This is a genomic window from Bacillus sp. AR4-2, assembly GCF_008274865.1.
In the GTDB taxonomy this organism is placed as follows: domain Bacteria; phylum Bacillota; class Bacilli; order Bacillales; family Bacillaceae_G; genus Bacillus_A; species Bacillus_A cereus.
Window position 1 is genome coordinate 90,001 of the sequence record NZ_CP031062.1, and the last position, 56,288, is coordinate 146,288.

Genomic DNA, 56,288 nt, shown 5'->3' on the forward strand with positions numbered 1-56,288 from the left:
TGAAGAGGCGGAGCCGCAGCGAAAGCGAGTCTGAATAGGGCGTTTAGTACGTGGTCGTAGACCCGAAACCAGGTGATCTACCCATGTCCAGGGTGAAGTTCAGGTAACACTGAATGGAGGCCCGAACCCACGCACGTTGAAAAGTGCGGGGATGAGGTGTGGGTAGCGGAGAAATTCCAATCGAACCTGGAGATAGCTGGTTCTCCCCGAAATAGCTTTAGGGCTAGCCTTAAGTGTAAGAGTCTTGGAGGTAGAGCACTGATTGGACTAGGGGTCCTCATCGGATTACCGAATTCAGTCAAACTCCGAATGCCAATGACTTATCCTTAGGAGTCAGACTGCGAGTGATAAGATCCGTAGTCAAAAGGGAAACAGCCCAGACCGCCAGCTAAGGTCCCAAAGTGTGTATTAAGTGGAAAAGGATGTGGAGTTGCTTAGACAACTAGGATGTTGGCTTAGAAGCAGCCACCATTTAAAGAGTGCGTAATAGCTCACTAGTCGAGTGACTCTGCGCCGAAAATGTACCGGGGCTAAATACACCACCGAAGCTGCGGATTGATACCAATGGTATCAGTGGTAGGGGAGCGTTCTAAGGACAGTGAAGTCAGACCGTAAGGACTGGTGGAGTGCTTAGAAGTGAGAATGCCGGTATGAGTAGCGAAAGACGGGTGAGAATCCCGTCCACCGAATGCCTAAGGTTTCCTGAGGAAGGCTCGTCCGCTCAGGGTTAGTCAGGACCTAAGCCGAGGCCGACAGGCGTAGGCGATGGACAACAGGTTGATATTCCTGTACCACCTCTTTATCGTTTGAGCAATGGAGGGACGCAGAAGGATAGAAGAAGCGTGCGATTGGTTGTGCACGTCCAAGCAGTTAGGCTGATAAGTAGGCAAATCCGCTTATCGTGAAGGCTGAGCTGTGATGGGGAAGCTCCTTATGGAGCGAAGTCTTTGATTCCCCGCTGCCAAGAAAAGCTTCTAGCGAGATAAAAGGTGCCTGTACCGCAAACCGACACAGGTAGGCGAGGAGAGAATCCTAAGGTGTGCGAGAGAACTCTGGTTAAGGAACTCGGCAAAATGACCCCGTAACTTCGGGAGAAGGGGTGCTTTCTTAACGGAAAGCCGCAGTGAATAGGCCCAAGCGACTGTTTAGCAAAAACACAGCTCTCTGCGAAGCCGTAAGGCGAAGTATAGGGGGTGACACCTGCCCGGTGCTGGAAGGTTAAGGAGAGGGGTTAGCGTAAGCGAAGCTCTGAACTGAAGCCCCAGTAAACGGCGGCCGTAACTATAACGGTCCTAAGGTAGCGAAATTCCTTGTCGGGTAAGTTCCGACCCGCACGAAAGGTGTAACGATTTGGGCACTGTCTCAACCAGAGACTCGGTGAAATTATAGTACCTGTGAAGATGCAGGTTACCCGCGACAGGACGGAAAGACCCCGTGGAGCTTTACTGTAGCCTGATATTGAATTTTGGTACAGTTTGTACAGGATAGGCGGGAGCCATTGAAACCGGAGCGCTAGCTTCGGTGGAGGCGCTGGTGGGATACCGCCCTGACTGTATTGAAATTCTAACCTACGGGTCTTATCGACCCGGGAGACAGTGTCAGGTGGGCAGTTTGACTGGGGCGGTCGCCTCCTAAAGTGTAACGGAGGCGCCCAAAGGTTCCCTCAGAATGGTTGGAAATCATTCGTAGAGTGCAAAGGCATAAGGGAGCTTGACTGCGAGACCTACAAGTCGAGCAGGGACGAAAGTCGGGCTTAGTGATCCGGTGGTTCCGCATGGAAGGGCCATCGCTCAACGGATAAAAGCTACCCCGGGGATAACAGGCTTATCTCCCCCAAGAGTCCACATCGACGGGGAGGTTTGGCACCTCGATGTCGGCTCATCGCATCCTGGGGCTGTAGTCGGTCCCAAGGGTTGGGCTGTTCGCCCATTAAAGCGGTACGCGAGCTGGGTTCAGAACGTCGTGAGACAGTTCGGTCCCTATCCGTCGTGGGCGTAGGAAATTTGAGAGGAGCTGTCCTTAGTACGAGAGGACCGGGATGGACGCACCGCTGGTGTACCAGTTGTTCTGCCAAGGGCATAGCTGGGTAGCTATGTGCGGAAGGGATAAGTGCTGAAAGCATCTAAGCATGAAGCCCCCCTCAAGATGAGATTTCCCATAGCGTAAGCTAGTAAGATCCCTGAAAGATGATCAGGTTGATAGGTTCGAGGTGGAAGCATGGTGACATGTGGAGCTGACGAATACTAATAGATCGAGGACTTAACCATATAATATGTAGCAAATGTTATCTAGTTTTGAAGGAATATGCCTTCATAGTTTGGTGATGATGGCAGAGAGGTCACACCCGTTCCCATACCGAACACGGAAGTTAAGCTCTCTAGCGCCGATGGTAGTTGGGACCTTGTCCCTGTGAGAGTAGGACGTCGCCAAGCAACTAAACACGAGTCAAATGACTCGTGTTTTTTCGTGTTTTCTTTTATAATCCATAGTAATTAAAAAAATGTGCTTAAATAATTACTATTTTGATTAAATGCAGGGGAATGTGGCTAGGATAGTGAATAAGCAAAAGAGTTGCAAATTTTATTAATACGTATATAATTAAAGTCAAAGATAGTCAAAGTCAATAAAGGTGGCGGATAAATGAGAAATATATCTGATATCATTGAGCAATATCTAAAGCAAGTTATTGACTTAAGTAATAATAATGTGATTGAAATTAAAAGAAATGAGATTGCGGATCGATTCGAGTGCGTACCATCTCAAATCAATTATGTAATCAATACCCGTTTTACATTAGAAAGAGGATTTATAGTAGAAAGTAAACGTGGTGGTGGAGGTTACATTCGCATTATAAAAGTCAAACTGCATGATGATATAGACATTATTGATCAAATGCTTCATATGATTGATCATAGCGTTGCACAAGGGAATGCAGAGAGTATGATTATACGTTTATTAGAAGAGGGAATTATAACAGGCCGTGAAGCAAAACTAATGTTAAGTGTACTAGATCGTTCTGTATTATCAATGGATATTCCTTCTCGAGATGAACTTAGGGCTCGAATATTATGCGCAATGTTAAGAACACTGAAATATAAATAAATAAAGCTTTTGTAAAAGAATGATAATTAAGATAGGGCAGTTAAATATTGTAGAAGTTTTGAAAAAGAGCATGTACTTTTATCTAAATGGATTAAGGAAAGAGGACAATCTAGTAATGTATGAAAAGTATCATGAGGTAGATCGTTCCTATTGTAAAGGTGGGGATATTGATGACTTGTCAAAACTGTAATATAAGACCAGCAACTTTACATTATACAAAAGTAATCAACGAGAAGAAGGCGGAAGTTCATCTTTGTGAGCAATGTGCGGAGCAAAGTGGCTATACGTCTTTCTTTCAATCATCACAGTCTAACTTTTCATTTCATGATGTATTTGCTGGTTTATTACACGGTGAATCAACAATGTTTGGAGAAGGAAAAAACGGGTTTTCAAATACAAATACAGTAAGATGTCCAGATTGTAAGATGACATATGAACATTTTACAAAAGTGGGACGCTTTGGTTGTGCTTCTTGTTACGATACATTTAAAGGACACTTAAACCCATTGTTAAAGCGACTTCATGGTGGACATACAGAACATTGTGGAAAAATTCCGGAACGAATGGAAGGAAATATCCACTTAAAGAAAGAATTAGATGAACTAAAACTTATTCTGAAACAATATGTACAGAATGAGGAGTTTGAGAAAGCTGCTGAGGTAAGAGATGAAATTCGAGGGCTTGAAACTCAGCTTAGTGAGCATAGAGAGGGGGAGTAGTTCTATGTCACTGGACAAAATTATGAATGAAGCGATTAGTCCATGGATGAAGGGGGATGGCCCTGATTCTGATATTGTTTTAAGTAGTCGAATTCGTTTGGCTCGTAATTTTAAGCAATATCAATTTTCTACTATGCAAAACGAAGAGGAAGCTCAACAGGTTCAAGAATTATTTAAAAAGAAATTTATAAATAAATCGGTAGAGCCCTTTGGGAAGTTTGGATTATTAAAAATGAATGAATTAACGCCTCTTCAAAGGAGAGTTTTAGTCGAAAAGCATTTAATTAGTCCAAATCTCGCAGGGACCGAATATGGAGCATGTCTGTTATCAGAAAGCGAACACATTAGTGTGATGCTTAATGAGGAAGACCACATTAGGATTCAGTGCCTATTTCCAGGGCTACAGTTATCAAAGGCGCTTCAAAGCGCTAATCAAATAGATAATTGGATTGAGAAAGAGGTTGAATATGCTTTTGATGAATCACTTGGATATATTACGAGTTGTCCTACTAACGTTGGTACAGGATTAAGAGCTTCTGTAATGATTCATTTACCAGGGCTGGTTTTAACAAAAAGAATTAGCCGTATTATACAAGTAATTCAAAAATTAGGGTTAGTAGTAAGAGGAATATACGGTGAAGGTAGCGAAGCGTTAGGTAATATATTTCAAGTATCAAATCAAATGACGCTAGGGAAATCCGAAGTAGATATTATTGCAGATTTAAAGAGTGTCATGCAGCAAATTATACAACAAGAAAAATTGGCCAGAGAATTAATTGTACAAAATTCGAGTATTGAGCTTGAAGATAAGGTTTATCGTTCTTACGGTATACTAGCAAACAGTCGTTTAATTCAATCTGCAGAAGCGGCAACTTGCTTATCGGATGTACGACTTGGTATTGATCTAGGATATATAAAAGGTATATCGAGAAATATTTTGACTGAGCTAATGGTTCTTACGCAACCAGGTATTTTACAACAATATGCAGGAGGACCTTTAGGACCAGAAGAAAGAGATTATCGAAGAGCAACCTTAATCCGTGAGCGATTACGTATTGAAAAAAACTAAGCGCAAGTAGGAGGCGATTTCTATGATGTTTGGAAGATTTACAGAAAGAGCACAGAAAGTATTAGCTTTATCTCAAGAGGAAGCAATTCGCATTGGGCATAATAATATTGGAACAGAACATATTTTACTTGGGCTTGTACGCGAAGGTGAAGGAATTGCAGCAAAAGCGTTAATTGCTCTTGGATTGAGCCCGGAAAAAGTGCAAAAAGAGGTAGAAGCGTTAATTGGACGTGGAACAGAAGCTTCTCAAACTGTACATTATACACCTCGTGCTAAAAAAGTTATTGAATTGTCTATGGATGAAGCGCGTAAGCTAGGACATTCTTACGTTGGAACAGAACATATTTTACTTGGCTTAATCCGTGAAGGTGAAGGTGTAGCGGCACGTGTTTTAAATAATTTAGGCGTAAGCCTCAACAAAGCAAGACAACAAGTATTACAACTTCTTGGAAGTAACGAAGCAAGTTCAGGTCACCAAGGTGGTTCATCGACAAATGCCAATACACCGACACTAGACAGTTTAGCACGCGACTTAACAGTTGTTGCACGTGAGAATCGTTTGGATCCTGTTATTGGACGTAGTAAAGAAATTCAACGTGTAATTGAAGTGTTAAGCCGTAGAACAAAAAACAATCCAGTGTTAATTGGAGAGCCTGGTGTAGGTAAAACAGCAATTGCTGAAGGGTTAGCACAGCAAATCGTAAATAATGAAGTTCCTGAAACGTTAAGAGATAAGCGTGTTATGACACTAGATATGGGAACAGTGGTAGCTGGGACGAAATATCGTGGTGAGTTTGAAGATCGTTTAAAGAAAGTAATGGATGAAATACGTCAAGCAGGGAATATTATTCTATTTATTGATGAACTTCATACATTAATCGGTGCAGGTGGAGCAGAAGGTGCAATCGATGCATCAAATATTTTAAAACCATCTTTAGCACGCGGAGAATTACAATGTATTGGTGCGACAACTTTAGATGAGTATCGTAAATATATTGAAAAGGATGCAGCTTTAGAGAGACGTTTCCAGCCAATTCATGTTGATGAGCCGAGTCTAGAAGAATCAACTCAAATCTTGAAAGGTTTACGCGATCGTTATGAGGCGCATCACCGTGTGTCTATTACAGATGATGCAATTGATGCAGCTGTAAAACTTTCTGATCGTTATATTACGGATCGTTTCTTACCGGATAAAGCAATTGATTTAATTGATGAAGCTGCTTCAAAGGTTCGCTTACGCTCTTATACAACACCACCAAACTTAAAAGAGCTTGAAGTGAAGCTTGAGGAAATTCGAAAAGAAAAAGATGCGGCTGTACAAAGTCAAGAGTTTGAAAAGGCTGCTTCCTTACGTGATATGGAACAACGCTTACGTGAGAAATTGGAAGATACAAAGCGTCAGTGGAAAGAGCAACAAGGAAAAGAAAATTCAGAGGTTACGGTAGAAGATATTGCAAATGTCGTTTCTACATGGACACGTATCCCTGTTTCTAAACTTGCACAAACAGAGACTGATAAATTATTAAACTTAGAATCCATTCTTCATGATCGTGTCATTGGCCAGGATGAAGCGGTAGTGGCTGTAGCGAAAGCTGTTCGTCGTGCAAGAGCAGGACTAAAAGATCCGAAACGTCCAATTGGTTCATTTATTTTCTTAGGGCCAACAGGTGTAGGTAAAACAGAATTAGCAAGAGCATTGGCAGAATCTATGTTCGGTGATGAGGATGCAATGATTCGCATTGATATGTCTGAGTATATGGAGAAACATTCAACTTCTCGCTTAGTTGGTTCTCCTCCAGGATATGTTGGGTATGAAGAAGGCGGACAATTAACAGAGAAGGTTCGTCGTAAGCCGTATTCAGTTGTCCTATTAGATGAAGTAGAGAAGGCGCATCCCGATGTATTTAATATTTTACTACAGGTATTGGAAGATGGTCGTTTAACTGATTCTAAAGGACGTACAGTTGACTTCCGTAATACGATTGTTATTATGACGTCTAACGTTGGTGCTGAGGCGTTAAAACGTAACAAACATCTTGGATTTAACGTACAAGATGAAAGCCGTGATTATTCGGATATGAAAGGTAAAGTAATGGATGAGCTGAAAAAGGCATTTCGTCCAGAATTCTTAAACCGTATTGATGAAATTATCGTATTCCATATGCTTGAGAAAAAACATATTCAAGAAATTGTGACTCTTATGGTAAATCAGTTAGTGAATCGCTTAAAAGAACAAGAAATTGAATTGCAATTAACAGAAGGGGCGATTGCAGCTATTGCTGATAAAGGGTTTGATCGTGAATATGGTGCTCGTCCACTACGTAGAGCAATTCAGAAGCATGTAGAAGATAGACTATCGGAAGAACTTTTAAAAGGTGCTATTGAGAAAGGGCAAAAAGTTATCTTTGATGTAGAAGGGGAAACATTTGTCATTCATAGTGCTGAAAAGGTAAAATAAGTATAGACAAACTAAGAGGGCTACGAGATAGCCCTCTTTCTTGTACGAGAAGGTCAAATGTTTATAGATGAAAGCGAAGTGAAATATAAAAAGATATGGCTAAAAAGAAAACAAAATTCACATGTCAAGAGTGTGGTTATCAATCACCAAAATATATGGGTAAATGTCCAGGGTGTGGTCAATGGAATTCGCTTGTTGAAGAGATGGAACCCGTTGTATCATCCAGACGCCTAAATTATGCAAATGCAATTCAAACAGAAGTAACAAAACCAAGACGTCTTACAGAAGTAGAAACAAAGTCTGAGGCACGTATTGAAACAAAATTTCAGGAGTTTAACCGTGTACTAGGTGGCGGAATTGTAGATGGATCTTTAGTACTTATTGGTGGGGACCCTGGGATTGGAAAATCAACGTTATTATTACAGATTTCCTCGCAATTAGCAGATGCTTCATATGATGTATTGTATATATCAGGTGAGGAGTCAGCAAAGCAGATTAAACTTCGTGCAGATCGTTTACATGTAAATGGTAGTAATCTATTTGTTGTATCAGAGACAGATTTACAGCGTATTGCAGCACATATTGAAGAGATGAATCCTGCTTTTGTTGTTATTGATTCTATTCAAACGATACATTTACCTGAAGTGACATCAGCTCCTGGTAGTGTGGCGCAAGTACGTGAATGTACAGCAGAATTAATGAAACTTGCAAAAACAAAGGGAATCCCAATTTTTATCGTAGGGCATGTGACAAAAGAAGGTGCAATTGCGGGACCGCGTATGCTAGAACATATGGTCGATGCAGTTCTTTACTTTGAAGGAGATCGACACCATACATATCGTATTTTACGAGCTGTAAAGAATCGTTTTGGTTCTACGAATGAAATGGGTATCTTTGAAATGAAAGAACTTGGCCTTGCAGAAGTCTTAAATCCTTCTGAAATTTTCCTTGAGGAAAGACCAGTTGGAGTTGCAGGTTCAACAGTAGTTGCCTCAATGGAAGGAACAAGACCAGTTTTAGTAGAAATACAGGCATTAATTTCCCCTACTAGTTTTGGAAATCCTCGAAGAATGGCGACAGGAATTGATCATAATCGTGTCTCGCTTATTATGGCGGTACTAGAGAAAAGAACAGGTTTACTATTACAAAATCAAGATGCGTATTTAAAAGTAGCTGGTGGTTTGAAATTAGATGAACCGGCAATTGATTTAGCTGTTGCCTTAAGTATAGCTTCAAGTTTTAGAGATAAATCTACGGCACCAACTGATGCGGTAATAGGAGAAGTTGGATTAACTGGAGAAATAAGAAGAGTATCAAGAATCGAACAACGTGTACAAGAAGCAGCTAAATTAGGATTTCAACGTGCTATCATTCCTAGAAAAAATTTAGGGGGGTGGACAATTCCAGAGGGGATTGAGGTTGTAGGTGTTTCTAATTTAGGAGAAGCGCTTCGTTTGACATTAGGAGGCTAGGCTATGGAAGAAAATAAGCAACGTGTCAAAAGTATAATTAATATTTTACAGCTCGTGGCCCCGGGAACACCACTGCGCGAAGGGATAGATAATGTACTTCGCGCACAAACAGGGGGACTAATTGTTCTTGGGTATAATGAGCAGATTAAAAGCATTGTTGATGGTGGTTTTCATATTAATTGCGCATTCTCTCCTGCTAGTTTATATGAATTAGCAAAAATGGATGGAGCACTTATTTTAAATGAAACTGGAAGTAAAATTTTAATTGCAAACGCACAGTTAGTTCCGGATTCATCTATTGATTCTATTGAAACAGGTATGCGTCACCGAACAGCAGAGCGTGTAGCAAAGCAGACGGGCAGCCTTGTTGTGGCCATTTCACAAAGACGTAATGTAATTACGCTATATCAAGGGAACTTACGTTATACATTAAAAGATATAGGTGTCATTTTAACGAAGGCAAATCAAGCAATTCAAACGCTAGAAAAATATAAGGCTGTATGGAATGACGGCATTACGAATTTGGGTATTCTAGAATTTGAAGAGGTCGTTACAATGTCCGAGGTGGTTCACGTTTTACATAGTGTTGAAATGGTGCTGCGTATTAAAAATGAAATATTGAGCTATATTCATGAGTTAGGAACAGAAGGTAGGTTAATTCGTTTACAGCTTACAGAATTACTAGCTGATTTAGAGGCAGAGGCAGCATTGTTAATTAAAGATTATCACCAGGAGAAAACACAAGACCATCATCAAATATTGAAAAAGTTACAAGATCTTGCAAATACACAACTTTTAGAGGATAGTGATTTAGTTAAATTGCTTGGCTATCCAGGACAAACAAGTTTAGAAGAAAGTGTGACACCTAGAGGGTACCGAATCACAAGCAAGATTTCTCGTGTTCCGCCACTTATTATCGAGAATTTAATTAATCGATTTAAAACATTGCAAGGTGTTTGCCGAGCAACTATTAATGAATTGGATGATGTGGAAGGAATTGGAGAAGTGAGAGCGAAGAAAATACGAGAAGGTCTAAAAAGAATTCAAGAGCATCTCTATATGAGTAGACACAATTAAGAATATTACATTGATTCTATAATATAACGACACTAGAACATTTTTGGTATATGATATGATATATTGGTAAATAAAACTATTTACAAAAAAACACGTCCGCTTTTGCATTCGGCGTTTTGATTAGCGAAACAATGGTTAATAATGAGTAGGAGGTGGTTGGATGTTAAAACGGATTGTACAGCTCTTCTTTTTAGTGATCGGGGGGGCGTTAGGGATTTACTTAATCCCAAAAATTATTAATGTATTAGATATCGGTGCGGTTCCTTTGTTGGAAGGATCGTATGTTCGTGCAATTATTGGTGCAATTATTTTATTTTTAACAACATTTTGGCTTGTAGATTATATTGTTCAACTTATTAAGCATATTGAAGAGGCTCTTGTAAAGGCGCCTGTAGCAGATGTTTTATTTGGTACATTAGGATTAATCTCTGGTCTTATTGTTGCATATTTAATTTTGATACCAATTCGTGAATTTACAATTCCAGTTATTAGTACGGTGTTGCAAGTGTTCTTCACCCTTTTACTTGGATATTTAGGATTCCAAGTAGGATTTAAAAAGAGGAATGAATTGCTAGGATTATTTACATTACCCCAACGCGGAGGTAAGAAGAAAAACAATAGTGAGAATGAAGAGGTAGAGGTCGAAGCAGAAAAATCTACGACTCATTGGAAAATTCTCGATACGAGTGTAATTATTGACGGACGTATTGCAGATATTTGCCAAACAAAGTTTTTAGAAGGAACAATTGTCATTCCGCAATTCGTATTAGAAGAGCTTCAGCATATTGCCGATTCTTCAGATGCTTTAAAGCGTAATCGTGGCCGCAGAGGGCTAGACATTTTAAATCGTATTCAAAAGGAGATGCCAATTCCGGTAGAAATTTATGAAGGCGATTTCGATGATATCCAAGAAGTAGATAGCAAGCTTGTAAAGTTGGCAAAAATCACTGGTGGAACTGTAGTAACAAACGATTTCAATTTAAACAAAGTTTCTGAATTACAAGGGGTTACGGTGTTAAACATTAATGATTTAGCTAATGCGATTAAACCAGTCGTACTCCCTGGTGAAGAATTAAGTGTTTATGTTGTGAAAGATGGTAAAGAACAAAATCAAGGTGTTGCATACTTAGATGATGGTACGATGATTGTAGTAGAAGATGGTAGAGAGTATGTGGGTTCACAACTTGACGTACTTGTTACTAGCGTATTACAAACATCGGCTGGTCGTATGATTTTCGCAAAACGTAAATTGCTAGAAAAAGCATTATAAGTAGAGGATTATTAATATGTATACATTAATTATTCCGGCAGCGGGCCAAGGAAAACGAATGGGTGCTGGTAAAAATAAGTTATTTTTACTTATAGATGAAGTACCAATTATTGTGCACACATTGCGTGCTTTTGAAAAAGATAAAGCGTGCAAAAGTATTATTATGGCAATTAACGAAGAAGAACGCCCGTATTTTGAAGAGTTAATGCAGAAGTACCAGATTGAAAAGCACGTACAATTCATTCAGGGTGGAGCCGAAAGACAAGATAGCGTCTATAACGCACTTCAGTATGCGAGTGGTGTCGAATATGTTCTTGTGCATGACGGGGCGCGCCCGTTCGTAACGAATAAAGTGATTCGCGATGTATTAACTGCAGCAGAAAAATATGGAGCTTCCATTTGTGCAGTGCCAGTAAAAGATACTGTTAAGAAAGTAGAGAAGGGTGTTGTTGTAGAAACGGTAGAGCGATCTCAACTTAACGCTGTACAAACACCACAAGGATTCTCTGTTTCTCTTTTGCTAGAAGCTCATAGAAGCGCAAAGCAAAGTTGTTTTCTTGGCACAGATGATGCAAGTCTCGTAGAACGTGTGGGGAAGCAAGTAGGTGTAGTAGAGGGGAGTTACTATAATATTAAAGTGACGACTCCGGAAGACCTATTAATTGCTGAAAGTTTCCTACGTGTTCAGAAGAAATAACATTGATGACGTGTTAATAAAGAAAAGCTCGGCAACAGCCGGGCTTTTCTTTATAAGGATAGCGATATAATATAGAGTCATAAAGCTCAGTAGTTTAGCTTAAGGAGGAAGTAAGGATGTTTCGAATTGGACAAGGTTTTGATGTACATGAATTTGCGGAAGGGCGCCCGTTGATTATCGGTGGAATTACAATTCCACACGAGAAAGGATTAATCGGTCATTCAGATGCAGATGTATTGTTACATACGATTGCTGATGCATGTTTAGGTGCGATTGCAGCAGGAGATATCGGAAAGCATTTTCCTGATACAGACCCAGCTTTTAAAGATGCAGATTCAGCTGTATTGTTACAAAAAGTTTGGGAATTTGTGCGTGAACAAGGTTACGAGTTAGGAAATTTAGATTGTACAATTATTGCTCAAAAACCAAAAATGGCACCACATATTGAGAGTATGCGTAAGCGCATTAGTGAACTGTTAGAAACGTCTATCGATAACATTAATGTAAAGGCAACAACAACAGAAAAATTAGGATTTACAGGTAGAGAAGAAGGGATTGCTTCTCAAGCGGTTGTTTTATTACAGAAAAAATAATGGTTTTTAATTCGTAAGATGGATAATCACATTTTTTTGGTGTACAATTATAGAATGTGTTGACATTAAGAATGGAAGGTGTACCAATTATGGAAAAGCAAGTGAGAGTGCGCTACGCGCCAAGTCCAACAGGACACTTACATATCGGAAATGCGCGTACGGCATTATTTAATTATTTATTTGCTCGTCATTTAGATGGCAAATTTATTATTCGTATTGAAGATACTGATGTAAAACGTAACGTGGCTGGTGGAGAAGAAAGCCAATTAAAATACTTGAAATGGCTCGGTATGGACTGGGATGAAGGTGTTGATGTTGGTGGTGAATTTGGACCATATCGCCAAACAGAGCGTTTAGATATTTATAAAAAATTATATGAAGATTTATTAGAGCGTGGTCTAGCTTATAAATGTTATATGACAGAAGAAGAGCTAGAAGCAGAGCGTGAAGGACAAATCGCTCGCGGTGAAACACCTCGTTACGCAGGTAACCACCGTGAATTAACTGAAGAACAAGTGAAAGAATTTGAAGCTGAGGGACGTATTCCAAGTATTCGTTTCCGTGTACCAGCTGATCGTGACTACACATTCAAAGATATTGTAAAAGATGAAGTTGCGTTCCATTCAAATGATTTCGGTGATTTTGTTATTGTGAAAAAGGATGGAATTCCAACTTATAACTTTGCAGTAGCAGTAGATGATCATCTAATGGAAATTACACATGTACTTCGTGGTGATGATCATATTTCAAATACACCGAAACAAATGATGATTTATGAAGCTTTCGGCTGGGATATTCCACAATTCGGTCATATGACTCTAATTGTTAATGAAAGTCGTAAAAAGTTAAGTAAGCGTGATGAATCTATTATTCAATTTATTGAGCAATATAAAGAGCTTGGGTATCTTCCAGAAGCAATCTTTAACTTTATTGCACTACTAGGTTGGTCTCCGGTAGGAGAAGAAGAAATCTTCTCTAAAGATGAGTTTATCAAAATGTTCGATGCAGCTCGTTTATCAAAATCACCTGCATTATTTGATTCTCAAAAACTAAAATGGATGAACAACCAGTATATGAAAAAGCAAGATTTAGATACGGTTGTAGAGTTAAGCTTACCGCATTTAGTGAAAGCTGGACGTGTGGGAGAAACTTTAAGCGAACAAGACCAAGCTTGGATTCGTGATGTAATTGCTTTATACCATGAACAAATGAGTTTTGGAGCTGAAATTGTAGAGCTTTCTGAAATGTTCTTTAAAGATCATGTTGATTATGAAGAAGAAGGACAAGAAGTACTAAATGGTGAACAAGTACCTGAAGTACTTCGTGCATTTGCTGGTCAAATAGAAGCTCTAGAAGCAATGGAGCCAGCAGCAATTAAGGCAGCGATTAAAGCAGTTCAAAAGGAAACAGGACATAAAGGTAAAAATTTATTTATGCCAATCCGTGTTGCAACTACAGGACAAACGCATGGTCCAGAGCTTCCGAATGCTATTGCACTTCTTGGAAAAGAAAAAGTTTTAAATCGTCTTCAAAAAGTAATTGGTTAACATTTTCTAGGTTTAGAAATATAATAAGTATACCTAAAACCTAATAAGGAAAAGCGACGAGAAGGAGAAGTAGAAAATCAGGCTTTTTACAGAGAGAACCACCTTTAGGCTGGGAGTGGTTTATAAGCGGATTTTTGAAATGCCCCTTCGAGTCTTCTGCTGAACAGCGAATTGCTTCGTGGGATGTCTTAGGCCGCAAAGTAAGCAGAAGCGGTGTACACCGTTATCATGGATGAGTTTGAGGCTTTTTTAAGCCTAAACAGAGTGGAACCGCGCTTAAAAGGCGTCTCTGTCAATATGACAGAGACGCCTTTTTTTTATACCGTGTAAATAGGTATGAATATAGAATTTATCTCCTTATATAAAGAATTAGGGGAGAAGTGATGAGTTAGGGGAGTTAGTTCGCTCGACAAAAAAGCAGCCCATAAAGGGGAGGGAACACCGATGTTTAAGAGGCTTCGGGAAGATATTGAAGTCGTTTTTGAACAGGATCCAGCGGCAAGAGGTTATTTCGAAGTCATTTTAACTTACTCTGGATTACATGCAGTTTGGGCCCATCGAATTGCACATGCTTTTTATAAAAGAAATTTTTTCTTTCTTGCACGTTTTGTTTCACAAGTGAGCCGCTTTTTTACTGGCATTGAGATCCATCCAGGAGCAACTATTGGTCGACGTTTTTTTATAGATCATGGAATGGGAGTTGTAATCGGAGAAACTTGTGAAATTGGTGATAATGTAACGATTTATCAAGGGGTTACATTAGGTGGTACAGGAAAAGAAAAAGGAAAGAGGCATCCAACAATTCAGGATAATGTATTAATTGCGACGGGTGCTAAAGTTCTTGGTTCTATTACTGTGGGAGAGAATTCTAAAATCGGAGCGGGGTCTGTCGTATTAAAAGAAGTTCCTGCACATTCTACAGTTGTAGGTATACCTGGCCGTGTCGTTATTCAAAATGGAGTAAAGATTGGTCAAGAATTAAATCACTCTGACCTTCCGGATCCGATTTTTGATAAATTAAAGGCTATGGAAGTAGAACTTGATAAATTGAAGAAACAATTGGAATTAAAGGTAGAAAGGAAGGATAAAAATGACTATTCACATTTATAATACGTTAACACGTCAAAAAGAAGAGTTTGTTCCATTAGAAGAAAATAAGGTAAAGATGTATGTATGCGGACCTACAGTTTATAACTACATTCATATTGGGAATGCAAGGCCTCCTATGGTATTCGATACAGTGCGTCGTTATTTAGAATACAAAGGATACGATGTGCAATATGTATCTAACTTTACGGATGTAGATGATAAATTAATTAAAGCGGCAAATGAATTAGGTGAAGATGTACCGACAATTGCTGATCGCTTTGTTGAAGCGTACTTTGAAGATGTAACAGCACTAGGTTGCAAACACGCAACAGTTCATCCTCGTGTAACAGAAAATATGGATATCATTATTGAATTTATTCAAGAACTTGTGAATAAAGGGTATGCATATGAATCAGAGGGTGATGTGTACTTTAAGACGAAGGAATTCGAAGGTTACGGTAAATTATCACATCAACCAATCGCAGATTTACGTCACGGTGCTCGTATTGAGGTAGGGGAAAAGAAACAAGACCCTCTTGATTTTGCTTTATGGAAAGCTGCGAAAGAAGGAGAAATCTTCTGGGAAAGCCCTTGGGGGCAAGGACGTCCAGGATGGCATATTGAATGCTCAGCAATGGCGCGTAAGTACTTAGGGGATACAATTGACATTCATGCTGGTGGTCAAGACTTGGCATTCCCGCATCATGAAAATGAAATTGCGCAGTCAGAAGCATTGACTGGAAAAACGTTTGCACGTTACTGGATGCATAATGGATATATTAATATTAACAATGAGAAGATGTCTAAATCGCTGGGTAACTTTATTTTAGTTCACGATATTATTAAGCAATACGACCCGCAGTTAATTAGATTCTTTATGTTATCAGTACACTATCGTCACCCGATTAACTTTAGTGAAGAGTTATTACAAAGTACGAATAATGGACTGGAAAGAATTAAAACAGCTTATGGAAACTTAAAGCATCGTATGGAGAGTAGTACGGATTTAACGGACCATAATGAGAAATGGTTAGCTGAAATAGAGAAATTCCAGACTGCATTTGAAGAGGCAATGAATGATGACTTTAACACTGCAAATGCAATTACCGAATTATACAACGTAGCAAATCATGCAAATCAATATTTACTTGAAGAGCATACATCTAAAGTTGTGATTGAAGCATACGTAAAACAACTGGAAACGTTATTTGATATTTTAGGATTAGAATTATCAAAAGAAGAATTACTGGATGAAGAAATTGAAGAGCTTATCCAAAAGCGCATTGAAGCTCGTAAAAATCGTGATTTTGCATTGTCTGATCAAATTCGTGACGATTTAAAAGAACGTAATATTATTTTAGAAGATACCGCTCAAGGTACAAGATGGAAAAGAGGATAAGGATGATCGATGCAAAGCAATTAAACAGCTTGGCGTTAGCGTATATGGGTGATGCGGTATATGAACAATATATCCGCTATCACCTCCTTCAAAAAGGAAAAGTTCGACCTAATCAATTACACCGCTTAGGGACGAGCTTTGTTTCAGCAAAAGCACAGGCGAAAGTTGTTTATCATTTATTAGAGACGGCATTTTTGACAGAGGAAGAAGAGGCGGTATTAAGAAGAGGGCGTAATGCAAATTCAGGTACAGTTCCGAAAAATACGGATGTACAAACATATCGACATAGTACAGCCTTTGAAGCGCTAATTGGTTACCATCATTTATTAAATAATCGTGAAAGATTAGACGAAATTGTATATAAGGCAATAGCAGTTTTAGAAGAAAAGGAAGGGGGCACATCATCATGACTAGTGAATATATTATCGGACGTAACCCTGTAATTGAAGCGTTAAGATCAGGGAGAGATATTAATAAAATTTGGATCGCAGAAGGTGCTGCCAAAGGACAAGTACAAATTGTACTAGCATTAGCGAAAGAAAATAAGATTATTTTACAACATGCACCAAAGAAAAAGTTAGATCAATTAGTTGAGGGTAATCATCAAGGTGTAATTGCTCAAGTAGCTGCATATCAGTATGCAGAGTTAGAAGATTTATTCAAAGTGGCAGAAAAACGTAATGAAGATCCATTCTTCTTGATTTTAGATGAGATTGAAGATCCGCATAACCTAGGTTCTATTATGCGTACTGCTGATGCAACAGGAGCTCATGGAATTATTATTCCGAAGAGAAGAGCTGTGGGACTTACCGCATCAGTTGCGAAAGCATCAACAGGAGCGATTGAATACATTCCTGTTGCGCGCGTAACAAACTTATCTCGTACAATTGATGAATTAAAAGAGCGTGGACTTTGGATTGCTGGTACAGATGCCAAAGGGAAAACGGATTACCGTAATTTAGATGGTACAATGCCGATTGGATTAGTAATTGGTAGTGAAGGAAAAGGTATGAGTCGTATTATTGGTGAAAAGTGTGATTTCTTAATCACTCTACCGATGGTTGGTAAAGTTACATCCTTAAATGCTTCAGTAGCCGCAAGTTTGTTAATGTATGAGGTATATCGTAAACGTCACGAAATTGGTAAATAAAAAATGAACGATATTTTAATCGTTGACGGCTACAACATTATCGGAGCTTGGGGAGATTTGAAGAAACTGCGGGATGTAGATTTACAATCATCAAGAGATGCGCTTATTGATAAGATGGCGGATTATCAAGGTTATACAGGCACAAAAGTGATGATAGTCTTTGATGCCTATACAGTCCATGGTATTGAAAAAAAGATGAAACAATCTCGTGTAGAAGTAATATTCACACGAAAGAATCAAACTGCAGACGAAAAGATAGAGCAACTTGCGATAGAGCTTAGAAATATAAATACACAAATATATGTTGCGACTTCTGATTATACAGAACAATGGGTTATATTTGCGCAAGGTGCCCTTCGAAAATCTGCGCGTGAATTAGAGTTGGAAGTACAAGCAATGGAACAACAAGTAAGAAGGCGTACAAAAGACGCGAAAGAACAGCAGCCCGCCATGCGAAAGATATTTAGTAAAGATATTACAGAAAAATTAGAAAAATTAAGAAGAGGAGAGCGTTGAAGCATTGACGCTCTTTATCTTTTTACTGTATAATATTGCTAAATAAATAGCGGTCGGAGGGATCAAGGTGGAAGCAGGCTTCGTAAGTATAGGCGACGTTACATTTCGTGATTTAGAGGATGAGGCAATCGTTGAGTTAGTTCGAAAAGGTAATACTGACGCTCTAGAATATTTAATTCACAAGTATAAGAACTTTGTTCGTGCGAAATCAAGATCTTACTTTTTAGTGGGTGCCGATCGAGAAGACATTGTTCAAGAAGGTATGATAGGGTTGTTTAAAGCAATTCGTGATTATAAAGAGGACAAGCTGTCTTCATTCAAAGCATTTGCTGAACTATGTATCACTCGACAAATTATTACCGCTATTAAAACGGCAACAAGACAAAAACATATTCCTTTAAATTCGTATGTGTCTTTAGATAAGCCGATTTACGATGAGGAATCTGATCGAACGTTATTGGATGTTATTTCTGAAGCGAAGGTGACTGATCCTGAAGAGATGATCATTAGCCAGGAAGAATATACAGACATAGAATCAAAAATATCTGAATTATTAAGCGATTTAGAAAGAAAAGTGCTTTCTTTATATTTAGATGGTCGTTCTTATCAAGAGATTTCAGAACAGTTAAACAGGCATGTGAAATCTATTGATAACGCTTTACAAAGAGTAAAGAGGAAATTGGAACGATATATGGAAATGAGAGAAAGTACAACTTTAAATTCATAAGAAGTAACAAGTGCTGCAGGTGTAAAATAAATCACCTGTTTTCTTTTGTAGAGAGTACAAAATGCATGTCATTGACATTGTCTTTTATTGTATGATACATTTTTAGGGACATAATGTTACAAGGTTGGTGTAACTAATGAGGAAAAAAGTTGTACTCTCATGTGAAGAGTGTAAAAATCGAAACTACTCTACTATGAAAGATACGAGCTCAATAGAGCGACTTGAAATAAAAAAGTTTTGTAAAACATGCAATCAGCATACAGTTCACAAGGAAACAAAATAAATAATTGAAATAATACACTGGAGGTCCCGCAGATGCGTTTAACGAACTTTTTCGGCGATGTAGGTCGCGAAATGAAAAAAGTAAGTTGGCCTAAAAAAGATGAATTACTCCGCTCAACAGCGACTGTTGTTGCTACAGTTGTGTTCTTTGCGATTTTCTTCGCAGTAGTTGATATGGGCATTTCTTCTTTAATTCGGTTAATTCTTGGTTAATTCTTGAATAAGAAGCACTTATCCATGATATAATGTTATTTATAAGAACTGTGTAAAAGCCCGGTGAACGGGTTTTTTCATTTGCGCAAAAAAATGTACGTCAGGGAGGGAAGGACGCTCGTCCTAAATGAATGGAAAAAAGTTGGTATGTTGTCCATACTTATTCTGGATATGAAAATAAAGTAAAAGCAAACCTAGAGAAACGTGTAGAATCAATGGGTATGCAAGATAAAATTTTCCGTGTTGTTGTCCCGGAAGAAGTAGAAGTAGAAATGAAAAACGGAAAAGAAAAATTAATGAAAAGAAAAGTGTTCCCAGGTTATGTATTAGTAGAATTAATCATGACTGATGACTCTTGGTATGTTGTACGTAACACGCCGGGTGTAACTGGGTTCGTTGGTTCTTCTGGTTCTGGATCTAAACCATCACCTCTATTAGAAGAGGAAGTTGTTACCATTATGAAACATATGGGAATGGACAACGAAGTGGTTGATTTCGACTTTGAACTTCATGAGACAGTACGTGTAAATGAGGGGCCATTCGCAGATTATACAGGTGCTATTGAAGAAATTGATGTGGAGAAGAAAAAGGTTAGCGTGCTTGTGGACATGTTTGGTCGCGAGACTCCAGTTGAACTTGACTTCCATCAAATTGAAAAATTATAAAATGAAACTTGAAATGAATTGTAAAAAGTGATAATATCTTTTAAGTCAGTACGTCTTCGTTATCGGAGACGTTTTTTGAAAGATTTTATCCTTACAGATAAAATATGACGTGGGAGGGCAAATCACTGTCCAATTGACCACATCACGGACTTAAGGAGGTGTGTCTCGTGGCTAAAAAGGTAATTAAAATGGTAAAGCTTCAAATTCCTGCAGGTAAAGCTAACCCAGCTCCACCAGTTGGTCCAGCATTAGGACAAGCAGGTGTTAACATCATGGGCTTCTGTAAAGAGTTTAACGCTCGTACAGCAGATCAAGCTGGTCTTATCATCCCTGTTGAAATTACGGTATTTGAGGACCGTTCATTCACTTTCATTACTAAAACTCCTCCTGCTGCTGTTCTTCTTAAGAAAGTAGCTGGTATTGAGTCTGGTTCTGGTGAACCAAACCGTAATAAAGTGGCAACTGTTAAGCGTGATAAAGTACGCGAAATCGCTGAAACTAAAATGCCTGACCTAAACGCTGCTAGCGTAGAAGCTGCAATGCGTATGGTTGAAGGTACTGCACGCAGTATGGGCATCGTTATCGAAGACTAATTCGATTTGTTTTTAAAAAAGGTTGCGGGTCTGGAATTCCAATTCGCAACCTTTATTATCGTAAATGATTATCGTTTTTAAATAAATGGATGGCGCTCATCCTCAGGTTATACCTGAAAACAGGCGTAAACGTGGGAGGTTATTCCGCTAAAACCACATTCGAGGAGGAAATAAAAATGGCTAAAAGAGGTAAAAAGTACGTAGAAGCTGCAAAGCTTGTTGATCGTGCAGCTGCTTACTCTGCAACAGAAGCAGTAGAATTAGTAAAGAAAACAAACACAGCTAAATTTGATGCAACTGTAGAAGCTGCATTCCGTTTAGGTGTTGACCCTAAGAAAGCTGACCAACAAATCCGTGGTGCAGTTGTTCTTCCACACGGTACTGGTAAAGTACAACGTGTATTAGTATTTGCTAAAGGTGAAAAAGCTAAAGAAGCTGAAGCTGCTGGAGCTGACTTCGTAGGCGATACTGATTACATCGGTAAAATCCAACAAGGTTGGTTCGATTTCGATGTAGTAGTAGCAACTCCTGACATGATGGGTGAAGTTGGTAAACTTGGTCGCGTATTAGGACCTAAAGGTTTAATGCCAAACCCTAAAACTGGAACAGTTACTTTCGATGTAACTAAAGCTGTTAACGAAATCAAAGCTGGTAAAGTTGAATACCGCGTTGATAAAGCTGGTAACATCCACGTTCCAATCGGTAAAGTATCTTTCGAAGATGCTAAATTAGTAGAAAACTTCAAAACAATTGCTGACACTTTACAAAAAGTTAAGCCAGCTGCTGCAAAAGGTACTTACATGAAGAACGTAACAGTTGCTTCTACAATGGGACCTGGCGTACGTGTAGACGTTTCTACATTAGCGTAAATTTTGGAAGTTGACTTCATAAAGAAGTTTTAATATAATCATTTATGTTGTGAATTTAATTAGTGTACCGTAGACAGTAGGTGTCAATAGACTTAATTTCCTACCTAGGTGTTAATATACGAAGCGGAATCTTTTTTCTGTGACTATATGCCTCCATGTCTACAAGTTGGGCATGGAGGTTTTTAGTGCACTTTCGGTACATCTTCTATATAATCTACAGGAGGTGTAATAACATGAGCAAAGTAATCGAAACTAAACAACAAGTTGTAACTGAAATCGCGGACAAACTTCGCGCTAGTAAATCTACAATCGTTGTTGACTACCGTGGTTTAACAGTTTCTGAAGCAACAGAATTACGTAAGCAATTACGTGAAGCTGGCGTTGAGTTCAAAGTTTACAAAAACTCTCTAACTCGTCGTGCTGCAGAATCTGCTGAAATGGCTGAGTTAAATGAATTCTTAACAGGACCAAACGCAATCGCGTTCAGTAACGAGGATGTAGTTGCTCCTGCGAAAGTATTAAACGACTTCGCTAAAGATCATGAAGCTTTAGAAATTAAAGCGGGCGTAATCGAAGGTAAACTTGTAACACTTGATGAGGTTAAAGCAATTGCTACTCTTCCATCACGTGAAGGCTTACTTTCTATGCTTCTTAGCGTTCTTCAAGCTCCAATCCGTAACCTTGCACTTGCTACTAAAGCAGTTGCAGACCAAAAGGAAGAGCAAGGCGCTTAATTTTTTAAAAGATAATTACGTATTATCGATAAAACAATACAAACCTATTTAAGGGAGGATATTTACAATGACTAAAGAACAAATCATTGAAGCAGTTAAATCTATGACTGTATTAGAACTTAACGACTTAGTAAAAGCTATCGAGGAAGAATTCGGCGTAACTGCTGCTGCTCCTGTAGCTGTTGCTGGTGGCGCTGGAGAAGCTGCTGCTGAGAAAACTGAATTTGATGTGGAACTAACTAGCGCTGGTGCACAAAAAATCAAAGTTATCAAAGTTGTTCGTGAAATCACTGGTCTTGGCTTAAAAGAAGCTAAAGAATTAGTTGACAACACTCCAAAAGTAATCAAAGAAGCTGCTGCTAAAGAAGAAGCTGAAGAAATCAAAGCTAAACTTGAAGAAGTTGGCGCTGCTGTAGAAGTTAAGTAATTAACTTTTGATGCTTTAAAAAAAGCTCGCTCTCATGCGAGCTTTTTTTTTAACTGTAAAGAAAAGAGGTGGCCATATGGCAGACCATTATTTTTCTAACGACCCTTCTAGTAAAAGTGATCGTAAGCGATGGGAGTTTGCCCTTCGTGGATCTCGATTTACTTTCTTATCTGATCATGGGGTGTTCTCGAAAAACGAAGTGGACTTTGGTTCCCGTCTTTTAATTGAAGCGTTTCAAATGCCAGATATTAAAGGTAATATATTAGACGTAGGTTGCGGATACGGTCCTATTGGTTTGTCGTTAGCGAAAGAGTTTCAAGGTCGTGAAGTTCACATGGTGGATGTGAACGAGAGGGCACTTGGGCTTGCGAGAGAAAACGCCGCTAATAACAAAATCGAGAATATACGTATTTTTCAAAGTAGCGTCTATGAAAATGTAGATGGTAAGTATGCTGCTATTCTATCTAACCCTCCGATTCGTGCGGGTAAAGATATCGTACATGAGATTTTAGAAAAAGCTGTGGAGTATTTAGTTCCAGATGGAGAGCTTTGGATTGTTATTCAAAAGAAACAAGGTGCACCGTCTGCGCTAAAAAAACTAGAAGAAGTATTTTCTGAAGTTGAGGTTGTAGAAAAGAAAAAAGGATATTATATCATAAAATCAAAAAAACGTTGACGGTTATTTTTGGCTATGTTAACATTATACAATGCCAATATATGATTTTCTGCGTTGAGAAAGATGTATATTTTTGTTTCTCTTGGAAAAGATAGTAAAATCAGCAGATTATGAAACAGAATGATGGTTTTCTTATAGAAGCCATTTTTCTTTTTTGAGCAGGTAGAAAGACTCAACGTATTTATCTTTAAGAGAAAGAGACTACGCTAATAGCAGTAGTTGTATTTATTTGTGATTTTGCACAAATTTTTTTGTGCATTTATAATACTCATGATTTGAGGGGTGAAGCAGTTGACAGGTCAACTAGTTCAATACGGACGCCACCGCCAACGAAGAAGTTATGCCCGTATTAGTGAAGTATTAGAGTTACCAAATCTTATCGAAATTCAAACCTCTTCTTATCAGTGGTTTCTTGATGAGGGTTTGCGAGAAATGTTCCAAGACATTTCTCCGATTGAAGACTTTACGGGAAATCTATCGCTTGAATTTATCGACTACAGCTTAGGTGAACCTAAATACTCTGTAGACGAATGCAAAGAGCGTGATGTGACGTATGCAGCACCACTTCGTGTAAAAGTGCGTCTAATCAACAAGGAAACTGGTGAAGTAAAAGAACAAGATGTGTTCATGGGAGATTTCCCACTCATGACAGAGACTGGAACATTCGTAATTAACGGTGCAGAACGTGTTATCGTTTCCCAGTTAGTTCGCTCTCCAAGCGTATACTATAGTGGCAAAGTGGATAAAAACGGAAAACGTGGTTTTACTGCTACTGTAATTCCAAACCGCGGAGCTTGGTTAGAGTATGAGACAGATGCTAAGGATGTTGTATATGTGCGTATTGACCGTACGCGTAAACTTCCTGTAACTGTTTTGTTACGCGCATTAGGGTTTGGCTCTGATCAAGAAATCACCGAGCTTTTAGGTGATAACGAATACTTAAGCAACACATTAGAAAAAGACAACACAGATAGCACAGAAAAAGCATTGCTTGAAATTTATGAGCGTCTACGTCCTGGTGAACCACCAACAGTAGAAAATGCTAAGAGCTTACTTGTGTCTCGTTTCTTTGATCCAAAGCGCTACGATTTAGCAAATGTAGGTCGCTATAAGATCAACAAGAAGTTACACATTAAAAACAGATTGTTTAATCAACGTTTAGCTGAAACATTAGTGGATCCAGAAACTGGTGAAATTTTAGCGGCAGAAGGAACAATCTTAGATCGTCGTACACTTGATCGCATTTTACCTTACTTAGAGAAAAACATTGGATTCAAAACAGCGAAACCAATGGGTGGAGTGGTAGAAGGCGATGTTGAGCTGCAATCTATTAAGATTTATGCTCCTGAGTCGGAAGGCGAACGCGTAATTAATGTAATTGGTAATGCAAACATTACTCGTGATGTGAAACACATCACACCAGGTGATATCCTTGCTTCTATCAGTTACTTCTTCAACCTACTATACAAGGTAGGGGATACAGATGATATTGACCATTTAGGAAACCGTCGTCTGCGTTCTGTTGGAGAACTGTTACAAAATCAATTCCGTATCGGTCTTTCTCGTATGGAACGTGTTGTTCGTGAGAGAATGTCGATCCAAGATACAAATGCAATTACACCACAGGCACTAATTAATATTCGTCCTGTTATTGCATCTATTAAAGAGTTCTTCGGAAGTTCTCAGTTATCTCAGTTTATGGACCAAACAAACCCATTAGCAGAGTTAACTCACAAACGAAGACTATCTGCATTAGGACCTGGTGGTTTAACGCGTGAGCGCGCAGGCTTTGAAGTGCGTGACGTTCATTACTCTCACTACGGTCGTATGTGTCCGATTGAAACACCAGAGGGACCAAACATCGGTTTGATTAACTCATTATCTTCGTTCGCGAAAGTAAATGAGTTTGGTTTCATTGAAACACCATACCGTCGTGTTGACCCAGAAACTGGTCTTGTAACAGGGCATGTTGATTACTTAACAGCAGATGAAGAAGATAACTATGTTGTAGCCCAAGCGAATATGAAATTATCTGACGAAGGTGAATTCCTAAGTGAAGATATCGTAGCTCGTTTCCGTGGTGAAAACATTGTCACAAATAGAGAACGCATCGACTACATGGATGTATCTCCAAAACAAGTAGTGTCGGCAGCGACAGCTTGTATTCCGTTCTTAGAAAACGATGACTCTAACCGCGCACTTATGGGAGCGAACATGCAACGTCAGGCGGTTCCGTTAATGAATCCGGAATCTCCGATTGTAGGTACAGGTATGGAGTACGTATCAGCAAAAGACTCAGGTGCTGCAGTAATCTGTAAACATCCTGGTGTTGTTGAGCGCGTAGAAGCACGTGAAGTTTGGGTACGTCGCTATGTAGAAGTTGACGGTCAAACAGTAAAAGGCGACTTAGATCGCTACAAAATGCAAAAATTCATTCGTTCTAACCAAGGAACTTGTTACAACCAACGTCCAATCGTAAGTGTTGGAAATGAAGTTGTAAAAGGTGAAATCCTTGCGGATGGTCCTTCTATGGAATTAGGTGAACTAGCACTTGGACGTAACGTGCTTGTTGGCTTCATGACTTGGGACGGTTATAACTACGAGGATGCGATCATCATGAGTGAGCGCCTTGTAAAAGATGATGTGTACACTTCTATTCATATTGAAGAATATGAATCAGAAGCTCGTGATACGAAGCTTGGACCAGAAGAAATTACACGTGACATTCCAAACGTTGGGGAAGACGCATTACGTAACCTTGACGAGCGCGGTATCATTCGCGTTGGTGCTGAAGTAAAAGATGGAGATTTACTTGTTGGTAAAGTAACACCTAAAGGTGTAACAGAATTAACAGCTGAAGAACGTCTATTACATGCTATCTTTGGAGAAAAAGCGCGTGAAGTACGTGATACATCACTACGTGTACCACACGGTGGTGGCGGTATTATCTTAGACGTAAAAGTATTCAACCGTGAAGATGGCGATGAATTGCCACCAGGCGTGAATCAACTTGTACGTGCATATATCGTTCAAAAACGTAAAATTTCTGAAGGTGACAAGATGGCCGGACGTCACGGTAACAAAGGTGTTATTTCTCGTATTTTACCAGAAGAAGATATGCCTTACCTACCAGACGGTACGCCAATCGATATCATGTTAAACCCATTAGGGGTACCATCTCGTATGAATATCGGTCAGGTATTAGAGCTTCATCTTGGTATGGCAGCAAGATACCTTGGCATTCACATTGCAACACCAGTATTCGATGGTGCTCGTGAGGAAGATGTTTGGGGCACAATTGAAGAAGCTGGTATGGCAAATGACGCGAAAACAATCCTGTATGACGGACGTACTGGTGAACCATTCGATAACCGCGTATCTGTTGGTGTCATGTATATGATCAAACTTGCGCACATGGTTGACGATAAACTTCATGCTCGTTCTACTGGACCATACTCACTTGTAACGCAGCAACCTCTTGGAGGTAAAGCTCAGTTCGGTGGACAGCGTTTCGGTGAGATGGAGGTTTGGGCACTTGAAGCTTACGGTGCTGCTTATACTCTTCAAGAAATCTTAACAGTGAAGTCTGATGATGTTGTTGGACGTGTTAAGACTTATGAAGCAATTGTTAAAGGCGAAAATGTTCCAGAACCAGGCGTTCCTGAATCATTCAAAGTATTGATTAAAGAGCTGCAAAGTTTAGGTATGGACGTTAAAATGATGTCTAGCGACGATACAGAAATTGAAATGCGTGATACAGAAGATGACGATGATCATCAATCAGCAGATAAATTGAATGTCGAAGTTGAGACAACTAAGGAATAATTGGGATAACCTGTAGACTAAAAGGGAGGTAGGCCCCTTGATAGATGTAAATAACTTTGAATATATGAAGATTGGACTTGCTTCACCTGACAAGATTCGTTCTTGGTCATACGGTGAAGTTAAGAAACCAGAAACTATTAACTATCGTACGTTAAAGCCTGAAAAAGATGGCTTGTTCTGTGAGCGTATTTTCGGACCACAAAAGGACTGGGAATGTCATTGCGGAAAATACAAACGTGTACGTTATAAAGGTGTAGTTTGTGATCGATGTGGCGTTGAAGTAACGCGTGCAAAAGTACGTCGTGAACGTATGGGTCATATCGAATTAGCTGCTCCTGTATCTCATATTTGGTATTTCAAAGGTATCCCGAGCCGCATGGGACTTGTCTTAGACATGTCCCCTCGCGCGCTTGAAGAAGTAATTTATTTCGCTTCTTATGTTGTAACAGAAAGTGGAGATACACCACTTGATAAGAAGCAATTACTTTCTGAAAAAGAATACCGTGCATATCGTGATCGATATGGTAGCACATTCCAAGCTGCTATGGGTGCAGAAGCAATTAAAAAGCTACTACAAGACATCGATTTAGATAAAGAAGTAGACTTCTTAAAAGAAGAATTAAAAACAGCACAAGGACAACGCCGTACTCGTGCTATTAAACGTCTAGAAGTATTAGAAGCATTCCGTAACTCTGGAAATGAACCGTCTTGGATGATCTTAGATGTTCTACCAGTAATCCCACCAGAACTACGCCCAATGGTACAGTTAGACGGTGGACGTTTTGCTACTTCTGACTTAAACGACTTATACCGTCGTGTAATTAACCGTAACAACCGTTTAAAACGTCTATTGGACTTAGGTGCACCAAGCATCATCGTTCAAAACGAAAAACGTATGTTACAAGAAGCTGTAGACGCATTAATCGATAATGGTCGTCGTGGCCGTCCAGTTACTGGGCCAGGTAACCGTCCATTAAAATCACTATCTCACATGCTTAAAGGTAAACAAGGACGTTTCCGTCAAAACTTATTAGGTAAACGTGTTGACTACTCTGGTCGTTCTGTAATCGTTGTAGGACCGAACTTAAAGATGTATCAATGTGGATTACCAAAAGAAATGGCGCTTGAACTGTTCAAACCTTTCGTAATGAAAGAGTTAGTTGAAAAAGGATTAGCACATAACATTAAGAGTGCGAAACGTAAAATCGAGCGTGTACAACCTGAAGTTTGGGACGTTTTAGAGTCTGTGATTAAAGAACATCCAGTACTTCTAAACCGCGCACCAACACTTCACCGTCTTGGTATCCAGGCGTTTGAACCTACATTAGTAGAAGGTCGCGCAATCCGTCTTCACCCACTTGTATGTACTGCATACAACGCGGACTTTGACGGTGACCAAATGGCCGTTCACGTACCTTTATCATCAGAAGCTCAAGCTGAAGCTCGTCTTCTTATGTTAGCGGCACAAAACATCTTGAACCCGAAAGACGGTAAACCAGTTGTTACTCCATCTCAGGATATGGTATTAGGTAACTATTACTTAACACTTGAGCGTGAAGGTGCAATCGGTGAAGGTATGGTCTTCAAAGATGCAAATGAAGCATTGCTTGCATATCAAAATGGATATGTTCATCTTCATACACGTGTTGCAGTAGCTGCAAGTGCAGTAAACAACGCAACATTTACTGAAGAGCAAAAGAGTATGCTTCTATTAACAACAGTTGGTAAATTAATATTTAACGAAATCTTACCAGAGTCGTTCCCTTATATTAATGAACCAACAAATTCAAACCTTGAAAAAGAAACACCAGCGAAATATTTCGTTGAAAAAGGTGCGAACATTAAAGAAATTATTGCTAGTCGCGAAGAAGTGGCGCCATTTAGCAAGAAGATCCTTGGTAACATCATTGCGGAAGTGTTCAAACGTTTCCAAATTACAGAAACGTCTCGCATGCTTGACCGTATGAAAAACTTAGGATTCAAGTACTCTACAAAAGCTGGTATTACAGTTGGGGTATCTGACATTCTTGTATTAGGCGAAAAAGATGAAATTCTCCACGAAGCACAAGCAAAAGTAGATAATGTAATTAAACAATTCCGTCGCGGTTTAATCACGGAAGAAGAACGTTACGATCGCGTTATCTCTATTTGGAGTAATGCAAAAGATGTTATCCAAGGAAAACTGATGAAATCCTTGAATAAACGCAACCCAATCTTCATGATGAGTGACTCAGGTGCCCGTGGTAACGCATCTAACTTTACTCAGCTTGCTGGTATGCGTGGTCTTATGGCCAATCCATCTGGTCGTATCATCGAACTTCCAATCAAATCGAGTTTCCGTGAAGGTTTAACAGTACTTGAGTACTTCATCTCTACGCATGGTGCGCGTAAAGGTCTTGCCGATACAGCACTTAAAACTGCCGATTCTGGTTACTTAACACGTCGTCTTGTTGACGTTGCACAAGATGTAATCGTTCGTGAAGATGATTGTGGAACAGATCGCGGTTTATTAATTGGTGCGATTAAAGAGGGTAATGAAGTTATCGAGTCATTATATGATCGTCTTGTTGGACGTTTTGCAAGAAAAACTGTAAAACATCCTGAAACAGGTGAAGTATTAGTTGCTGAAAATCAATTAATTACTGAAGATATCGCTCATATCGTTGAAAATTCGGGTGTTGAAACTGTAAACATTCGTTCAGCGTTTACGTGTAATACTCGCCACGGTGTATGTAAGAAGTGTTACGGTCGTAACTTAGCAACTGGAACAGACGTAGAAGTAGGAGAAGCGGTAGGTATTATCGCAGCTCAATCTATCGGTGAGCCAGGTACACAGTTAACGATGCGTACATTCCATACAGGTGGGGTTGCCGGAGATGATATTACTCAAGGTTTACCTCGTATCCAAGAGATCTTCGAAGCTCGTAATCCGAAAGGTCAGGCAGTTATCAGTGAAATCGACGGTGTTATCGCAGCGATCAACGACGTTAAAGATCGCCAAGAAGTAGTTGTACAGGGTGAAGTTGAAGCTCGTACGTATGCTATTCCTTACGGTGCTCGTCTGAAAGTAACTCCAGGACAGCCAATTAGCCACGGTAAAGAGTTAACAGAAGGTTCTATTGATCCGAAAGAATTACTAAAAGTAACGGACATTACGGCGGTTCAAGAATACTTATTACGTGAAGTTCAAAAAGTATACCGTATGCAAGGGGTAGAAATTGGTGACAAACACGTAGAAGTAATGGTACGTCAAATGTTACGTAAAGTTCGTGTAAGTGATGCAGGTGAAACAGATGTATTACCAGGAACATTACTAGATATCCATCAGTTCACTGATGCGAATGCTAAGGTCTTACTGCAAGGTAAGCAACCAGCAACAGCTAGACCTGTTCTACTTGGTATTACAAAAGCTTCACTTGAAACAGATTCATTCTTATCTGCAGCATCCTTCCAAGAAACAACTCGTGTCTTAACTGATGCAGCAATTAAGGGTAAACGCGATGAACTTCTAGGATTAAAAGAAAATGTTATTATCGGTAAACTTGTTCCTGCTGGAACAGGTATGAATCGTTATCGCAAAGTGGATCTTGTAAAAACAACACAAGATGACATGAATGTAGAAAACGATGAGGTTTATGTGGAACAGTAAAATTTTCCGGCATAAATTTTGTATAAAAACAATTAATCTTAGTTGACATTGTATGAGTCAAAATGTTACTATAATCAAGGTTGCTCCTGAACGATGCTTTGGAGGATATTTATATGTCTTATCAAAAAGTATCAACTGCTGAAAATGTAGTCGTTGGTCATAAACGTACATTGGAGGCAATCAAAAATGGTACAGTTAAAGAAGTTGTCATCGCAGAGGATGCTGACATGCGGTTAACCCATGCTATCATTCGTGTTGCAATGCAATATAACGTGCCCATAACAAAAGTTGAATCAGTTCGTAAGCTTGGTAAAGCTTCGGGGATTCAAGTGGGAGCTTCAGCAATAGGAATAATAAGTTAAAACTGTTTTTGTGAGGAGAGAGCATTTGCTCTTCCTTGCAAAAACTTTGTTTTCAACTAATAATGAACCACCTGGATATGTGGTCATACAAACATGCGAAGGGAGGATAATCAAATGCCTACTATTAACCAATTAGTGAGAAATGGTCGTACTGATAAAGTATGGAAATCTAAATCACCTGCGTTAAACAAAGGTTTTAACTCTTTAAAGAAAAAATCAACTGATATCTCTGCACCTCAAAAACGTGGTGTATGTACTCGTGTTGGTACAATGACTCCAAAGAAACCTAACTCAGCGTTACGTAAATACGCTCGTGTACGTTTAACAAACGGTATCGAGGTTACAGCTTACATCCCAGGTATCGGTCATAACCTACAAGAGCATAGCGTAGTATTAATTCGCGGTGGTCGTGTAAAGGATTTACCGGGGGTACGTTACCACATCGTTCGTGGTGCGCTTGACACAGCTGGTGTTGACAAACGTATGCAAGGACGTTCTAAATATGGTACTAAGAGACCAAAACCTGCTAAAAAATAATAACTTTAAAATGAAAGGAGGAACTCAATATGCCTCGTAAAGGACCTGTTGCGAAACGTGACGTGTTACCAGATCCAATGTACAATTCGAAGCTAGTAACACGCCTTATCAACAAAATGATGGTTGACGGTAAAAAAGGTAAATCTCAAACAATTCTTTATAATGCGTTCGATATCGTAAACGAACGTACTGGTAAAGAGCCAATGGAAGTATTCGAGCAAGCTCTTAAGAACATCATGCCTGTTCTTGAAGTACGCGCTCGTCGTGTTGGTGGTGCTAACTACCAAGTTCCAGTTGAGGTTCGTCCAGAACGCCGTACAACTTTAGGTCTTCGTTGGTTAGTAAACTACGCTCGTCTTCGTGGTGAAAAAACTATGGAAGAGCGTCTTGCTAACGAAATCTTAGATGCAGCTAACAACGCTGGTGCATCTGTTAAGAAACGTGAAGACACTCATAAAATGGCAGAAGCTAACAAAGCATTTGCTCATTACCGTTGGTAGGATTCAACGTAAAATAAATGTAAGCATAAACCGCTTTATTTGTCGCTTATGGAAGTGTGGAGAGGGAGAATGCCTCTCCCTTTCATCGGGCGCTCGTTTTACATAATGAGAGTACTGGACATACTGACATGTGTAACAATATAAAGTGGCTTTTTTGCTACTTAAAATAAAAAAATCCAATCCATATATGGAAGGAGCAAGACACCAAATGGCAAGAGAGTTCTCTTTAGAAAACACTCGTAATATTGGTATCATGGCTCACATCGATGCTGGTAAAACAACAGCAACTGAGCGTATTCTGTACTACACAGGACGTATTCATAAAATCGGTGAAACTCACGAAGGTGCATCTCAGATGGACTGGATGGAGCAAGAGCAAGAGCGTGGTATCACAATTACTTCTGCTGCAACTACAGCACAATGGAAAGGTCATCGTGTAAACATCATTGATACTCCAGGACACGTAGATTTCACAGTAGAAGTAGAACGTTCTTTACGCGTACTTGATGGCGCTGTAGCGGTACTTGATGCGCAATCTGGTGTAGAACCACAAACAGAAACTGTTTGGCGTCAGGCTACTACTTACGGCGTACCTCGTATCGTATTCGTTAACAAAATGGATAAGATCGGTGCAGATTTCTTATACTCTGTAGGAACAATCCACGATCGTTTACAAGCAAACGCACATCCAATTCAGTTACCAATCGGTGCTGAAGATGAGTTCAATGGTATCATTGACCTTGTTGAAGAGTGTGCTTACATGTACGGTAACGATTTAGGAACAGACATTCAACGTGTTGAAATTCCTGAAGAGCACAAAGAATTAGCTGAAGAATACCGTGGAAAACTTATTGAAGCGGTAGCTGAGCTTGATGAAGAAATGATGATGAAGTACCTAGAAGGTGAAGAAATCACTGTAGAAGAGCTTAAAGCTGGTATCCGTAAGGCTACAACTTCTGTAGAATTCTTCCCAGTAATCTGTGGTTCTGCATTCAAAAACAAAGGTGTTCAAATTCTGTTAGACGCAGTTATCGACTACCTTCCATCACCACTAGATGTACCTGCTATTAAAGGTACTCTACCGGATACAGATGAAGAAGTAGAACGTAAGTCTAGCGATGAAGAACCATTCGCAGCTTTAGCATTCAAAATCATGACTGACCCTTATGTTGGTAAGTTAACGTTCTTCCGTGTGTACTCTGGTGTGTTAAACTCTGGATCATACGTGAAAAACTCAACTAAAGGTAAGCGTGAGCGTGTAGGTCGTATCCTACAAATGCACGCTAACAGCCGTGAAGAGATTTCAACAGTTTACGCTGGTGATATCGCTGCTGCTGTAGGTTTAAAAGATACTACTACTGGTGATACTCTTTGTGACGAGAAGAGCCTTGTTATCCTTGAGTCTATGGAATTCCCAGAGCCAGTTATCTCTGTAGCTATCGAACCAAAATCTAAAGCTGACCAAGATAAAATGGGTACAGCATTATCTAAGCTTTCTGAAGAAGATCCAACATTCCGTGCTCACACTGACCAAGAAACTGGCCAAACTATCATCGCTGGTATGGGTGAACTTCACCTTGATATCATCGTTGACCGTATGCGTCGTGAATTCAAAGTGGAAGCAAACGTTGGTGCTCCTCAGGTAGCATACCGTGAGACTTTCCGCGCTGCTGCGAAAGTTGAAGGTAAGTTCGCTCGTCAATCTGGTGGTCGTGGACAATTCGGTCACGTTTGGATTGAGTTTGAACCTAACGAAGAAGGTAAAGGATTCGAATTCGAAAACAAGATCGTCGGTGGTGTAGTTCCTCGTGAATACATCCCAGCTGTTGGAGCAGGTCTTGAAGATGCACTTAAAAATGGTGTACTAGCTGGTTATCCACTAGTTGACATTAAAGCTGCATTAGTTGACGGATCTTACCATGATGTCGATTCATCTGAGATGGCGTTCAAAATCGCTGCATCTATGGCACTTAAAGCTGCGGTTTCTAAATGTAGCCCAGTAATTCTTGAGCCAATGATGAAAGTTGAAGTTGTAATTCCTGAAGAGTACATGGGTGACATTATGGGTGACGTAACATCTCGTCGTGGACGTGTAGAAGGTATGGAAGCTCGCGGTAACGCACAAGTTGTTCGCGCTATGGTTCCACTTTCTGAAATGTTCGGTTATGCAACGTCATTACGTTCTAACACTCAAGGACGCGGAACATTCTCTATGGTGTTTGACCACTATGAAGAAGTACCAAAGTCTGTTTCTGAAGAAATTATCAAAAAAAATAAAGGTGAATAATTGATTTTTATCGATTGTTCAAGTATAACTACTTATGTAAGCTTAGAAAGTGGGACGTAAGTTTCACTTTCTAGTCTAAATATAAAATAACCTATATAAACTAAGGAGGAATTTAGAATGGCTAAAGCTAAATTCGAACGTTCTAAACCCCATGTTAACATCGGTACAATCGGCCACGTTGACCATGGTAAAACTACATTAACTGCTGCGATCACTACAGTTCTTGCAAAAGCTGGTGGTGCTGAAGCACGCGGATACGATCAAATCGATGCTGCTCCAGAAGAAAGAGAGCGCGGTATCACAATCTCAACTGCACACGTTGAGTACGAAACTGAAACTCGTCACTATGCACACGTTGACTGCCCAGGTCACGCTGACTATGTTAAAAACATGATCACTGGTGCTGCTCAAATGGACGGCGGTATCTTAGTAGTATCTGCTGCTGATGGCCCAATGCCTCAAACACGTGAGCACATCCTTCTTTCTCGTCAAGTAGGTGTTCCTTACATCGTTGTATTCTTAAACAAATGCGACATGGTAGATGACGAAGAATTATTAGAATTAGTAGAAATGGAAGTTCGCGACCTATTATCTGAATACGGATTCCCAGGCGACGACATTCCTGTAATCAAAGGTTCTGCTCTTAAAGCTCTTCAAGGAGAAGCTGATTGGGAAGCAAAAATCATTGAATTAATGGCTGAAGTTGATGCTTACATCCCAACTCCAGAACGTGAAACTGACAAACCATTCTTAATGCCTGTAGAGGACGTATTCTCTATCACAGGTCGTGGTACAGTTGCTACTGGTCGTGTTGAGCGCGGTATCGTTAAAGTTGGTGACGTAGTAGAAATCATCGGTCTTGCTGAAGAAAATGCTTCTACAACTGTAACTGGTGTAGAGATGTTCCGTAAACTTCTTGACCAAGCTCAAGCTGGAGACAACATCGGTGCTTTACTTCGTGGGGTTGCTCGTGAAGACATCCAACGTGGACAAGTACTTGCAAAAAGCGGTTCTGTAAAAGCTCACGCTAAATTCAAAGCTGAAGTTTTCGTATTATCTAAAGAAGAAGGTGGACGTCACACTCCATTCTTCGCTAACTACCGTCCTCAGTTCTACTTCCGTACAACTGACGTAACTGGTATCATCCAATTACCAGAAGGTACTGAAATGGTAATGCCTGGTGACAACATCGAAATGACTATCGAACTTATCGCTCCAATCGCTATCGAAGAGGGAACTAAATTCTCTATTCGTGAAGGTGGACGTACAGTAGGTTACGGTGTAGTTGCTACTATCGTTGAGTAATCTTAACTGATATAAAAAAACCTAAGGGATTTTCCCTTAGGTTTTTTGTTTGCGTTTATATAAGGAAGAAGAGGGTGTTTTTTGTTTTGACGAGTTTCTTCTATAGTAATATAAAAACGACAAAAGATAATCCAGAAACTGTAAAATGAATTCTGTTAGATGAAAACTTGAAATTCTTTAAAGTGCCATGTATAATAGCAAAAGTAGAGAAAAGCAGATGCAAACAAAAAGATGCTTGCATCTAGACGAATAACATTGTATAATAGACAATGTTGGTCTTTGACTGCGATGAAGTGGAAGGTTGCTGACACACCCGGCCGCTTTGCCATGGCATGGTGTGGGGAAATTTCCATGGAGAAGGTCTATTTTAGAAATAGGCGAACGAAGGAGGGAAAATAATGGCAAAAGAAAAAATTCGTATCCGTTTAAAAGCTTACGATCACCGTATTCTTGATCAGTCAGCTGAGAAAATTGTAGAAACAGCTAAGCGTTCTGGGGCAACAGTTTCTGGTCCGATCCCATTACCAACTGAAAAAACTGTTTACACAATTCTTCGTGCTGTTCATAAGTACAAAGATTCTCGTGAGCAATTCGAAATGCGCACGCACAAACGTCTAATCGACATCGTGAGTCCTACTCCACAAACAGTAGATTCATTAATGCGTTTAGACTTACCATCTGGTGTAGATATCGAAATCAAACTATAATTTATATAACTTAAAAATGTAGGAGGTGTAACTCATGACCAAAGGAATCTTAGGAAGAAAGATCGGTATGACTCAAGTATTTGCTGAGAACGGTGAGTTAATCCCAGTAACAGTTATCGCTGCTAATCCAAACGTTGTTCTTCAAAAGAAAACAACTGAAACTGATGGCTACAATGCAATCCAGTTAGGATTTGAAGATAAACGTGAAAAGTTAACTAACAAACCTGAACAAGGCCACACTGCTAAAGCATCTACAACTCCTAAGCGCTTCATTCGCGAAATCCGCGATGCAGACGTGGACGGATTAGAGGTTGGTCAAGAGGTAAAAGTTGACGTATTCGCTACAGGTGAAATCGTTGATGTAACAGGAATTTCTAAAGGTAAAGGTTTCCAAGGTGTTATCAAACGCCACGGACAATCTCGCGGACCTATGTCTCATGGTTCTCGCTATCACCGTCGTCCAGGTTCAATGGGCCCAGTTGCTCCGAACCGTGTATTCAAAGGCAAAAAACTTGCTGGACGTATGGGTGGAGACCAAGTTACTATCCAAAACTTAGAAATCGTTCAAGTTGACACTGAGCGCAACTTATTACTAGTAAAAGGTAACGTTCCAGGTGCTAAGAAATCTCTTGTAGTTGTTCAAGGCGCTGTGAAGGTTAGCAAATAATTCACAATAGGAAGGAGGAATTCCAATGCCAAAAGTTACTGTATATAACCAAACTGGTTCACAGGTTGGTGAAATCGAATTAGCTGAAGCTATTTTCGGTATCGAACCAAATGAAGCTGTACTTTTCGAAGCTGTAATGATGCAACGTGCATCTTTACGTCAAGGTACACACAAAGTAAAAACTCGCTCTGAAGTTCGCGGTGGTGGTCGTAAACCATGGCGTCAAAAAGGAACTGGACGTGCTCGTCAAGGGTCTATCCGCTCTCCTCAATGGCGTGGTGGTGGTACGGTATTCGGACCTACACCAAGAAGCTATGCGTACAAACTTCCTAAGAAAGTTCGTCGTTTAGCAATCAAATCTGCATTAGCTACTAAAGTAGTTGAGAACAACATTGTAGTTCTTGAAGACCTAGTGTTAAATGCACCAAAAACAAAAGATATGCTAGCAGTACTTAAAGGATTAACTGTTGAGAAGAAAGCTCTTATCGTAACTGCTGATGCAAACGAATCTGTAGAGTTATCTGCTCGCAATATCCCTGGAGTAACAGTAATCACTGCTGATGGCGTAAACGTTTTAGACGTGCTTCATCATGATAAGCTAATCATGACAAAAGCGGCAGTGGAAAAAGTAGAGGAGGTGCTTGCATAATGAGAGATCCTCGTGATATCATTAAGCGCCCAGTTATCACTGAACGTTCTATGGAAATGATGGCTGAAAAAAAATACACGTTCGATGTGGACGTTAAATCTAATAAAACAGAAGTTAAAGATGCTCTTGAAGCGATCTTTGGTGTTAAAGTAGAAAAAGTGAACATCATGAACTACAAGCCGAAAGCAAAACGCGTTGGTCGTCACGCTGGTTTTACTAGCCGTCGTCGTAAAGCAATCGTTAAGCTAACTGCTGACAGCAAAGAAATCGAAATCTTCCAAGGCGTTTAATTCTTACTAAAGAAGGAGGGAAATTGAGATGGGAATCAAAAAGTATAATCCAACTACTAACGGTCGTCGTAATATGACTACGAATGATTTCGCTGAAATCACGACTGATAGACCCGAAAAGTCATTACTTGCTCCTTTAAGCAAGAAGGCTGGTCGTAATAACCAAGGTAAAATCACTGTACGTCATCAAGGTGGCGGACATAAGCGTCAATACCGTATCATCGACTTTAAGCGTAACAAAGATGGAATTCCAGGACGCGTTGCTACGATCGAATACGATCCAAACCGCTCTGCGAATATCGCATTAATTAACTACGTTGACGGTGAAAAACGTTACATTCTTGCTCCTAAATCTTTAGAAGTAGGTATGGAAGTTATGTCTGGCCCAGAAGCTGACATTAAAATCGGTAACGCATTACCATTAATCAACATTCCAGTAGGTACTGTTGTTCATAACATCGAGCTTAAGCCTGGTCGTGGCGGACAATTAGTTCGTTCTGCTGGTACATCTGCTCAAGTACTTGGTAAAGAAGGTAAATACGTACTTGTACGTTTAACTTCTGGTGAAGTACGTCTTGTATTATCTGCTTGTCGCGCTTCAATCGGTCAAGTAGGTAACGAACAACACGAACTTATCAAAATCGGTAAAGCAGGTCGCTCTCGCTGGTTAGGTAAACGCCCAACAGTTCGTGGTTCTGTAATGAACCCTGTTGATCACCCACACGGTGGTGGTGAAGGACGTTCTCCAATCGGACGTAAGTCTCCAATGTCTCCATGGGGTAAACCAACTCTTGGATTCAAGACTCGTAAGAAAAACAAAGCGTCTGACAAATTTATCGTTCGTCGTCGTAAAAAATAATGGGATTGTAGTACGGTTCATTTCTAGAACCGTACGCCAATCACGAAGGGAGGCACCAAAATGGCTCGTAGCTTAAAAAAAGGACCATTTGTCGATGATCACTTAATGAGCAAAATGGAAAAATTAGTTGCATCTGAGCAAAAACAAGTTGTTAAAACTTGGTCTCGCCGTTCAACAATCTTCCCTCAGTTCATCGGACACACAATCGCTGTATATGATGGTCGTAAACACGTACCTGTGTACATCACTGAGGATATGGTTGGCCATAAGTTAGGTGAATTCGCACCAACTCGTACGTACAAAGGTCACCTTGCTGACGATAAGAAAACTAGAAGATAATGAGAGGAGGCACTTCAATGCAAGCTAAAGCAGTAGCGAGAACAGTTCGTATTGCTCCTCGTAAAGTTCGTTTAGTAGTAGACTTAATCCGAGGTAAGCAAGTGGGTGAAGCGATTGCTATCCTTAACCACACACCAAAAACTGCTTCTCCAGTTGTAGAAAAAGTTTTAAAATCTGCAATCGCAAATGCAGAGCACAATTATGAGATGGACATTAACAACCTAGTTGTAGAAAAAGTTTTCGTTGACGAAGGTCCAACGTTAAAACGTTTCCGTCCACGTGCAATGGGTCGTGCAAGCCAAATTAACAAACGCACAAGCCACATCACAGTTGTGGTATCAGAAAAGAAGGAGGGATAATCGATGGGTCAAAAGGTTAATCCAATTGGTCTTCGTGTCGGCGTTATCCGTGACTGGGAATCTCGTTGGTTCGCTGAGAAAGATTACGCTACATTATTACATGAAGACATCAAAATCCGTGAGTACATTAATGTACGCTTAAAAGATTCTGCTGTTGCTAAAGTAGAAATCGAACGTGCAGCAAATCGTGTAAATGTTACAATTCACACTGCAAAACCTGGTATGGTAATTGGTAAAGGTGGTACTGAAGTTGAAGCACTTCGTAAAGCTCTTAACCAATTAACAGGCAAGCGTGTACACATCAACATTTTAGAAGTTAAGAGAGCTGATCTTAACGCTAAATTAGTAGGCGAAAACATCGCTCGTCAATTAGAAAACCGTGTATCATTCCGTCGTGCACAAAAGCAAGTTATTCAACGTGCTATGCGTGCAGGTGCTAAAGGTATTAAAACACAGGTTTCTGGTCGTCTTGGCGGAGCTGATATCGCTCGTGCAGAATCTTACAGTGAAGGAACTGTTCCACTTCATACACTTCGCGCTGATATTGACTATGCAGCAGTTGAAGCTGATACAACATACGGTAAATTAGGCGTAAAAGTATGGATCTACCGTGGAGAAGTCCTTCCTACAAAAAAGAAAGCTTCTGAGGAAGGAGGAAAATAATATGTTAATGCCAAAACGCGTAAAATATCGTAGAGAGCATCGTGGTAAAATGCGTGGTCGTGCTAAAGGTGGAACTGAAATTGCTTTCGGTGAATTCGGTTTACAAGCACAAGCTGCTTCATGGATTACAAACCGTCAAATCGAAGCTGCTCGTCGTGCAATGACTCGTTACATGAAACGTGGCGGTAAAGTATGGATTAAAATTTTCCCTTCTAAACCTTACACTGCAAAACCTCTAGAAGTACGTATGGGTTCCGGTAAAGGGGCACCAGAAGGCTGGGTAGCAGTAGTAAAACCTGGGAAAATTATGTTCGAAATCGCGGGTGTATCTGAAGAGGTAGCACGCGAAGCATTACGTCTTGCAGCTCACAAGTTACCTGTGAAATGTAAATTCGTAAAACGTGAAGAAAATGGTGGTGAATCTAATGAAAACTAATGATATTCGTGAATTAACCACTGCCGAAATCGAAACAAAAGTTAAAGCTTTAAAGGAAGAGTTGTTTAATCTTCGCTTCCAACTTGCTACAGGACAATTAGAGAATCCAACTCGCATTCGTGAAGTGCGTAAAGCAATTGCTCGTATGAAAACTGTAGTTCGTGAAAGAGAGATCGGAATTAATCGATAAATTGAGGGGAGGTTTGCATAGTGAGCGAACGTAACCAACGCAAAGTTTATACTGGTCGTGTAGTGTCTGACAAAATGGACAAAACGATTACAGTTTTAGTTGAAACTTACAAAACTCATTCCTTGTACGGAAAACGTGTTAAGTATTCTAAGAAGTACAAAGCCCATGATGAGCAAAACCAAGCGAAACTTGGCGATATCGTTAAAATCATGGAAACTCGCCCGCTTTCTGCTACTAAGCGTTTCCGTTTAGTTGAAATCGTTGAAGAAGCGGTTATTATCTAAATAGACGAATCGGAATTTTTAGTCCGAAGGGAGGTTTCATAACATGATCCAACAAGAATCTCGTTTGAAAGTTGCTGACAACTCTGGTGCACGTGAACTTTTAACAATTAAAGTATTAGGCGGCTCTGGTCGTAAATATGCTAACATTGGTGACATTATCGTTGCTACGGTAAAACAAGCAACACCAGGTGGCGTTGTTAAAAAAGGTGACGTTGTTAAAGCAGTAGTAGTACGTACGAAGAGCGGAGCTCGTCGTCCGGACGGTTCTTACATCAAATTTGATGAAAACGCAGCGGTTATCATTAAAGACGATAAGAGCCCACGTGGTACTCGTATCTTCGGACCAGTAGCTCGTGAATTACGTGATAGCAACTTCATGAAGATCGTTTCTTTAGCTCCAGAAGTTCTATAATTTAAGGTATTGCCTTGCTAAGGAGGTGCAGAATTAAGATGCATGTAAAAAAAGGTGATAAAGTACAGGTAATCACTGGTAAAGACAAAGGAAAACAAGGCGTTATCCTTGTGGCTTTCCCAAAGCAAAACCGTGTTATCGTTGAGGGTGTCAATATCGTTAAGAAGCACTCTAAGCCATCTCAATTAAATCCACAAGGTGGAATTATTACTAAAGAAGCACCTATTCACGTTTCTAACGTTATGATTTTAGATCCGAAAACAGGTGAACCTACTCGCGTAGGCTTCAAAGTAGAAGATGGTAAAAAAGTTCGTATTGCAAAAAAATCTGGTGAATTATTAGATAAATAATTTTCTTAAGAAAGGAGGTCACTTCATTGAATCGCCTTAAAGAGAAGTTCCAAAAGGAAATTACTCCTGCTCTAGTGAGCAAGTTTAACTATAAATCTGTAATGCAGGTACCAAAAATCGAAAAGATCGTAATCAACACTGGTGTTGGTGACGCGGTATCTAACTCAAAAGCGTTAGACAACGCAGTAGAAGAATTAACACAAATCACAGGTCAAAAACCTGTTGTAACTCGTGCTAAAAAATCAATCGCTGGTTTCCGTCTTCGTGAAGGTATGCCAATCGGTGCGAAAGTAACTTTACGCGGCGAGCAAATGTATGAGTTCTTCGACAAATTAGTATCAGTTTCTTTACCACGTGTACGTGATTTCCGTGGTGTTTCTAAGAAATCATTCGATGGTCGTGGAAACTATACATTAGGTGTTAAAGAGCAACTTATTTTCCCTGAGATTGATTATGATAAAGTAAGCAAAGTCCGCGGTATGGACATCGTAATCGTTACTACAGCGAAAACTGATGAAGAAGCTCGTGAACTGTTAACACAATTCGGTATGCCATTCCAAAAATAATGGAAGCCAACGCTAAGTAGAGGAGGCGAAAACGTGGCTAAAAAATCTATGATAGCGAAACAAAAGCGTACTCCTAAGTTTAAAGTACAAGAGTATACACGTTGCGAACGCTGCGGTCGTCCGCATTCTGTATACCGCAAATTTAAACTTTGCCGTATTTGTTTCCGTGAACTTGCATATAAAGGTCAAATTCCTGGTGTTAAAAAAGCTAGTTGGTAAAACCCACAAATGGGAAGGAGGTAAAACACATGGTGATGACAGATCCAATTGCAGACATGCTTACTCGCATCCGTAATGCGAACATGGTACGTCATGAGAAATTAGAGGTTCCTGCTTCTAAAATCAAAAAAGAGATCGCTGAACTTTTAAAACGTGAAGGTTTCATTCGTGATGTAGAATACATCGAGGATAACAAACAAGGTATCCTTCGTATTTTCCTGAAATATGGTGCAAACAATGAACGTGTAATCACTGGATTAAAACGTATCAGTAAACCTGGCTTACGCGTTTACGCTAAAGCTGACGAAGTACCACGTGTACTTAACGGATTAGGTATCGCTCTTGTTTCTACATCTAAGGGAGTAATGACAGACAAAGACGCTCGTCAATTACAAACTGGTGGAGAAGTAGTAGCATACGTTTGGTAATATATATTTAAAACGAACGGAGGTGTGACCACATGTCTCGTATTGGTAAAAAGATTCTTGAAATCCCTGCAGGTGTTACTATTACAGTTGCAGAAGACAATACTGTAACAGTAAAAGGCCCTAAAGGTGAATTAACTCGTACTTTCAATGCTGATATGCTTATCAAAATTGAAGAGAATACATTAACAGTTGAGCGTCCATCTGAACAGAAGGAACACCGTGCATTACACGGTACAACTCGTGCTTTAATCGGAAACATGGTTGAAGGTGTAACTGAAGGTTTCGCACGCGGACTTGAATTAGTCGGTGTTGGTTACCGTGCTCAAAAACAAGGTGATAAACTTGTATTAAGCGTAGGTTATTCTCATCCAGTAGAAATGACTCCGGAAGCAGGTCTTGAAGTTGAAGTACCTGCACCAACTAAGATCGTAATTAAAGGTATCGACAAGCAACGTGTTGGCGAATTCGCTGCTAACATCCGTGCTGTACGTGCTCCTGAGCCTTACAAAGGTAAAGGTATTCGTTACGAAGGCGAAGTTGTTCGTCGTAAAGAAGGTAAAACTGCTAAGTAAACCCGTTAGGTGAGAGAAAGGAGTGACAAGAATGATCACTAAAGCTGATAAAAATGCGACTCGTAAGAAAAGACATGCACGTGTACGTGCTAAACTTACTGGTACTGCAGAGCGTCCACGTTTAAACGTGTTCCGTTCTAACCAACATATTTACGCTCAAGTTATTGATGATGTGAATGGTGTAACGTTAGTAAGTGCATCTACTCTTGATAAAGACCTTGCTCTTAACGGTACTAGCAATATTGAAGCTGCTACGAAAGTTGGAGAATCAGTTGCTAAGCGTGCTGTAGAGAAAGGCGTTAAAGAAGTAGTATTTGATCGCGGTGGTTACTTATACCATGGCCGTGTTAAAGCTCTAGCTGAAGCTGCTCGTGAGGCTGGATTACAATTTTAATGGTCAAAGGAGGGAAAATTGATGCATCGCATTGACCCAAGTAAATTAGAACTTGAAGAACGTGTAGTTACGATAAATCGTGTCGCGAAAGTTGTTAAGGGTGGTCGTCGTTTCCGCTTTGCTGCACTAGTTGTAGTTGGCGATAAAAACGGTCATGTTGGATTCGGTACTGGTAAAGCACAAGAGGTACCAGACGCAATCCGTAAAGCTATCGAAGACGCTAAGAAAAACTTAATCGCTGTACCATTAGTTGGTACAACAATTCCACACACAATCAACGGTCATTTTGGCGCTGGTGAAGTATTCTTAAAACCTGCTGCTGAGGGTACTGGTGTTATTGCTGGTGGACCTGTTCGTGCGGTCCTTGAATTAGCTGGTGTACAAGATATTCTTTCGAAATCTCTTGGTTCTAACACACCAATCAACATGATTCGCGCTACTGTGAACGGATTAAGCGAACTTAAGCGCGCTGAAGATGTTGCAAAATTACGCGGTAAATCTGTAGAAGAGCTACTAGGTTAAGGAGGGAAAACAAATGGCGAAAAAGTTAGAAATTACCCTCACTCGTAGTGTAATTGGTCGTCCACAAGATCAACGTGCGACGGTAGAAGCTTTAGGTCTTAAAAAGTTGAATTCAACTGTAGTTAAGGAAGAAACTCCTGCTATTCTTGGTATGATCAACAAAGTTTCTCACCTTGTAACTGTAAAAGAAGCTTAAGGATAACTCATTAATATAAGGAGGTGCCTGGGAATGAAACTTCATGAATTAAAACCTGCAGAAGGTTCTCGTAAAGTACGTAACCGTGTCGGTCGTGGTATCGGTTCTGGTAACGGTAAAACTGCTGGTAAAGGTCATAAAGGACAAAACGCACGTTCTGGCGGCGGTGTTCGTCTTGGCTTCGAAGGTGGTCAAACTCCATTATTCCGTCGTTTACCAAAACGCGGCTTCACAAACATTAACCGTAAAGAGTTTGCTATTGTAAACTTATCAACGTTAAATCGTTTTGAAGATGGTACAGAAGTAACACCTGAATTATTGCTGGAAACTGGCGTTATCAGCAAGTTAAACGACGGTGTTAAGGTTCTTGCAAGCGGAGCAGTAGAGAAAAAACTAACTGTTAAAGCGCACAAGTTCTCTTCAAGTGCTAAAGAAGCAATTGAAGCAGCTGGCGGATCAGTTGAGGTGATCTAATGTTTCGTACAATCTCCAACTTTATGCGCGTTGCTGAGATAAGACGTAAAATATTATTCACTTTAGCGATGTTAATCGTATTCAGGATTGGCACGTTTATCCCCGTGCCATTTACAAATGGAGACGTACTGAAGGCACAAGATCAATTAAATGCTTTAGGTATTCTAAATACATTTGGCGGTGGAGCCTTGAAAAACTTCTCCATCTTTGCGATGGGAATCATGCCGTATATTACAGCATCCATCATCGTGCAATTATTGCAGATGGATGTTGTTCCTAAATTTTCGGAATGGTCGAAGCAAGGTGAAATGGGCCGTCGTAAATTAACGCAATTCACGCGTTACTTTACAATTGTTCTTGCGTTTATTCAGGGGTTTGGTATGTCAATCGGTTTTAACGGTATGGTAGGTGGACAATTAATTTTGAATCCAGGTTGGAGCACTTATTTATACATTGCTACGGTACTGACTGCTGGTACTGCATTTTTAATGTGGTTAGGTGAACAGATTACAGCTAAAGGTGTAGGTAATGGTATTTCCATCCTTATCTTTGGCGGTATTGCCGCAGCGATCCCAAGTGTTATATCTCAAGTGTATCAGCAACAGTTTCAAAATATCGGAGATCAATTGTTCATGAGTATCGTTAAAGTTGCATTGATTTTACTAGCTGTGCTAGCAGTTATTGTGGGTGTTATTTTCATTCAACAGGCTGTTAGAAAGATCCCAATTCAATATGCGAAGCGTGTAACAGGAGGAAATGGTGGTTATGCTGGAGCACAAAACACACATTTACCGCTTAAGGTAAATAGTGCTGGTGTTATTCCAGTAATTTTTGCTGTTTCATTCTTAATTACGCCTCCGACTATTGCACAGTTCTTCCCGAAACATGATGTATCGCAGTGGATTATTGCAAACTTTAACTATTCTCACCCAGTGGGAATGATCATATATGTTGCGCTCATTGTAGCCTTCACATATTTCTATGCATTTGTTCAGGTTAATCCAGAGCAAATGTCAGAGAATCTAAACAAGCAAGGTGGATATGTTCCAGGTATTCGTCCGGGTAAGAATACGGAACAATATCTAACAAAAATCTTGTATCGTTTGACCTTTGTAGGATCAATTTTCCTAGCAGCGATTGCAATCTTACCAGTTATCTTTACGAAATTGGGAAATCTTCCTCCATCTGCACAGATCGGTGGAACGAGTATGTTAATCGTTGTCGGCGTTGCTTTAGAAACAATGAAGCAGCTAGAAAGCCAACTGGTAAAACGCCATTACAAAGGGTTTATCAAGCAGTGAGTAAGTGGGAAGAATTGTCTTCCCTACATGCTCATGTACTCTGAGGGGGAACAAGGATGAACTTAATTTTAATGGGGCTTCCTGGTGCTGGTAAAGGTACACAAGCCGAACAGATTGTTGCCAAGTATAACATCCCTCACATTTCAACAGGAGACATGTTCCGTGCAGCTATGAAGGCTGAAACTGAAATGGGTCTACAAGCAAAATCTTTTATTGATAAAGGTGCACTTGTTCCAGATGAAGTTACAATCGGAATCGTTCGTGAACGTTTAAGTCAAGACGACTGCGTAAGAGGTTTCTTACTAGACGGTTTCCCACGAACTGTTGCACAAGCATCAGCTCTTGAAGAAATTATGAAAGATCTTGGCAAAAAAATCGACTATGTTTTAAACATTAATGTGGATTCAGGGTTGTTATTAAAACGCCTTACAGGCCGTCGCATTTGTAAAGAGTGCGGTGCGACTTACCACTTAGAATTCAATCCACCAGCAAAAGCTGATGTGTGCGATAAATGTGGTGGCGAATTATATCAACGCTCTGATGACAATGAAGAAACTGTAGCAAATCGTTTAGATGTAAATATTAAGCAAACAAAACCTTTGCTTGATTTCTACGAAGAGCTTGGTTACTTACAAAGCATTAATGGTGAGCAAGATATCAATAAAGTATTTGCTGATATCGATGTTCTCATCGGAGGCTTAGCGTAATGATAATCTGCAAAACTCCTCGCGAGATAGAAATCATGCGAGAAGCTGGCAGGATCGTTGCTTTGACTCATCAAGAGTTGAAACAGCACATTACTCCAGGAATTACAACGAAAGAGCTCGATCAAATAGCGGAAAAGACGATTCAAAAATATGGTGCTACGCCATCTTTTAAAGGATACAACGGATTTCCGGGGAGCATATGTGCTTCTGTAAATGAAGAGCTTGTACACGGAATTCCAGGGAAGCGCAAGCTCAAAGAGGGCGATATCATCAGTATCGATATTGGTGCGAAATACAATGGGTACCATGGAGATTCTGCATGGACGTATCCAGTTGGAAACATTTCTGAATCTGTTCAAAAGCTACTTGATGTCACAGAAAAATCGTTGTATCTTGGTCTAGAACAAGTAAAACCAGGCGAGAGATTATCAAATATCTCACATGCGGTTCAAACCCATGCTGAAGAGAATGGATTCTCGATCGTTAGGGAGTATGTTGGTCACGGAATCGGGCAAGACTTACATGAGGACCCTCAAATCCCGCACTATGGTCCACCAAATAGAGGCCCTAGATTAAAGCCGGGAATGGTCATCTGTGTTGAGCCGATGGTGAATCAAGGAAGACGATATGTAAAAACACTATCTGATGACTGGACAGTGGTAACGGTAGATGGTAAATGGTGTGCCCATTTTGAGCACACGATTGCTCTTACAGAAGCAGGATACGAAATCCTTACCACTTTATAAGTAGCTGGCTCTCCGGGATTTCAGAGCAGTGTAAAATGTTACTGATTTGAAGAAGGGAGAACTATTGAATGGCTAAAGATGATGTAATTGAAGTCGAAGGTACCGTTCTTGAAACGTTGCCAAATGCTATGTTCAAAGTAGAATTAGAGAATGGGCATGTCGTATTGGCTCACGTTTCTGGTAAAATCCGTATGAACTTCATTCGTATTTTACCAGGAGACAAAGTTACGGTAGAATTATCTCCGTACGATTTAAATCGTGGTCGTATTACGTACCGTTTTAAATAATATAGCACTCCGTAATCTTTAAGGAGGTTCGAGACATGAAAGTAAGACCGTCAGTTAAACCAATCTGCGAAAAATGTAAAGTTATTCGTAGACGTGGAAAAGTAATGGTTATTTGTGAAAACCCTAAACATAAACAAAAACAAGGTTAATCAGAAGGAGGTGCATTCGTAATGGCACGTATCGCAGGTGTAGATATTCCTCGAGACAAACGCGTTGTTATTTCTTTAACTTACGTATTCGGCATTGGTCGCACAACTGCTGAAAAAATTCTTGCTGAAGCAGGTATTTCTGAAGAAACACGAGTTCGTGATTTAACGGAAGACGAATTAGGACGTATCCGTGATATCATCGATCGTATTAAAGTTGAGGGAGACCTTCGTCGTGAAGTATCTCTTAACATCAAACGTCTAATGGAGATCGGTTCTTACCGTGGTCTTCGTCACCGTCGTGGTTTACCAGTTCGTGGTCAAAACTCTAAAAACAATGCTCGTACACGTAAAGGTCCACGTCGTACAGTAGCAAATAAAAAGAAATAATAAGTAAAGGAGGTTGAACTAACAATGGCACGTAAAACAAACACTCGTAAAAAACGTGTGAAAAAGAATATTGAAGCTGGTATAGCTCATATTCGTTCTACTTTCAACAACACAATCGTAACACTTACAGATACTCACGGTAACGCACTTTCTTGGTCTAGTGCTGGTGCACTTGGTTTCCGTGGATCTCGTAAATCTACTCCATTCGCTGCGCAAATGGCTGCTGAAACTGCTGCTAAAGCTGCAATGGAACACGGTTTAAAAACTTTAGAGGTTACTGTTAAAGGTCCTGGTGCTGGTCGTGAAGCTGCAATTCGTGCTCTTCAAGCTGCAGGTCTAGAAGTAACAGCAATTAGAGATGTTACTCCAGTTCCTCATAATGGATGTCGTCCACCAAAACGTCGTCGTGTGTAATTTTTCTGTATAGAATTTTCCCTTTTGTCTATAATGGATATGATGCATTATCGAGAAATTTCGTACAGAAACATCGCTTGTTGTGCACAATCGGGAACTGCCTAAGGGGGACTTTCGGTTAGACAGGGGTTATACCTTTGTTTAACCGGGGTTTCGACGTTTTGAAGGAGGGTTTAGTTAATGATTGAAATCGAAAAGCCGAAAATCGAAACGGTTGAACTTAACGAAGATGCTAAATATGGTAAATTCGTAATTGAACCGCTTGAGCGTGGATATGGTACTACTTTGGGTAACTCCTTACGTCGTATTCTTTTATCCTCACTCCCTGGTGCCGCTGTTACTGCTATCCAAATCGATGGCGTATTACATGAATTTTCAACAGTTGAGGGCGTAGTAGAAGACGTTACGACGATCATCTTAAACTTGAAAAAGTTAGCTCTTAAAATCTACTCTGAAGAAGAGAAGACGTTGGAAATTGATGTACAGGGCGAAGGTATTGTCACAGCTGCTGATATTACTCACGATAGTGATGTAGAAATCTTAAATCCAGATTTACACATTGCAACGTTAGCAAAAGATGCGCATTTCCGCGTGCGTTTAACTGCAAAGCGTGGCCGTGGGTATACGCCAGCTGATGCAAATAAAAGCGAAGATCAACCAATAGGAGTAATTCCTATTGATTCTATTTATACTCCAGTATCACGTGTGACTTACCAAGTGGAAAAGACACGTGTCGGACAAGTGGCTAATTATGATAAGCTTACGCTTGATGTATGGACGGATGGAAGCATCGGGCCAAAAGAAGCTATCTCTTTAGGTGCCAAAATCTTAACTGAGCATTTAAATATCTTTGTTGGTTTAACTGATGAAGCACAAAATGCTGAGATTATGGTCGAGAAGGAAGAAGATCAAAAAGAGAAAGTTCTTGAGATGACTATCGAAGAACTAGACCTTTCTGTTCGTTCTTATAATTGCCTAAAACGTGCAGGAATTAATACTGTACAAGAGCTTGCGAACAAAACAGAAGAAGATATGATGAAAGTTCGTAACTTAGGACGTAAATCCTTAGAAGAAGTTAAACATAAACTTGAGGAATTAGGTTTAGGTTTACGTAAAGACGACTGAGGATTTAAACCCATCAACAAAGGAGGGAACTACGAATGGCATACAGAAAATTAGGCCGTACAAGTGCGCAACGTAAAGCTATGTTACGTGATTTAGCTACTGATTTAATTATCAACGAGCGCATCCAAACGACAGAAACTCGTGCAAAAGAACTTCGTTCTGTAGTGGAAAAAATGATCACTTTAGGTAAACGCGGAGATCTTCATGCTCGTCGTCAAGCAGCAGCTTTCATTCGCAATGAAGTAGCTAACGCTGAGACTGGTCAAGATGCACTTCAAAAACTATTCGCTGATGTAGCTCCACGCTATGCTGAGCGCCAAGGCGGATACACTCGTATTGCAAAAATTGGTCCACGTCGCGGAGACGCAGCACCAATGGTAATTATCGAGTTAGTATAATGATAATTAAAAGGGCAGGACAGTTCTTTTCAAGAAACTGGTCATGGCCCTTTTTTTTAAATATAAAAATAGGCTAACTTGGCGAAGGAAAGGGTGCCTTCTATTGAAAAAAGAGAAACTTCGGATAGAAAATATATCATTTCAATATCCTGGGGCAGCCACTTATGCATTAAAAGATGTTTCATTTTCCTTATATGAGGGAGAATGGGTATCTATTATTGGTCAAAACGGTTCAGGAAAGTCTACACTTGCAAAATTATTGAATGGTTTGTTTTTGCCAGAAGCAGGGACTATTACAGTAAATGATACAATGGTTTTATCAGAGGAAACGGTATGGGATGTTCGAAAACAAATTGGAATGGTATTTCAAAATCCAGATAATCAATTTGTTGGAACGACAGTGCAAGATGATGTTGTATTTGGCTTGGAGAATATCGGAATGCCAAGAGAACAAATGATTGAAAGATTAGAACAGGCCTTGCAACTTGTCCGTATGGAAGATTTTCTTAATGATGAGCCTCATTCCTTATCTGGTGGGCAAAAGCAGCGAGTGGCAATAGCAGGCGTTTTAGCACTTCAACCATCTATTTTAATATTAGATGAAGCAACGTCAATGTTAGACCCTCAAGGGAGACGTGAAGTAGTAGAAACGGTTAGACAACTTGTTACTCAAAAAGGTATTACCGTGTTATCAATTACGCACGATTTAGAAGAAGCGGCACAGTCAGATCGTGTCATTATTTTAAATAAGGGAGAAATATTAGAGGAAGGGACTCCAGAAAAAATTTTCAAATCCTCTCATATGCTCCAAGAAATTGGCTTAGATGTACCGTTTTCGGTGAAAATAGCAGAATTATTAAAAAGAAATGAAATTCTCTTGCAAAATACGCATCTTACAATGGAAAGCTTGGTGAACGAACTTTGGAGATTACATTCCAAAAAGTAGAACATCGTTATCAATATAAAACTCCATTTGAAAGACGCGCACTTTATGATGTAGACGTGTCGTTTCCAAGTGGGGGCTATTATGCCATTATCGGTCATACTGGTTCAGGAAAGTCGACGATGATTCAACATTTAAATGGTTTATTGCAGCCGACAAATGGTACAGTTCAAATTGGTGAACATTTGATTTCGGCAGGAAAGAAAGAAAAAAAGCTAAAGCCACTACGTAAGAAAGTAGGGGTTGTCTTTCAATTCCCAGAACATCAGTTGTTTGAAGAGACTGTGGAGAAAGATATTTGTTTCGGCCCTACTAATTTTGGAGTATCTGTAGACGAAGCAAGGCAAAAGGCTAGAAAGGCAATTGAACTTGTAGGGCTAGAACCAGAACTGTTAGCACGTTCTCCGTTCGAATTAAGTGGTGGACAAATGAGACGTGTTGCTATAGCGGGTGTACTGGCAATGGAACCTGAAGTGCTTGTATTAGATGAACCTACAGCAGGACTAGATCCAAAAGGGCAGAACGAACTTATGGAGATGTTTTATAAGCTGCACAAGGAGAAGGGTCTTACAGTCATCCTTGTAACGCATAATATGGAGGATGCTGCTCAGTATGCGGAGCAGATTGTAGTTATGCATAAAGGAACGGTCTTTTTGCAAGGAAGTGCAGAGGAAGTATTTTCACATGCTGATGAACTAGAGAAAATTGGTGTGGATCTTCCTATGTCATTAAAGTATAAACGTGCAATTGAAGAGAAGTTTGGTATTTCAATTCCAAAGGCTACCTTATCTTTAGAGGATCTTACTCATGAAGTTGTGCAGGTGTTACGAAAAGGTGGTCATGAATCATGCAGCAGTTGATTATTGGGAGATATATCCCGGGGAATTCACTTATTCATCAACTTGATCCACGTACGAAGCTGCTGATTGTCTTTTTATATGTATTTGTTGTTTTCTTAGCAAATAATGCGATTTCATATGGATTTTTATTTTTATATGCACTCATTGCTTTATTTTTTGCAAAAGTGCCGATTCGTTATGTACTTTCGGGCTTAAAACCAATTTTATGGATTTTTCTTTTTACATTTTTCCTGCATATTTTTACAAATAAAGAGGGGGATGTACTATTCCAGCTTGGTTGGTTTTCGATATATGAAAAAGGATTAGAGCAAGGGATATACATTTCTGTACGATTCTTCGTTATTATTTTAATGACGACATTATTAACGTTAACGACGACACCTATTGAAATTACAGATGGTTTGGAGACGTTATTAAAGCCGTTGAAGCGTATAAAGGTTCCTGTTCATGAAATCGCATTAATGATGTCAATTTCTCTTCGTTTTATCCCGACATTAATGGATGAAACGAGTAAAATAATGAAAGCACAAGCGTCACGTGGTATTGATTTTGCCGGGGGACCGATAAAAGATAGAATGAAAGCTATTATTTCACTGCTCGTTCCTCTGTTTATCAGTGCTTTTAAGCGTGCAGAGGACTTAGCCATTGCGATGGAAGCTCGTGGATATCAAAGTGGTGAAGGACGTACTAAATTTAGGCAACTACGCTGGAAAACAAGCGATACAGTAACGATTGTCAGCTTATTTTGTTTAGCTTGTATTTTGGCATGGGTGCGATCGTAATGGAGAATAGAGAAATGGATAGAATAAAATGTACGGTTGCATATGATGGCATGCATTTTTGTGGTTATCAAATTCAGCCGAACCATCGTACTGTTCAACAGGAGATAGAAAAAGCATTGCAGAAATTGCATAAGGGAGAACTTGTTCGTGTTCAGGCATCTGGTAGAACAGATTCTACAGTTCATGCAAAAGGACAAGTAATACACTTTGATACTCCTTTGTCTCTTGAAGAATGGCAATGGATTAATGCTTTAAACACAATGTTGCCAGATGATATTGTTATTAGGCAAGTAGAGAAAAAAACAGAAGAATTTCATGCACGTTACGGTGTTGAGAAAAAAGAATATCGTTATCGTGTATTATTATCAAAGACTGCGGATGTATTCCGTAGAAATTACGTATATCAATATCCATACCCGCTCGAAATCAACTCTATAAGAAAAGCAATTCCTTATTTTATTGGAACACATGATTTCACTTCTTTTTGTTCGGCAAAAACTGACAAAAAAGATAAAGTGCGAACAATTTATGAAATCGAGTTAATTGAACAAAATGATGAAATAATTTTTCGTTTTGTAGGTAATGGATTTTTATATAATATGGTCAGAATTATTGTTGGTACGTTACTTAGCGTAGGGCAAGGAAAGCTTGATCCTGATAGCATTCCAGAGATTTTAGCGAAACAAAATCGTCAGTTTGCTGGAAAGATGGCTCCAGGTCATGGGCTTTACTTATGGGAGGTAAACTATAACAACTAATCCTGGTGTAACATTTGCTTGACATTAGAAACTCAAAAGTATATCATAACATATGGTATTGTTTCTAAAACCACGATTAGCCCCGGAAGGAAATCGTGTTTAAGATAAACAATAGATTTTTTCTATGGAAAAGATAACGAGGAGGGAAACACATGCGTACGACTTTTATGGCAAAAGCTAACGAAGTTGAGCGTAAATGGTATGTGGTTGATGCTGAAGGTCAAACTTTAGGTCGCCTTGCTAGTGAAGTAGCATCCATTTTACGTGGTAAAAACAAACCTACATTTACACCACACGTTGACACGGGTGATCATGTAATTATTATTAACGCTGAGAAAATTCATTTAACAGGTAATAAATTAAACGATAAAATTTACTACCGTCACACTAACCACCCAGGTGGACTTAAGCAAAGAACAGCTCTTGAAATGCGTACAAACTACCCTGTACAAATGTTAGAGCTTGCAATTAAAGGCATGCTTCCAAAAGGACGCTTAGGCCGTCAAGTTTCTAAGAAACTTAACGTGTATGCTGGAGCAGAGCATCCACACCAAGCACAAAAACCAGAAGTTTACGAACTTCGCGGATAATTAATTAAAGGAGGGCTTACTTTGGCACAGGTTCAATACTATGGCACTGGACGTCGTAAGAGTTCAGTAGCGCGCGTACGCCTAGTTCCAGGCGAAGGACGCGTTATCATTAACGGTCGTGATTTTGAAAACTATATCCCATTTGCTGCATTACGTGAAGTAGTGAAACAACCTCTAGTTGCAACAGAAACTTTAGGTAACTACGATGTACTTGTAAACGTAAATGGTGGTGGATACACTGGTCAAGCTGGTGCTATTCGTCACGGTATTTCTCGCGCTTTATTAAAAGCTGATCCAGAATACCGTCTAACATTAAAACGTGCAGGTCTATTAACTCGTGACGCACGTATGAAAGAGCGTAAAAAATACGGTCTTAAAGGCGCACGTCGTGCACCTCAGTTCTCAAAACGTTAATTTTTGCGAACTACAAACCCCAACCATTTTGGTTGGGGTTTTTTATGTTTCATTCCTCTTTTGCAATTTTTATAGCTTGGAATATTTTAGTGCTCCCGCCACGCGTATGCTTCTTCTTTAGAAGTTTAGACTAATACGTATTAGGGAGGTTTATATGTACTATGAATGTCATTGTCAGCTTACAAGAAAAACAAAAAGAAAAGCAGTTAAAATACGAGCGGAAGATGTTGCGGGAATTATCATTAAAAACATTGCGTTCAAATATTCGTGATGCCTTTCAAATGCAAGAGCTTCATCGTCAGTATGAAGATTACTGTATTGAATTAGGGATAGAATCTTATTTATTAGGAGCGAGATACAGTAAATTTGGTTATTATGGTGAATCGTTTTTTGATGTGAAATATAGAGCTTTAGAAGAAGAACAACAATTAACTGAAACGCTATTTCAATTTTTAACGAGTATGACTATGCGAGAAATAAAGTTGAAAGATGAGGAGTTACTTTTTGAATCTTGTCAGCAGTTTATAGGATTGTGGTGGCAAGAAGGGTATGAAAAAGGTGAAAGAAGATATCGATTAAAGCTTCATTAAGACAAGCATAAACTTTCCTCTTGTCCCATATAAGTAATTAGAGGGACTAGCTGGAGGAGGAAAGGTATGAAGAGAATTCGAATTATCTCTTTTGCACTCGCTGCGGTTGTATTGTTTTTTTTAGTCAAGCAAGAATTTCAAATTACAAAATCGTGGCGAGCTTGGAATTTACCCTTATCAGGGAAAGTAATTGTGTTAGATGCTGGGCATGGTGGACCAGATGGAGGGGCTGTTGGTGGAAAGGATATTATAGAAAAGGATATTACGCTTGAAATTACAAAAAAGGTACAAGACTATTTACAAGAACAAGGTGCACTAGTTATTTTAACGCGTGAGGGAGATTATGATTTAGCTAACAAAGATACAAAGTCATATAGTAGACGTAAAGCAGAGGATTTAAAAAAACGTGTAGAAATCATCAATAAACCTGATGTAGACTTTTTTGCAAGTAT

69 protein-coding genes, 2 rRNA genes and 2 other annotated features (2 of these 73 only partly in view) are annotated in these 56,288 nt (G+C 39.7%); all 71 genes read left to right on the forward strand.

Features of this window, described 5'->3' with window-relative positions:
• A 23S ribosomal RNA gene (locus tag DN399_RS00505) occupies positions 1–2,267 on the forward strand (it extends 655 nt beyond the left edge of the window).
• A 49-nt stretch (positions 2,268–2,316) separates the two neighbouring features.
• A 5S ribosomal RNA gene (gene rrf / locus DN399_RS00510) occupies positions 2,317–2,432 on the forward strand.
• A gap of 208 nt (positions 2,433–2,640) precedes the next feature.
• Positions 2,641–3,102 carry a transcriptional regulator CtsR gene (ctsR, locus tag DN399_RS00515; protein WP_001244558.1) on the forward strand — a complete coding sequence of 154 codons (462 nt, stop codon included), beginning with the start codon at positions 2,641–2,643 and terminating at the stop codon, positions 3,100–3,102.
• Positions 3,103–3,272: 170 nt separating this feature from the next.
• The gene (mcsA, locus tag DN399_RS00520; protein ID WP_000128399.1) at positions 3,273–3,821 is read left to right on the forward strand and encodes a protein-arginine kinase activator protein McsA; all 549 of its coding nucleotides are present in this window, start codon (positions 3,273–3,275) and stop codon (positions 3,819–3,821) included.
• Positions 3,822–3,825: 4 nt separating this feature from the next.
• On the forward strand, positions 3,826–4,890 hold the full coding sequence (gene mcsB, locus DN399_RS00525; RefSeq protein ID WP_000050843.1) for a protein-arginine kinase McsB: 1,065 nt from the start codon (positions 3,826–3,828) through the stop codon (positions 4,888–4,890).
• 22 nt (positions 4,891–4,912) lie between these two features.
• A complete protein-coding gene (gene clpC, locus DN399_RS00530) occupies positions 4,913–7,348 on the forward strand; it encodes an ATP-dependent protease ATP-binding subunit ClpC (protein ID WP_000971184.1) in 2,436 nt (811 codons plus the stop codon).
• 95 nt (positions 7,349–7,443) lie between these two features.
• On the forward strand, positions 7,444–8,820 hold the full coding sequence (radA, locus tag DN399_RS00535) for a DNA repair protein RadA (protein ID WP_001085202.1): 1,377 nt from the start codon (positions 7,444–7,446) through the stop codon (positions 8,818–8,820).
• A gap of 3 nt (positions 8,821–8,823) precedes the next feature.
• Positions 8,824–9,897, forward strand: a complete 1,074-nt coding sequence (gene disA / locus DN399_RS00540) for a DNA integrity scanning diadenylate cyclase DisA (RefSeq protein WP_000392158.1) — start codon at positions 8,824–8,826, stop codon at positions 9,895–9,897.
• A 160-nt stretch (positions 9,898–10,057) separates the two neighbouring features.
• Entirely contained in the window at positions 10,058–11,167 is a 1,110-nt protein-coding gene (locus tag DN399_RS00545) for a PIN/TRAM domain-containing protein (protein ID WP_000919677.1), read from the forward strand.
• A 16-nt stretch (positions 11,168–11,183) separates the two neighbouring features.
• Complete coding sequence (gene ispD / locus DN399_RS00550; RefSeq protein ID WP_000288283.1) at positions 11,184–11,864, forward strand: 2-C-methyl-D-erythritol 4-phosphate cytidylyltransferase; 681 nt, start codon at positions 11,184–11,186, stop codon at positions 11,862–11,864.
• A gap of 116 nt (positions 11,865–11,980) precedes the next feature.
• Positions 11,981–12,457, forward strand: coding sequence for a 2-C-methyl-D-erythritol 2,4-cyclodiphosphate synthase (gene ispF / locus DN399_RS00555; RefSeq protein WP_000488386.1), 477 nt, complete (start codon positions 11,981–11,983; stop codon positions 12,455–12,457).
• A gap of 89 nt (positions 12,458–12,546) precedes the next feature.
• Positions 12,547–14,004: a glutamate--tRNA ligase gene (gene gltX, locus DN399_RS00560; protein ID WP_000415143.1), complete on the forward strand. Its 1,458-nt coding sequence runs from the start codon at positions 12,547–12,549 to the stop codon at positions 14,002–14,004.
• 47 nt (positions 14,005–14,051) lie between these two features.
• Positions 14,052–14,298: a binding site (T-box leader), on the forward strand.
• 150 nt (positions 14,299–14,448) lie between these two features.
• Positions 14,449–15,114, forward strand: a complete 666-nt coding sequence (cysE, locus tag DN399_RS00565; RefSeq protein ID WP_000476497.1) for a serine O-acetyltransferase — start codon at positions 14,449–14,451, stop codon at positions 15,112–15,114.
• Complete coding sequence (cysS, locus tag DN399_RS00570; RefSeq protein ID WP_000152276.1) at positions 15,095–16,492, forward strand: cysteine--tRNA ligase; 1,398 nt, start codon at positions 15,095–15,097, stop codon at positions 16,490–16,492. The genes cysE and cysS overlap by 20 nt, the downstream gene beginning before the upstream one ends.
• 2 nt (positions 16,493–16,494) lie before the next feature.
• The gene (locus tag DN399_RS00575) at positions 16,495–16,902 is read left to right on the forward strand and encodes a Mini-ribonuclease 3 (RefSeq protein WP_000564261.1); all 408 of its coding nucleotides are present in this window, start codon (positions 16,495–16,497) and stop codon (positions 16,900–16,902) included.
• Positions 16,899–17,642 (forward strand): 23S rRNA (guanosine(2251)-2'-O)-methyltransferase RlmB, encoded by a 744-nt coding sequence (rlmB, locus tag DN399_RS00580; RefSeq protein ID WP_000200237.1) that lies wholly within the window; start codon positions 16,899–16,901, stop codon positions 17,640–17,642. The genes DN399_RS00575 and rlmB overlap by 4 nt, the downstream gene beginning before the upstream one ends.
• A 3-nt stretch (positions 17,643–17,645) precedes the next feature.
• On the forward strand, positions 17,646–18,158 hold the full coding sequence (locus DN399_RS00585) for an NYN domain-containing protein (protein WP_000997880.1): 513 nt from the start codon (positions 17,646–17,648) through the stop codon (positions 18,156–18,158).
• A 67-nt stretch (positions 18,159–18,225) separates the two neighbouring features.
• Positions 18,226–18,885: an RNA polymerase factor sigma-70 gene (locus DN399_RS00590; RefSeq protein ID WP_000387193.1), complete on the forward strand. Its 660-nt coding sequence runs from the start codon at positions 18,226–18,228 to the stop codon at positions 18,883–18,885.
• 136 nt (positions 18,886–19,021) lie between these two features.
• Positions 19,022–19,168: a 50S ribosomal protein L33 gene (rpmG, locus tag DN399_RS00595; RefSeq protein WP_014481927.1), complete on the forward strand. Its 147-nt coding sequence runs from the start codon at positions 19,022–19,024 to the stop codon at positions 19,166–19,168.
• Between the two features lie 32 nt (positions 19,169–19,200).
• Positions 19,201–19,380 (forward strand): preprotein translocase subunit SecE, encoded by a 180-nt coding sequence (gene secE / locus DN399_RS00600; RefSeq protein WP_001241323.1) that lies wholly within the window; start codon positions 19,201–19,203, stop codon positions 19,378–19,380.
• A gap of 131 nt (positions 19,381–19,511) precedes the next feature.
• Positions 19,512–20,045: a transcription termination/antitermination protein NusG gene (gene nusG, locus DN399_RS00605; RefSeq protein WP_000415794.1), complete on the forward strand. Its 534-nt coding sequence runs from the start codon at positions 19,512–19,514 to the stop codon at positions 20,043–20,045.
• Positions 20,046–20,212: 167 nt separating this feature from the next.
• Entirely contained in the window at positions 20,213–20,638 is a 426-nt protein-coding gene (rplK, locus tag DN399_RS00610) for a 50S ribosomal protein L11 (RefSeq protein WP_001085872.1), read from the forward strand.
• Positions 20,639–20,814: 176 nt separating this feature from the next.
• The gene (rplA, locus tag DN399_RS00615) at positions 20,815–21,507 is read left to right on the forward strand and encodes a 50S ribosomal protein L1 (protein WP_001987630.1); all 693 of its coding nucleotides are present in this window, start codon (positions 20,815–20,817) and stop codon (positions 21,505–21,507) included.
• 49 nt (positions 21,508–21,556) lie between these two features.
• Positions 21,557–21,701, forward strand: a sequence feature (ribosomal protein L10 leader region).
• Positions 21,702–21,740: 39 nt separating this feature from the next.
• Entirely contained in the window at positions 21,741–22,241 is a 501-nt protein-coding gene (rplJ, locus tag DN399_RS00620) for a 50S ribosomal protein L10 (RefSeq protein WP_000048716.1), read from the forward strand.
• Between the two features lie 67 nt (positions 22,242–22,308).
• Entirely contained in the window at positions 22,309–22,668 is a 360-nt protein-coding gene (gene rplL / locus DN399_RS00625; RefSeq protein WP_000159736.1) for a 50S ribosomal protein L7/L12, read from the forward strand.
• Between the two features lie 76 nt (positions 22,669–22,744).
• Positions 22,745–23,344: a class I SAM-dependent methyltransferase gene (locus DN399_RS00630; protein WP_149149278.1), complete on the forward strand. Its 600-nt coding sequence runs from the start codon at positions 22,745–22,747 to the stop codon at positions 23,342–23,344.
• 291 nt (positions 23,345–23,635) lie between these two features.
• A complete protein-coding gene (gene rpoB / locus DN399_RS00635; RefSeq protein ID WP_000147553.1) occupies positions 23,636–27,169 on the forward strand; it encodes a DNA-directed RNA polymerase subunit beta in 3,534 nt (1,177 codons plus the stop codon).
• Positions 27,170–27,206: 37 nt separating this feature from the next.
• Positions 27,207–30,818 (forward strand): DNA-directed RNA polymerase subunit beta', encoded by a 3,612-nt coding sequence (rpoC, locus tag DN399_RS00640; RefSeq protein WP_000567939.1) that lies wholly within the window; start codon positions 27,207–27,209, stop codon positions 30,816–30,818.
• 113 nt (positions 30,819–30,931) lie between these two features.
• Positions 30,932–31,180, forward strand: coding sequence for a 50S ribosomal protein L7ae-like protein (locus DN399_RS00645; RefSeq protein ID WP_000121837.1), 249 nt, complete (start codon positions 30,932–30,934; stop codon positions 31,178–31,180).
• A 114-nt stretch (positions 31,181–31,294) separates the two neighbouring features.
• Positions 31,295–31,717 carry a 30S ribosomal protein S12 gene (gene rpsL, locus DN399_RS00650; protein WP_001142341.1) on the forward strand — a complete coding sequence of 141 codons (423 nt, stop codon included), beginning with the start codon at positions 31,295–31,297 and terminating at the stop codon, positions 31,715–31,717.
• Positions 31,718–31,746: 29 nt separating this feature from the next.
• On the forward strand, positions 31,747–32,217 hold the full coding sequence (gene rpsG / locus DN399_RS00655; RefSeq protein WP_001137491.1) for a 30S ribosomal protein S7: 471 nt from the start codon (positions 31,747–31,749) through the stop codon (positions 32,215–32,217).
• A 208-nt stretch (positions 32,218–32,425) separates the two neighbouring features.
• Complete coding sequence (gene fusA / locus DN399_RS00660) at positions 32,426–34,504, forward strand: elongation factor G (protein ID WP_000090370.1); 2,079 nt, start codon at positions 32,426–32,428, stop codon at positions 34,502–34,504.
• Between the two features lie 117 nt (positions 34,505–34,621).
• The gene (gene tuf / locus DN399_RS00665; protein ID WP_001029614.1) at positions 34,622–35,809 is read left to right on the forward strand and encodes an elongation factor Tu; all 1,188 of its coding nucleotides are present in this window, start codon (positions 34,622–34,624) and stop codon (positions 35,807–35,809) included.
• Positions 35,810–36,207: 398 nt separating this feature from the next.
• Positions 36,208–36,516 (forward strand): 30S ribosomal protein S10, encoded by a 309-nt coding sequence (gene rpsJ / locus DN399_RS00675; protein WP_001040596.1) that lies wholly within the window; start codon positions 36,208–36,210, stop codon positions 36,514–36,516.
• A 34-nt stretch (positions 36,517–36,550) separates the two neighbouring features.
• Positions 36,551–37,183, forward strand: a complete 633-nt coding sequence (gene rplC, locus DN399_RS00680; protein ID WP_000160207.1) for a 50S ribosomal protein L3 — start codon at positions 36,551–36,553, stop codon at positions 37,181–37,183.
• A gap of 25 nt (positions 37,184–37,208) precedes the next feature.
• Positions 37,209–37,832: a 50S ribosomal protein L4 gene (gene rplD / locus DN399_RS00685; protein ID WP_001127258.1), complete on the forward strand. Its 624-nt coding sequence runs from the start codon at positions 37,209–37,211 to the stop codon at positions 37,830–37,832.
• On the forward strand, positions 37,832–38,122 hold the full coding sequence (gene rplW, locus DN399_RS00690; protein WP_001205558.1) for a 50S ribosomal protein L23: 291 nt from the start codon (positions 37,832–37,834) through the stop codon (positions 38,120–38,122). The genes rplD and rplW overlap by 1 nt, the downstream gene beginning before the upstream one ends.
• A 28-nt stretch (positions 38,123–38,150) precedes the next feature.
• Positions 38,151–38,981 carry a 50S ribosomal protein L2 gene (gene rplB / locus DN399_RS00695; RefSeq protein WP_000511583.1) on the forward strand — a complete coding sequence of 277 codons (831 nt, stop codon included), beginning with the start codon at positions 38,151–38,153 and terminating at the stop codon, positions 38,979–38,981.
• A gap of 60 nt (positions 38,982–39,041) precedes the next feature.
• Complete coding sequence (rpsS, locus tag DN399_RS00700; protein ID WP_000124454.1) at positions 39,042–39,320, forward strand: 30S ribosomal protein S19; 279 nt, start codon at positions 39,042–39,044, stop codon at positions 39,318–39,320.
• A gap of 17 nt (positions 39,321–39,337) precedes the next feature.
• Positions 39,338–39,679 (forward strand): 50S ribosomal protein L22, encoded by a 342-nt coding sequence (gene rplV, locus DN399_RS00705; protein ID WP_001148024.1) that lies wholly within the window; start codon positions 39,338–39,340, stop codon positions 39,677–39,679.
• A 3-nt stretch (positions 39,680–39,682) separates the two neighbouring features.
• Entirely contained in the window at positions 39,683–40,342 is a 660-nt protein-coding gene (gene rpsC, locus DN399_RS00710; protein WP_000529956.1) for a 30S ribosomal protein S3, read from the forward strand.
• Between the two features lies 1 nt (position 40,343).
• A complete protein-coding gene (rplP, locus tag DN399_RS00715; RefSeq protein ID WP_000928969.1) occupies positions 40,344–40,778 on the forward strand; it encodes a 50S ribosomal protein L16 in 435 nt (144 codons plus the stop codon).
• Positions 40,768–40,968, forward strand: a complete 201-nt coding sequence (gene rpmC / locus DN399_RS00720) for a 50S ribosomal protein L29 (protein WP_000855718.1) — start codon at positions 40,768–40,770, stop codon at positions 40,966–40,968. Before rplP ends, rpmC begins: the two co-directional genes overlap by 11 nt.
• Positions 40,969–40,988: 20 nt before the next feature.
• A complete protein-coding gene (gene rpsQ, locus DN399_RS00725; RefSeq protein WP_000004106.1) occupies positions 40,989–41,252 on the forward strand; it encodes a 30S ribosomal protein S17 in 264 nt (87 codons plus the stop codon).
• A 43-nt stretch (positions 41,253–41,295) separates the two neighbouring features.
• The gene (gene rplN, locus DN399_RS00730) at positions 41,296–41,664 is read left to right on the forward strand and encodes a 50S ribosomal protein L14 (protein ID WP_000615912.1); all 369 of its coding nucleotides are present in this window, start codon (positions 41,296–41,298) and stop codon (positions 41,662–41,664) included.
• A 38-nt stretch (positions 41,665–41,702) separates the two neighbouring features.
• The gene (rplX, locus tag DN399_RS00735) at positions 41,703–42,014 is read left to right on the forward strand and encodes a 50S ribosomal protein L24 (RefSeq protein WP_000558200.1); all 312 of its coding nucleotides are present in this window, start codon (positions 41,703–41,705) and stop codon (positions 42,012–42,014) included.
• A 26-nt stretch (positions 42,015–42,040) separates the two neighbouring features.
• Positions 42,041–42,580 (forward strand): 50S ribosomal protein L5, encoded by a 540-nt coding sequence (rplE, locus tag DN399_RS00740; RefSeq protein ID WP_001080831.1) that lies wholly within the window; start codon positions 42,041–42,043, stop codon positions 42,578–42,580.
• Positions 42,581–42,613: 33 nt separating this feature from the next.
• On the forward strand, positions 42,614–42,799 hold the full coding sequence (gene rpsN / locus DN399_RS00745; protein ID WP_001085700.1) for a 30S ribosomal protein S14: 186 nt from the start codon (positions 42,614–42,616) through the stop codon (positions 42,797–42,799).
• Between the two features lie 29 nt (positions 42,800–42,828).
• A complete protein-coding gene (gene rpsH / locus DN399_RS00750; protein WP_000245511.1) occupies positions 42,829–43,227 on the forward strand; it encodes a 30S ribosomal protein S8 in 399 nt (132 codons plus the stop codon).
• Positions 43,228–43,259: 32 nt separating this feature from the next.
• Positions 43,260–43,799: a 50S ribosomal protein L6 gene (rplF, locus tag DN399_RS00755; RefSeq protein WP_000086558.1), complete on the forward strand. Its 540-nt coding sequence runs from the start codon at positions 43,260–43,262 to the stop codon at positions 43,797–43,799.
• 31 nt (positions 43,800–43,830) lie between these two features.
• A complete protein-coding gene (rplR, locus tag DN399_RS00760) occupies positions 43,831–44,193 on the forward strand; it encodes a 50S ribosomal protein L18 (protein WP_000628816.1) in 363 nt (120 codons plus the stop codon).
• A gap of 21 nt (positions 44,194–44,214) precedes the next feature.
• Positions 44,215–44,715 (forward strand): 30S ribosomal protein S5, encoded by a 501-nt coding sequence (gene rpsE, locus DN399_RS00765; protein WP_000554646.1) that lies wholly within the window; start codon positions 44,215–44,217, stop codon positions 44,713–44,715.
• A gap of 13 nt (positions 44,716–44,728) precedes the next feature.
• Entirely contained in the window at positions 44,729–44,911 is a 183-nt protein-coding gene (gene rpmD / locus DN399_RS00770) for a 50S ribosomal protein L30 (RefSeq protein ID WP_001085234.1), read from the forward strand.
• A 33-nt stretch (positions 44,912–44,944) separates the two neighbouring features.
• Complete coding sequence (gene rplO / locus DN399_RS00775; protein ID WP_000766081.1) at positions 44,945–45,385, forward strand: 50S ribosomal protein L15; 441 nt, start codon at positions 44,945–44,947, stop codon at positions 45,383–45,385.
• Positions 45,385–46,686 carry a preprotein translocase subunit SecY gene (secY, locus tag DN399_RS00780; RefSeq protein ID WP_000490117.1) on the forward strand — a complete coding sequence of 434 codons (1,302 nt, stop codon included), beginning with the start codon at positions 45,385–45,387 and terminating at the stop codon, positions 46,684–46,686. Before rplO ends, secY begins: the two co-directional genes overlap by 1 nt.
• Positions 46,687–46,742: 56 nt before the next feature.
• Complete coding sequence (locus DN399_RS00785) at positions 46,743–47,393, forward strand: adenylate kinase (protein WP_001048989.1); 651 nt, start codon at positions 46,743–46,745, stop codon at positions 47,391–47,393.
• Entirely contained in the window at positions 47,393–48,139 is a 747-nt protein-coding gene (gene map / locus DN399_RS00790) for a type I methionyl aminopeptidase (protein WP_000582539.1), read from the forward strand. Before DN399_RS00785 ends, map begins: the two co-directional genes overlap by 1 nt.
• A gap of 68 nt (positions 48,140–48,207) precedes the next feature.
• A complete protein-coding gene (infA, locus tag DN399_RS00795; protein ID WP_001029884.1) occupies positions 48,208–48,426 on the forward strand; it encodes a translation initiation factor IF-1 in 219 nt (72 codons plus the stop codon).
• 35 nt (positions 48,427–48,461) lie between these two features.
• Entirely contained in the window at positions 48,462–48,575 is a 114-nt protein-coding gene (gene rpmJ, locus DN399_RS00800; RefSeq protein WP_000868344.1) for a 50S ribosomal protein L36, read from the forward strand.
• A 21-nt stretch (positions 48,576–48,596) separates the two neighbouring features.
• Positions 48,597–48,962, forward strand: coding sequence for a 30S ribosomal protein S13 (gene rpsM, locus DN399_RS00805; RefSeq protein WP_000090788.1), 366 nt, complete (start codon positions 48,597–48,599; stop codon positions 48,960–48,962).
• 24 nt (positions 48,963–48,986) lie between these two features.
• Positions 48,987–49,376 carry a 30S ribosomal protein S11 gene (rpsK, locus tag DN399_RS00810; RefSeq protein WP_000101798.1) on the forward strand — a complete coding sequence of 130 codons (390 nt, stop codon included), beginning with the start codon at positions 48,987–48,989 and terminating at the stop codon, positions 49,374–49,376.
• A gap of 180 nt (positions 49,377–49,556) precedes the next feature.
• Positions 49,557–50,501 carry a DNA-directed RNA polymerase subunit alpha gene (locus tag DN399_RS00815; RefSeq protein WP_000569643.1) on the forward strand — a complete coding sequence of 315 codons (945 nt, stop codon included), beginning with the start codon at positions 49,557–49,559 and terminating at the stop codon, positions 50,499–50,501.
• Between the two features lie 35 nt (positions 50,502–50,536).
• On the forward strand, positions 50,537–50,899 hold the full coding sequence (gene rplQ / locus DN399_RS00820) for a 50S ribosomal protein L17 (RefSeq protein WP_000331490.1): 363 nt from the start codon (positions 50,537–50,539) through the stop codon (positions 50,897–50,899).
• 103 nt (positions 50,900–51,002) lie between these two features.
• Entirely contained in the window at positions 51,003–51,845 is an 843-nt protein-coding gene (locus tag DN399_RS00825) for an energy-coupling factor ABC transporter ATP-binding protein (protein WP_000711757.1), read from the forward strand.
• Complete coding sequence (locus DN399_RS00830; RefSeq protein WP_000406533.1) at positions 51,821–52,702, forward strand: energy-coupling factor ABC transporter ATP-binding protein; 882 nt, start codon at positions 51,821–51,823, stop codon at positions 52,700–52,702. The genes DN399_RS00825 and DN399_RS00830 overlap by 25 nt, the downstream gene beginning before the upstream one ends.
• On the forward strand, positions 52,690–53,484 hold the full coding sequence (locus DN399_RS00835) for an energy-coupling factor transporter transmembrane component T family protein (protein ID WP_001186526.1): 795 nt from the start codon (positions 52,690–52,692) through the stop codon (positions 53,482–53,484). The genes DN399_RS00830 and DN399_RS00835 overlap by 13 nt, the downstream gene beginning before the upstream one ends.
• A gap of 14 nt (positions 53,485–53,498) precedes the next feature.
• On the forward strand, positions 53,499–54,242 hold the full coding sequence (truA, locus tag DN399_RS00840) for a tRNA pseudouridine(38-40) synthase TruA (RefSeq protein WP_002098927.1): 744 nt from the start codon (positions 53,499–53,501) through the stop codon (positions 54,240–54,242).
• Between the two features lie 152 nt (positions 54,243–54,394).
• Entirely contained in the window at positions 54,395–54,832 is a 438-nt protein-coding gene (gene rplM / locus DN399_RS00845) for a 50S ribosomal protein L13 (protein ID WP_001260793.1), read from the forward strand.
• Between the two features lie 21 nt (positions 54,833–54,853).
• Positions 54,854–55,246, forward strand: a complete 393-nt coding sequence (rpsI, locus tag DN399_RS00850; RefSeq protein ID WP_000079986.1) for a 30S ribosomal protein S9 — start codon at positions 54,854–54,856, stop codon at positions 55,244–55,246.
• Positions 55,247–55,407: 161 nt separating this feature from the next.
• Positions 55,408–55,836, forward strand: coding sequence for a DUF2521 family protein (locus DN399_RS00855; RefSeq protein ID WP_001101005.1), 429 nt, complete (start codon positions 55,408–55,410; stop codon positions 55,834–55,836).
• A 66-nt stretch (positions 55,837–55,902) separates the two neighbouring features.
• On the forward strand, positions 55,903–56,288 hold the 5' portion of the coding sequence (gene cwlD / locus DN399_RS00860; RefSeq protein ID WP_000822439.1) for an N-acetylmuramoyl-L-alanine amidase CwlD. The gene runs 328 nt beyond the window's last position; the window shows 386 of its 714 coding nt (coding positions 1–386); its start codon is at positions 55,903–55,905; its stop codon lies beyond the right edge, outside the window.

Excerpts from the sequence above, each read along its gene's own strand:
- ctsR (WP_001244558.1), top strand. The coding sequence starts at position 2,641 with ATGAGAAATATATCTGATATCATTGAGCAATATCTAAAGCAAGTTATT.
- mcsA (WP_000128399.1), top strand. The coding sequence starts at position 3,273 with ATGACTTGTCAAAACTGTAATATAAGACCAGCAACTTTACATTATACA.
- mcsB (WP_000050843.1), top strand. The coding sequence starts at position 3,826 with ATGTCACTGGACAAAATTATGAATGAAGCGATTAGTCCATGGATGAAG.
- clpC (WP_000971184.1), top strand. The coding sequence starts at position 4,913 with ATGATGTTTGGAAGATTTACAGAAAGAGCACAGAAAGTATTAGCTTTA.
- radA (WP_001085202.1), top strand. The coding sequence starts at position 7,444 with ATGGCTAAAAAGAAAACAAAATTCACATGTCAAGAGTGTGGTTATCAA.
- disA (WP_000392158.1), top strand. The coding sequence starts at position 8,824 with ATGGAAGAAAATAAGCAACGTGTCAAAAGTATAATTAATATTTTACAG.
- DN399_RS00545 (WP_000919677.1), top strand. The coding sequence starts at position 10,058 with ATGTTAAAACGGATTGTACAGCTCTTCTTTTTAGTGATCGGGGGGGCG.
- ispD (WP_000288283.1), top strand. The coding sequence starts at position 11,184 with ATGTATACATTAATTATTCCGGCAGCGGGCCAAGGAAAACGAATGGGT.
- ispF (WP_000488386.1), top strand. The coding sequence starts at position 11,981 with ATGTTTCGAATTGGACAAGGTTTTGATGTACATGAATTTGCGGAAGGG.
- gltX (WP_000415143.1), top strand. The coding sequence starts at position 12,547 with ATGGAAAAGCAAGTGAGAGTGCGCTACGCGCCAAGTCCAACAGGACAC.
- cysE (WP_000476497.1), top strand. The coding sequence starts at position 14,449 with ATGTTTAAGAGGCTTCGGGAAGATATTGAAGTCGTTTTTGAACAGGAT.
- cysS (WP_000152276.1), top strand. The coding sequence starts at position 15,095 with ATGACTATTCACATTTATAATACGTTAACACGTCAAAAAGAAGAGTTT.
- DN399_RS00575 (WP_000564261.1), top strand. The coding sequence starts at position 16,495 with ATGATCGATGCAAAGCAATTAAACAGCTTGGCGTTAGCGTATATGGGT.
- rlmB (WP_000200237.1), top strand. The coding sequence starts at position 16,899 with ATGACTAGTGAATATATTATCGGACGTAACCCTGTAATTGAAGCGTTA.
- DN399_RS00585 (WP_000997880.1), top strand. The coding sequence starts at position 17,646 with ATGAACGATATTTTAATCGTTGACGGCTACAACATTATCGGAGCTTGG.
- rpmG (WP_014481927.1), top strand. The coding sequence starts at position 19,022 with ATGAGGAAAAAAGTTGTACTCTCATGTGAAGAGTGTAAAAATCGAAAC.
- secE (WP_001241323.1), top strand. The coding sequence starts at position 19,201 with ATGCGTTTAACGAACTTTTTCGGCGATGTAGGTCGCGAAATGAAAAAA.
- nusG (WP_000415794.1), top strand. The coding sequence starts at position 19,512 with ATGGAAAAAAGTTGGTATGTTGTCCATACTTATTCTGGATATGAAAAT.
- rplA (WP_001987630.1), top strand. The coding sequence starts at position 20,815 with ATGGCTAAAAGAGGTAAAAAGTACGTAGAAGCTGCAAAGCTTGTTGAT.
- rplJ (WP_000048716.1), top strand. The coding sequence starts at position 21,741 with ATGAGCAAAGTAATCGAAACTAAACAACAAGTTGTAACTGAAATCGCG.
- rplL (WP_000159736.1), top strand. The coding sequence starts at position 22,309 with ATGACTAAAGAACAAATCATTGAAGCAGTTAAATCTATGACTGTATTA.
- DN399_RS00630 (WP_149149278.1), top strand. The coding sequence starts at position 22,745 with ATGGCAGACCATTATTTTTCTAACGACCCTTCTAGTAAAAGTGATCGT.
- DN399_RS00645 (WP_000121837.1), top strand. The coding sequence starts at position 30,932 with ATGTCTTATCAAAAAGTATCAACTGCTGAAAATGTAGTCGTTGGTCAT.
- rpsL (WP_001142341.1), top strand. The coding sequence starts at position 31,295 with ATGCCTACTATTAACCAATTAGTGAGAAATGGTCGTACTGATAAAGTA.
- rpsG (WP_001137491.1), top strand. The coding sequence starts at position 31,747 with ATGCCTCGTAAAGGACCTGTTGCGAAACGTGACGTGTTACCAGATCCA.
- fusA (WP_000090370.1), top strand. The coding sequence starts at position 32,426 with ATGGCAAGAGAGTTCTCTTTAGAAAACACTCGTAATATTGGTATCATG.
- tuf (WP_001029614.1), top strand. The coding sequence starts at position 34,622 with ATGGCTAAAGCTAAATTCGAACGTTCTAAACCCCATGTTAACATCGGT.
- rpsJ (WP_001040596.1), top strand. The coding sequence starts at position 36,208 with ATGGCAAAAGAAAAAATTCGTATCCGTTTAAAAGCTTACGATCACCGT.
- rplC (WP_000160207.1), top strand. The coding sequence starts at position 36,551 with ATGACCAAAGGAATCTTAGGAAGAAAGATCGGTATGACTCAAGTATTT.
- rplD (WP_001127258.1), top strand. The coding sequence starts at position 37,209 with ATGCCAAAAGTTACTGTATATAACCAAACTGGTTCACAGGTTGGTGAA.
- rplW (WP_001205558.1), top strand. The coding sequence starts at position 37,832 with ATGAGAGATCCTCGTGATATCATTAAGCGCCCAGTTATCACTGAACGT.
- rplB (WP_000511583.1), top strand. The coding sequence starts at position 38,151 with ATGGGAATCAAAAAGTATAATCCAACTACTAACGGTCGTCGTAATATG.
- rpsS (WP_000124454.1), top strand. The coding sequence starts at position 39,042 with ATGGCTCGTAGCTTAAAAAAAGGACCATTTGTCGATGATCACTTAATG.
- rplV (WP_001148024.1), top strand. The coding sequence starts at position 39,338 with ATGCAAGCTAAAGCAGTAGCGAGAACAGTTCGTATTGCTCCTCGTAAA.
- rpsC (WP_000529956.1), top strand. The coding sequence starts at position 39,683 with ATGGGTCAAAAGGTTAATCCAATTGGTCTTCGTGTCGGCGTTATCCGT.
- rplP (WP_000928969.1), top strand. The coding sequence starts at position 40,344 with ATGTTAATGCCAAAACGCGTAAAATATCGTAGAGAGCATCGTGGTAAA.
- rpmC (WP_000855718.1), top strand. The coding sequence starts at position 40,768 with ATGAAAACTAATGATATTCGTGAATTAACCACTGCCGAAATCGAAACA.
- rplN (WP_000615912.1), top strand. The coding sequence starts at position 41,296 with ATGATCCAACAAGAATCTCGTTTGAAAGTTGCTGACAACTCTGGTGCA.
- rplX (WP_000558200.1), top strand. The coding sequence starts at position 41,703 with ATGCATGTAAAAAAAGGTGATAAAGTACAGGTAATCACTGGTAAAGAC.
- rpsH (WP_000245511.1), top strand. The coding sequence starts at position 42,829 with ATGGTGATGACAGATCCAATTGCAGACATGCTTACTCGCATCCGTAAT.
- rplF (WP_000086558.1), top strand. The coding sequence starts at position 43,260 with ATGTCTCGTATTGGTAAAAAGATTCTTGAAATCCCTGCAGGTGTTACT.
- rplR (WP_000628816.1), top strand. The coding sequence starts at position 43,831 with ATGATCACTAAAGCTGATAAAAATGCGACTCGTAAGAAAAGACATGCA.
- rpsE (WP_000554646.1), top strand. The coding sequence starts at position 44,215 with ATGCATCGCATTGACCCAAGTAAATTAGAACTTGAAGAACGTGTAGTT.
- rpmD (WP_001085234.1), top strand. The coding sequence starts at position 44,729 with ATGGCGAAAAAGTTAGAAATTACCCTCACTCGTAGTGTAATTGGTCGT.
- rplO (WP_000766081.1), top strand. The coding sequence starts at position 44,945 with ATGAAACTTCATGAATTAAAACCTGCAGAAGGTTCTCGTAAAGTACGT.
- secY (WP_000490117.1), top strand. The coding sequence starts at position 45,385 with ATGTTTCGTACAATCTCCAACTTTATGCGCGTTGCTGAGATAAGACGT.
- DN399_RS00785 (WP_001048989.1), top strand. The coding sequence starts at position 46,743 with ATGAACTTAATTTTAATGGGGCTTCCTGGTGCTGGTAAAGGTACACAA.
- map (WP_000582539.1), top strand. The coding sequence starts at position 47,393 with ATGATAATCTGCAAAACTCCTCGCGAGATAGAAATCATGCGAGAAGCT.
- infA (WP_001029884.1), top strand. The coding sequence starts at position 48,208 with ATGGCTAAAGATGATGTAATTGAAGTCGAAGGTACCGTTCTTGAAACG.
- rpmJ (WP_000868344.1), top strand. The coding sequence starts at position 48,462 with ATGAAAGTAAGACCGTCAGTTAAACCAATCTGCGAAAAATGTAAAGTT.
- rpsM (WP_000090788.1), top strand. The coding sequence starts at position 48,597 with ATGGCACGTATCGCAGGTGTAGATATTCCTCGAGACAAACGCGTTGTT.
- rpsK (WP_000101798.1), top strand. The coding sequence starts at position 48,987 with ATGGCACGTAAAACAAACACTCGTAAAAAACGTGTGAAAAAGAATATT.
- DN399_RS00815 (WP_000569643.1), top strand. The coding sequence starts at position 49,557 with ATGATTGAAATCGAAAAGCCGAAAATCGAAACGGTTGAACTTAACGAA.
- rplQ (WP_000331490.1), top strand. The coding sequence starts at position 50,537 with ATGGCATACAGAAAATTAGGCCGTACAAGTGCGCAACGTAAAGCTATG.
- DN399_RS00835 (WP_001186526.1), top strand. The coding sequence starts at position 52,690 with ATGCAGCAGTTGATTATTGGGAGATATATCCCGGGGAATTCACTTATT.
- truA (WP_002098927.1), top strand. The coding sequence starts at position 53,499 with ATGGATAGAATAAAATGTACGGTTGCATATGATGGCATGCATTTTTGT.
- rplM (WP_001260793.1), top strand. The coding sequence starts at position 54,395 with ATGCGTACGACTTTTATGGCAAAAGCTAACGAAGTTGAGCGTAAATGG.
- DN399_RS00855 (WP_001101005.1), top strand. The coding sequence starts at position 55,408 with ATGAATGTCATTGTCAGCTTACAAGAAAAACAAAAAGAAAAGCAGTTA.